The 57,671-nt window shown below is 40.6% G+C and carries 56 protein-coding genes and 1 tRNA gene (1 of these 57 running past the window's edge); 25 read left to right on the top strand and 32 right to left on the bottom strand.

Annotation, left to right across the window (positions count from 1 at the left end; translation table 11 throughout):
* On the bottom strand, positions 1-59 hold the beginning of the coding sequence (gene rplD, locus B9G53_RS07945; RefSeq protein ID WP_094530953.1) for a 50S ribosomal protein L4. It extends 613 nt beyond the left edge of the window; only the first 59 of its 672 coding nucleotides appear in the window; it begins with the start codon at positions 57-59; its stop codon lies beyond the left edge, outside the window.
* A 66-nt stretch (positions 60-125) separates the two neighbouring features.
* On the bottom strand, positions 126-767 hold the full coding sequence (gene rplC, locus B9G53_RS07940; RefSeq protein ID WP_094530950.1) for a 50S ribosomal protein L3: 642 nt from the start codon (positions 765-767) through the stop codon (positions 126-128).
* A gap of 723 nt (positions 768-1,490) precedes the next feature.
* Between rplC and B9G53_RS07935 the strand changes: the two genes are divergently transcribed.
* Positions 1,491-4,274: a response regulator gene (locus B9G53_RS07935; RefSeq protein ID WP_094530948.1), complete on the top strand. Its 2,784-nt coding sequence runs from the start codon at positions 1,491-1,493 to the stop codon at positions 4,272-4,274.
* 306 nt (positions 4,275-4,580) lie between these two features.
* On the opposite strand, the gene B9G53_RS07930 is transcribed toward B9G53_RS07935, so the two are convergent.
* The 4 genes from B9G53_RS07930 to B9G53_RS07915 all read right to left on the bottom strand — a co-directional run bounded on the left by B9G53_RS07930 (position 4,581) and on the right by B9G53_RS07915 (position 7,995).
* On the bottom strand, positions 4,581-5,660 hold the full coding sequence (locus B9G53_RS07930; protein WP_176453143.1) for an acyltransferase: 1,080 nt from the start codon (positions 5,658-5,660) through the stop codon (positions 4,581-4,583).
* Between the two features lie 148 nt (positions 5,661-5,808).
* The gene (locus B9G53_RS07925; protein ID WP_176453142.1) at positions 5,809-6,180 is read right to left on the bottom strand and encodes a DUF309 domain-containing protein; all 372 of its coding nucleotides are present in this window, start codon (positions 6,178-6,180) and stop codon (positions 5,809-5,811) included.
* Positions 6,181-6,287: 107 nt separating this feature from the next.
* Positions 6,288-6,941, bottom strand: a complete 654-nt coding sequence (locus tag B9G53_RS07920; RefSeq protein ID WP_094530945.1) for a hypothetical protein — start codon at positions 6,939-6,941, stop codon at positions 6,288-6,290.
* Positions 6,942-7,314: 373 nt separating this feature from the next.
* A complete protein-coding gene (locus tag B9G53_RS07915; protein WP_094530942.1) occupies positions 7,315-7,995 on the bottom strand; it encodes a glutathione S-transferase family protein in 681 nt (226 codons plus the stop codon).
* Between the two features lie 283 nt (positions 7,996-8,278).
* Here B9G53_RS07915 and B9G53_RS07910 point away from each other — a divergent pair, with 283 nt between their 5' ends.
* From B9G53_RS07910 to B9G53_RS07900, 3 genes are all read left to right on the top strand, one after another.
* Positions 8,279-9,046: a hypothetical protein gene (locus B9G53_RS07910; RefSeq protein WP_094530940.1), complete on the top strand. Its 768-nt coding sequence runs from the start codon at positions 8,279-8,281 to the stop codon at positions 9,044-9,046.
* A 210-nt stretch (positions 9,047-9,256) separates the two neighbouring features.
* On the top strand, positions 9,257-10,342 hold the full coding sequence (locus B9G53_RS07905; protein ID WP_094530938.1) for an extracellular solute-binding protein: 1,086 nt from the start codon (positions 9,257-9,259) through the stop codon (positions 10,340-10,342).
* A gap of 273 nt (positions 10,343-10,615) precedes the next feature.
* The gene (locus B9G53_RS07900) at positions 10,616-11,467 is read left to right on the top strand and encodes a DUF928 domain-containing protein (protein WP_094530936.1); all 852 of its coding nucleotides are present in this window, start codon (positions 10,616-10,618) and stop codon (positions 11,465-11,467) included.
* 37 nt (positions 11,468-11,504) lie between these two features.
* On the opposite strand, the gene B9G53_RS07895 is transcribed toward B9G53_RS07900, so the two are convergent.
* The 3 genes from B9G53_RS07895 to pgl all read right to left on the bottom strand — a co-directional run bounded on the left by B9G53_RS07895 (position 11,505) and on the right by pgl (position 13,799).
* Positions 11,505-12,551: a late competence development ComFB family protein gene (locus tag B9G53_RS07895; protein ID WP_094530934.1), complete on the bottom strand. Its 1,047-nt coding sequence runs from the start codon at positions 12,549-12,551 to the stop codon at positions 11,505-11,507.
* Positions 12,552-12,766: 215 nt separating this feature from the next.
* Positions 12,767-13,021 (bottom strand): DUF3493 domain-containing protein, encoded by a 255-nt coding sequence (locus B9G53_RS07890; RefSeq protein WP_094530932.1) that lies wholly within the window; start codon positions 13,019-13,021, stop codon positions 12,767-12,769.
* A gap of 67 nt (positions 13,022-13,088) precedes the next feature.
* The gene (gene pgl, locus B9G53_RS07885; RefSeq protein WP_094530929.1) at positions 13,089-13,799 is read right to left on the bottom strand and encodes a 6-phosphogluconolactonase; all 711 of its coding nucleotides are present in this window, start codon (positions 13,797-13,799) and stop codon (positions 13,089-13,091) included.
* Between the two features lie 216 nt (positions 13,800-14,015).
* Here pgl and B9G53_RS07880 point away from each other — a divergent pair, with 216 nt between their 5' ends.
* Positions 14,016-14,225 carry a hypothetical protein gene (locus B9G53_RS07880; protein WP_094530927.1) on the top strand — a complete coding sequence of 70 codons (210 nt, stop codon included), beginning with the start codon at positions 14,016-14,018 and terminating at the stop codon, positions 14,223-14,225.
* A gap of 309 nt (positions 14,226-14,534) precedes the next feature.
* Positions 14,535-15,935 carry an asparagine--tRNA ligase gene (gene asnS / locus B9G53_RS07875; protein WP_094530925.1) on the top strand — a complete coding sequence of 467 codons (1,401 nt, stop codon included), beginning with the start codon at positions 14,535-14,537 and terminating at the stop codon, positions 15,933-15,935.
* Between the two features lie 26 nt (positions 15,936-15,961).
* Here the strand turns inward: asnS and guaD are convergent, their stop codons facing one another.
* Both guaD and B9G53_RS07860 read right to left on the bottom strand, forming a co-directional pair.
* A complete protein-coding gene (guaD, locus tag B9G53_RS07870; RefSeq protein ID WP_094530923.1) occupies positions 15,962-17,293 on the bottom strand; it encodes a guanine deaminase in 1,332 nt (443 codons plus the stop codon).
* A 253-nt stretch (positions 17,294-17,546) separates the two neighbouring features.
* On the bottom strand, positions 17,547-18,176 hold the full coding sequence (locus B9G53_RS07860) for a ribonuclease H-like domain-containing protein (protein WP_094530919.1): 630 nt from the start codon (positions 18,174-18,176) through the stop codon (positions 17,547-17,549).
* Positions 18,177-19,199: 1,023 nt separating this feature from the next.
* Here B9G53_RS07860 and B9G53_RS07855 point away from each other — a divergent pair.
* A complete protein-coding gene (locus B9G53_RS07855) occupies positions 19,200-20,585 on the top strand; it encodes a hypothetical protein (RefSeq protein ID WP_094530917.1) in 1,386 nt (461 codons plus the stop codon).
* A 27-nt stretch (positions 20,586-20,612) separates the two neighbouring features.
* Here the strand turns inward: B9G53_RS07855 and B9G53_RS07850 are convergent, their stop codons facing one another.
* From B9G53_RS07850 to B9G53_RS07825, 6 genes are all read right to left on the bottom strand, one after another.
* The gene (locus B9G53_RS07850; RefSeq protein WP_094530915.1) at positions 20,613-21,656 is read right to left on the bottom strand and encodes a YheT family hydrolase; all 1,044 of its coding nucleotides are present in this window, start codon (positions 21,654-21,656) and stop codon (positions 20,613-20,615) included.
* A gap of 97 nt (positions 21,657-21,753) precedes the next feature.
* Positions 21,754-21,840: transfer RNA gene (locus tag B9G53_RS07845), tRNA-Ser, on the bottom strand.
* Between the two features lie 181 nt (positions 21,841-22,021).
* On the bottom strand, positions 22,022-22,978 hold the full coding sequence (locus B9G53_RS07840) for a GDP-L-fucose synthase (protein ID WP_094530913.1): 957 nt from the start codon (positions 22,976-22,978) through the stop codon (positions 22,022-22,024).
* A 59-nt stretch (positions 22,979-23,037) separates the two neighbouring features.
* The gene (gene gmd / locus B9G53_RS07835) at positions 23,038-24,108 is read right to left on the bottom strand and encodes a GDP-mannose 4,6-dehydratase (protein WP_094530911.1); all 1,071 of its coding nucleotides are present in this window, start codon (positions 24,106-24,108) and stop codon (positions 23,038-23,040) included.
* An 82-nt stretch (positions 24,109-24,190) separates the two neighbouring features.
* On the bottom strand, positions 24,191-25,912 hold the full coding sequence (locus B9G53_RS07830) for an EAL domain-containing protein (RefSeq protein WP_094530909.1): 1,722 nt from the start codon (positions 25,910-25,912) through the stop codon (positions 24,191-24,193).
* Positions 25,913-25,920: 8 nt separating this feature from the next.
* The gene (locus B9G53_RS07825) at positions 25,921-28,749 is read right to left on the bottom strand and encodes a PAS domain S-box protein (RefSeq protein ID WP_094530907.1); all 2,829 of its coding nucleotides are present in this window, start codon (positions 28,747-28,749) and stop codon (positions 25,921-25,923) included.
* Between the two features lie 197 nt (positions 28,750-28,946).
* On the opposite strand from B9G53_RS07825, the gene B9G53_RS07820 reads away from it, so the two are divergent.
* On the top strand, positions 28,947-29,141 hold the full coding sequence (locus tag B9G53_RS07820; protein ID WP_094530905.1) for a heavy-metal-associated domain-containing protein: 195 nt from the start codon (positions 28,947-28,949) through the stop codon (positions 29,139-29,141).
* A gap of 33 nt (positions 29,142-29,174) precedes the next feature.
* Here B9G53_RS07820 and moaC read toward each other — a convergent pair whose 3' ends face one another.
* A complete protein-coding gene (gene moaC, locus B9G53_RS07815; protein WP_094530903.1) occupies positions 29,175-29,687 on the bottom strand; it encodes a cyclic pyranopterin monophosphate synthase MoaC in 513 nt (170 codons plus the stop codon).
* 324 nt (positions 29,688-30,011) lie between these two features.
* Here moaC and tsaE point away from each other — a divergent pair, with 324 nt between their 5' ends.
* Entirely contained in the window at positions 30,012-30,563 is a 552-nt protein-coding gene (tsaE, locus tag B9G53_RS07810) for a tRNA (adenosine(37)-N6)-threonylcarbamoyltransferase complex ATPase subunit type 1 TsaE (RefSeq protein WP_094530901.1), read from the top strand.
* Between the two features lie 31 nt (positions 30,564-30,594).
* On the opposite strand, the gene tatA is transcribed toward tsaE, so the two are convergent.
* Positions 30,595-30,774 carry a twin-arginine translocase TatA/TatE family subunit gene (gene tatA / locus B9G53_RS07805; RefSeq protein ID WP_094530899.1) on the bottom strand — a complete coding sequence of 60 codons (180 nt, stop codon included), beginning with the start codon at positions 30,772-30,774 and terminating at the stop codon, positions 30,595-30,597.
* A 78-nt stretch (positions 30,775-30,852) separates the two neighbouring features.
* On the opposite strand from tatA, the gene B9G53_RS07800 reads away from it, so the two are divergent.
* The 7 genes from B9G53_RS07800 to B9G53_RS27270 all read left to right on the top strand — a co-directional run bounded on the left by B9G53_RS07800 (position 30,853) and on the right by B9G53_RS27270 (position 36,866).
* Positions 30,853-31,377: a hypothetical protein gene (locus B9G53_RS07800; protein WP_094530897.1), complete on the top strand. Its 525-nt coding sequence runs from the start codon at positions 30,853-30,855 to the stop codon at positions 31,375-31,377.
* Positions 31,378-31,524: 147 nt separating this feature from the next.
* Entirely contained in the window at positions 31,525-32,016 is a 492-nt protein-coding gene (locus tag B9G53_RS07795; RefSeq protein WP_094530895.1) for a TerB family tellurite resistance protein, read from the top strand.
* A 323-nt stretch (positions 32,017-32,339) separates the two neighbouring features.
* On the top strand, positions 32,340-33,032 hold the full coding sequence (locus B9G53_RS07790; protein ID WP_094530893.1) for a Crp/Fnr family transcriptional regulator: 693 nt from the start codon (positions 32,340-32,342) through the stop codon (positions 33,030-33,032).
* 75 nt (positions 33,033-33,107) lie between these two features.
* Positions 33,108-34,502, top strand: coding sequence for a UDP-N-acetylmuramate--L-alanine ligase (gene murC, locus B9G53_RS07785; RefSeq protein ID WP_094530891.1), 1,395 nt, complete (start codon positions 33,108-33,110; stop codon positions 34,500-34,502).
* A gap of 16 nt (positions 34,503-34,518) precedes the next feature.
* Positions 34,519-35,415, top strand: a complete 897-nt coding sequence (murB, locus tag B9G53_RS07780) for a UDP-N-acetylmuramate dehydrogenase (protein WP_094530889.1) — start codon at positions 34,519-34,521, stop codon at positions 35,413-35,415.
* 158 nt (positions 35,416-35,573) lie between these two features.
* Complete coding sequence (psbA, locus tag B9G53_RS07775; RefSeq protein ID WP_094530887.1) at positions 35,574-36,656, top strand: photosystem II q(b) protein; 1,083 nt, start codon at positions 35,574-35,576, stop codon at positions 36,654-36,656.
* 63 nt (positions 36,657-36,719) lie between these two features.
* Positions 36,720-36,866 carry a hypothetical protein gene (locus tag B9G53_RS27270; RefSeq protein ID WP_176453141.1) on the top strand — a complete coding sequence of 49 codons (147 nt, stop codon included), beginning with the start codon at positions 36,720-36,722 and terminating at the stop codon, positions 36,864-36,866.
* Here B9G53_RS27270 and B9G53_RS07770 read toward each other — a convergent pair.
* From B9G53_RS07770 to B9G53_RS07750, 5 genes are all read right to left on the bottom strand, one after another.
* Positions 36,858-37,238 carry a DUF6516 family protein gene (locus tag B9G53_RS07770; protein WP_094530885.1) on the bottom strand — a complete coding sequence of 127 codons (381 nt, stop codon included), beginning with the start codon at positions 37,236-37,238 and terminating at the stop codon, positions 36,858-36,860. The two genes, B9G53_RS27270 and B9G53_RS07770, sit on opposite strands and share 9 nt — an antisense overlap.
* Positions 37,213-37,527, bottom strand: coding sequence for a hypothetical protein (locus B9G53_RS07765; RefSeq protein ID WP_094530883.1), 315 nt, complete (start codon positions 37,525-37,527; stop codon positions 37,213-37,215). The genes B9G53_RS07770 and B9G53_RS07765 overlap by 26 nt, the downstream gene beginning before the upstream one ends.
* 28 nt (positions 37,528-37,555) lie before the next feature.
* On the bottom strand, positions 37,556-38,980 hold the full coding sequence (locus B9G53_RS07760; protein WP_094530881.1) for a hypothetical protein: 1,425 nt from the start codon (positions 38,978-38,980) through the stop codon (positions 37,556-37,558).
* Positions 38,977-40,422 (bottom strand): SMEK domain-containing protein, encoded by a 1,446-nt coding sequence (locus B9G53_RS07755; protein WP_141211735.1) that lies wholly within the window; start codon positions 40,420-40,422, stop codon positions 38,977-38,979. Before B9G53_RS07755 ends, B9G53_RS07760 begins: the two co-directional genes overlap by 4 nt.
* Before the next feature lie 120 nt (positions 40,423-40,542).
* Positions 40,543-40,872: a helix-turn-helix domain-containing protein gene (locus B9G53_RS07750; protein ID WP_094530877.1), complete on the bottom strand. Its 330-nt coding sequence runs from the start codon at positions 40,870-40,872 to the stop codon at positions 40,543-40,545.
* 99 nt (positions 40,873-40,971) lie between these two features.
* Here B9G53_RS07750 and B9G53_RS07745 point away from each other — a divergent pair, with 99 nt between their 5' ends.
* From B9G53_RS07745 to glmU, 5 genes are all read left to right on the top strand, one after another.
* Positions 40,972-41,223, top strand: coding sequence for a type II toxin-antitoxin system Phd/YefM family antitoxin (locus B9G53_RS07745; RefSeq protein WP_094530875.1), 252 nt, complete (start codon positions 40,972-40,974; stop codon positions 41,221-41,223).
* On the top strand, positions 41,213-41,638 hold the full coding sequence (locus tag B9G53_RS07740; RefSeq protein ID WP_094530873.1) for a putative toxin-antitoxin system toxin component, PIN family: 426 nt from the start codon (positions 41,213-41,215) through the stop codon (positions 41,636-41,638). The genes B9G53_RS07745 and B9G53_RS07740 overlap by 11 nt, the downstream gene beginning before the upstream one ends.
* A 185-nt stretch (positions 41,639-41,823) precedes the next feature.
* Positions 41,824-43,212, top strand: coding sequence for an aspartate ammonia-lyase (locus tag B9G53_RS07735; protein WP_094530871.1), 1,389 nt, complete (start codon positions 41,824-41,826; stop codon positions 43,210-43,212).
* Positions 43,213-43,245: 33 nt separating this feature from the next.
* The gene (locus tag B9G53_RS07730) at positions 43,246-43,623 is read left to right on the top strand and encodes an MAPEG family protein (RefSeq protein WP_094530869.1); all 378 of its coding nucleotides are present in this window, start codon (positions 43,246-43,248) and stop codon (positions 43,621-43,623) included.
* Positions 43,624-43,639: 16 nt separating this feature from the next.
* Entirely contained in the window at positions 43,640-45,004 is a 1,365-nt protein-coding gene (glmU, locus tag B9G53_RS07725; protein WP_094530867.1) for a bifunctional UDP-N-acetylglucosamine diphosphorylase/glucosamine-1-phosphate N-acetyltransferase GlmU, read from the top strand.
* A gap of 45 nt (positions 45,005-45,049) precedes the next feature.
* On the opposite strand, the gene B9G53_RS07720 is transcribed toward glmU, so the two are convergent.
* The 7 genes from B9G53_RS07720 to B9G53_RS07690 form a co-directional block, all read right to left on the bottom strand.
* The gene (locus B9G53_RS07720) at positions 45,050-46,027 is read right to left on the bottom strand and encodes a sensor domain-containing diguanylate cyclase (protein WP_094530865.1); all 978 of its coding nucleotides are present in this window, start codon (positions 46,025-46,027) and stop codon (positions 45,050-45,052) included.
* Positions 46,028-46,466: 439 nt separating this feature from the next.
* Positions 46,467-47,858, bottom strand: coding sequence for a DUF2330 domain-containing protein (locus B9G53_RS07715; protein ID WP_094530863.1), 1,392 nt, complete (start codon positions 47,856-47,858; stop codon positions 46,467-46,469).
* Between the two features lie 278 nt (positions 47,859-48,136).
* Positions 48,137-49,021: an RnfABCDGE type electron transport complex subunit D gene (locus tag B9G53_RS07710; RefSeq protein ID WP_176453145.1), complete on the bottom strand. Its 885-nt coding sequence runs from the start codon at positions 49,019-49,021 to the stop codon at positions 48,137-48,139.
* Positions 49,022-49,213: 192 nt separating this feature from the next.
* Positions 49,214-50,236 (bottom strand): SPFH domain-containing protein, encoded by a 1,023-nt coding sequence (locus tag B9G53_RS07705; RefSeq protein ID WP_094530859.1) that lies wholly within the window; start codon positions 50,234-50,236, stop codon positions 49,214-49,216.
* 87 nt (positions 50,237-50,323) lie between these two features.
* Entirely contained in the window at positions 50,324-50,548 is a 225-nt protein-coding gene (locus B9G53_RS07700; protein ID WP_094530857.1) for a ferredoxin-thioredoxin reductase variable chain, read from the bottom strand.
* 217 nt (positions 50,549-50,765) lie between these two features.
* On the bottom strand, positions 50,766-51,200 hold the full coding sequence (rsfS, locus tag B9G53_RS07695) for a ribosome silencing factor (protein ID WP_094530855.1): 435 nt from the start codon (positions 51,198-51,200) through the stop codon (positions 50,766-50,768).
* 240 nt (positions 51,201-51,440) lie between these two features.
* Positions 51,441-52,031 (bottom strand): GNAT family N-acetyltransferase, encoded by a 591-nt coding sequence (locus B9G53_RS07690; RefSeq protein WP_141211734.1) that lies wholly within the window; start codon positions 52,029-52,031, stop codon positions 51,441-51,443.
* Between the two features lie 132 nt (positions 52,032-52,163).
* Here B9G53_RS07690 and rsmA point away from each other — a divergent pair, with 132 nt between their 5' ends.
* Positions 52,164-52,991, top strand: coding sequence for a 16S rRNA (adenine(1518)-N(6)/adenine(1519)-N(6))-dimethyltransferase RsmA (gene rsmA / locus B9G53_RS07685; RefSeq protein WP_094530851.1), 828 nt, complete (start codon positions 52,164-52,166; stop codon positions 52,989-52,991).
* A 15-nt stretch (positions 52,992-53,006) separates the two neighbouring features.
* On the opposite strand, the gene B9G53_RS07680 is transcribed toward rsmA, so the two are convergent.
* Complete coding sequence (locus tag B9G53_RS07680) at positions 53,007-53,861, bottom strand: Rpn family recombination-promoting nuclease/putative transposase (RefSeq protein WP_094530849.1); 855 nt, start codon at positions 53,859-53,861, stop codon at positions 53,007-53,009.
* Positions 53,862-54,109: 248 nt separating this feature from the next.
* Between B9G53_RS07680 and B9G53_RS07675 the strand changes: the two genes are divergently transcribed.
* The 3 genes from B9G53_RS07675 to B9G53_RS07665 all read left to right on the top strand — a co-directional run.
* Positions 54,110-55,903: a DUF1565 domain-containing protein gene (locus B9G53_RS07675; protein WP_094530847.1), complete on the top strand. Its 1,794-nt coding sequence runs from the start codon at positions 54,110-54,112 to the stop codon at positions 55,901-55,903.
* Between the two features lie 65 nt (positions 55,904-55,968).
* Entirely contained in the window at positions 55,969-56,736 is a 768-nt protein-coding gene (locus B9G53_RS07670; RefSeq protein WP_094530845.1) for an amino acid ABC transporter ATP-binding protein, read from the top strand.
* A gap of 92 nt (positions 56,737-56,828) precedes the next feature.
* Positions 56,829-57,671 (top strand): adenylate/guanylate cyclase domain-containing protein (locus tag B9G53_RS07665; RefSeq protein WP_141211733.1); only part of this gene is annotated, 843 nt, incomplete at its 3' end.

Below are 57,671 nucleotides of genomic sequence, written 5' to 3'. Positions count from 1 at the left end.
CGCAGTTCTAGGCTTACTTCACCAACCTCATTCCCTGTCCAATCTATTACTGTAGGCATAACTTATATTCTCTCGATCTCACGAACAAACTACTTAGTCCCTATTTCGCGCCTTTACTTGCGCCTTTATTTAGCCTTGCCGATAATTACGGTAGGAATGACGTTAAGCAATGCGCCGGGCTTACCAGGGACTGCTCCTTTAATTAGCAACACATTGTTCGCTGCATCGACTTTGACTATAGTTAGCTTCTTCACGGTGATTTGCTTACCGCCAAGACGACCAGCCATCCGCTTACCAGGATAAACACGACCTGGGGTAGTACCTGCTCCAGTCGAACCAGGTTGTCTGTGGTTCTTAGAACCGTGAGCCATCGGACCGCGACCAAAGTTGTGGCGCTTTTGATAACCAGCGAAACCTTTACCAATGCTAGTTCCAATCACATCAACGATGTCGCCATCCTTGAACTGACTTACGTCTAGAGTCTGACCAATTGTGAAATCACTAACGTTATCGAGACGATATTCACGGAGGTGCTTTACAGGCTCAGCGCCAGACACTTTCAAATGTCCTAGCTCTGGTTTGCTGAGGAGCTTTTCACGAGTCTTACCGTAACCAATTTGAATAGCTTTATAGCCTTCTTTGGTTTCAGTCTTAACTTGTGTAATTGTACAGGGACCAGCAAGAACAACTGTTACAGGAACAGCGTTGCCATCCGAATCGAATACTTGGGTCATGCCAAGTTTTGTGCCGAGAATTCCGACAGTCATTAAAATTTAGCTCCGCTTGCTTGACGTTCAAATTTTCGCGCAGACGTAGGTCTGTCGATTTTTGACAGGCTCAAAAGAGATCGGTTTCGATCTTAGTAAGAAGTATGAGTTTTGAAGGCTGTTTAATGGACTTCGAGACGACTTACAGAAGATGTCTAGCCTAACTACTAGACGTGAGAAACACAATCTCTTGGGTTGGTTGCTATAGGTTAAAGACTTTTAAGTTTCTTTAGATCGCTATACCAATGCATGACTCAGACTTAAGAAAGCAAGCTCTTGACTTATTTCTCTCAGTTTCTGTTTTTAGTCACGATTAGCAATCATAACTCTATGTGAGATATTTTGTCTATGATTTTTAGAAAAAAATTAAAAAACTAGCAAAATCACTGTCCCGATTTAAAATTCACTACTAAAAATTACTAATAGACTTGCCAATAGGTTACAGAAGGTATATTTCAGTAGCGATACACAAGGTATATTAATTAGGAGTATATGCAAGTATAGTTTTTTTCAAATGAGTGAGTACTCATTTGAAACCAAAAAATAATTTCAGTAAGAGTTTTCATTTTGCCGTAGGCAAAATGAAAACCGCCATATATTTGATATTTGTTGTCTGGACTGTGTAAGACATTTTTGAGGGGGGAGTTAAAAGCATTTGCTCAAAACACCAAAATATTTTTGAATTTTATTCATGTGAAGCAAGTTAAGCGGCGAGAGTGGAGAATGAAAACAGCCCAATCGATATTTTCTGAGGCTTCTAATATTTCTGAATTGATGGCATACAAGGATTGCGATCGCGAGCAAATTCATCTGTTAGGACATATTCAGCCCCACGGCATTCTGATTGGTATCAATGAGTCAGAATTGAAAATTGTACAGATTAGTGAAAACACAACCCAGTTTTTCAACTTGTCCGCCAGTACATTTATCGATCAGCCTTTAAGCATCCTATTTCCACAGAATCAGATTGATATTTTAGTATCCGCTTTTTCCCATGGATCTTTAGAAGCATTTAATCCGATTAAGCTGACCGTTCAAATCAAACGCAAGAAGTATCTGTTTCAAGGTGTGATGCATCGTTCCGATGGATTGCTTATTCTAGAATTAGAACCCTTACCCAAAGATGGGAATTCTCGTCTGAGCTTTTACTATTTGGCAAAATCTGCGGCTGTAAATGTGAGGAAAGCTCAAGATTTTGAGGAAATGATCGATTTATTGGTTAATGAGGTTCGGGAAATCACTGAATATGATCGTGTAGTTATCTATAAATTTGATACAAACAATAGCGGGGCTGTGATTGCTGAAGCCAAGGCTGAGAAACAAGAATCTTTGCTGGGACTACATTATCCTGCTTCTGATATTTCTGAAATTGCCCGTAAGCTTTACTGTAAGAATTGGCTACGTATAATTGTAGATTTAAACTATCAACCTGTTCCGATCATTCCACCCAAAAATCCGCTCACCCAAGAAACCCTCGATCTCAGCTTGAGTACGTTGAGAAGTGTCTCTAAATTTCATGTGGAATATTTGCAAAGAATGGGGGTTTCTGCTTCTCTCGGCATCTCGTTAATTAATGCAGGGAAGCTATGGGGGATGATTGTCTGCCATCATTACAAGCCTAAATATATTGACTATGAGACCAGAAAAGCCTGTGAGTTTCTCGGTCAGATCATGTCTGTGGAGATCGTCAATAAGCATGAACAAGACCTCAAAAAAGCGCAGGAAAAAATTAAGGCGGTACAATCCAAACTAAAGCAAAATATCTTTAATAAGTATCAATCAATCAATCAATCATTTACCCCAGATACAAACGATTTACTAGATTTAGTTAATGCCCAAGGCGCAGTTATCTGCTTAGACAATCGCCTTTCTGAGATTGGCGAATGCCCTCCTCAAAAAATTATTAGCGAATTAATTTCATGGCTAGAGCATAAATCACAAGATATTTTTCATACTAGTTGTTTAAGTCAGTTATACCCTGAAGCCATCAAGATTAAAGATCAAGCTAGCGGGTTACTTGCCATTTCCATTGTGCTTAATCATACTTCCTATCACATCATTTGGTTCCGATCTGAAGTTATTCAAACTGTAAATTGGGCGGGTGATCCAAACAAATTGGGGAATCTTGATGATGTTCTTGATCCATCACCACAGCGATCTTTTGAGCTATGGAAAGAAACGGTGAAAGCGAAGTCTTTACCTTGGGACGAAGTAGAAATCGAAGCTGCCTTGGAACTGAGAAGTACGCTCATGCTCGCAGCCTTAGAGTTTTCACAACAATCACTAAAACTAGAAGCTGAACGCGCCCATGTGGCAAGTCAGGCTAAAAGTAATTTCTTAGCGAGGATGAGTCACGAATTGCGGACTCCTCTCAATGCAATTTTGGGATGCACTCAATTAATGCATCATGAGAATTCTTTAACTCAGACTCTTGGGGAATACGTTAGCATCATTAGTCATAGTAGTGAACATCTATTGAACTTAATTGATGATGTTTTAGAGATGTCAAAGATTGAAGCAGGAAAAATTGTACTTGAGGAAACCAAGTTTGATTTTTATCTATTTCTAAATAATCTGCAAGAAATGTTGCAAATTAAGGCTAAGGACAAAAAATTACAGCTAATCTTTGCCATACATCCTAATTGTCCTCAGTACATTAAGGCTGACGAAAGAAAAATTCGCCAAATTTTATTAAATCTGCTGGGAAATGCGATCAAGTTTACGAGTAAGGGGTATGTACTCCTTCGTGTTTCCCCGTTAGATATAGAAGAAGTATCTTCAAAAGTTGTTATACATTTTGAAGTAGAAGATTCTGGACTAGGGATTGCACCAGAAGAAATCGACAAGCTATTTGAAGCTTTTGTCCAGACTGCTTCGGGTCGAGCAACACAGACTGGAACTGGATTGGGGTTAGTAATCAGTCAACAATTTGCTCATTTTATGGGTAGTCAAATTACCGTAAATAGCATGTTGAATAAGGGTACAATTTTTCAGTTTGATATTGCAGTTGAACAATTTTCTAGTGAAGACATTGAAATAAATCAGCAAATAGATTTGGAGCAACCTGCCGTAGTAATTACAGAAGAGGAGAGTACACAAGCATCTTCCACTTCTTTGCGAATTCTATTGGTTGAAGATAACACCTTTAATCAAATGATTGCTTTGAGACTATTGGCAAAACTTGGTTATCAAGCAGATTGTGCCATAAATGGATTAGAGGTTTTAAAAGCACTAGAACTCAAATCCTACGATCTAATTTTTATGGATTTACAGATGCCAGAGATGGATGGTTTGGAAGCAACTCGCCGAATCCGTTTAATTGAGAAAGATGCATTGCCAACCAATAAGATAAAAATCGTAGCAATGACTGCGAATGCAATGGCAGAAGATCGTGAGAACTGTATTCTGGTTGGGATGGATGATTTTATTAGTAAGCCTGTACGAATCGATGATCTGGCTACTGTATTAAAAAAATTTCAAAGATATAGTAATGCAAATTCTGCTTAGGACGTAAAACCCAAAAGAGAATGGTGGCACAAAGTGCCACCATTCTCTTTTGGGTTTTGATTCATCTTAACTAAACAGTTCTTTACTTCAGATCTTTGCTTTGTAACCCACATTCCGCTCTTATTTTACTGAAAAAAATATTTAGAAAGCAAATCCTTATACAGCAAGTATTTTGGGCTTTAATCCCAAAAGAATCACTATTTTAACAATTTAAATAATGATTCACTAATAGGAATTACTATCATTAATTTCTCAGGAAATCGCTGAAACCCTCATTGTCTCGTTGTAAATATTTTTAGGCTTCCATTACGAGCGGAATGTGGGTTGTAAAGTTTGCCATAGAGTTATGCCAGCCAACCAAGATAAGCTTGCTGCCAATGGAATAAATAGAATCCCTCCAACGATTTCTAGAGGGGCGATCGCCCGCAGCACCCACACATGGACTAGATAAGTAGTAAAACTTGCCTGAGAGAATGTTTTAATCTGGGGTTGAATGGCTTGCCGAAACTCAGAAGTGGGAGGTAGTTCAAAGTTCTGACTCTCACTTTTGGGGTTTGAATTTTTCCAAGAAATTGACCATAGCAAGAAGGAGAAAGTCAAGAAAAGTACAGTTGGACGGGTATAGTGACCGACTGCTTCCGCCGAGTTTTTGAGTATTGCTGTCCAATAGAATTCGCTTAATTCAATAGTTGCAGCGATCGCAAATAAATATCCCCATGAAGGCGATCTCCAATTTGTGACAAATAGATTCGTCCAACCATGATCTTTAGCTAACCAAATGCCTATTTGAAAGTAGGATAGCCAATAGATGACATGATCGCCATTGGGAAGAAAATTTGTCATATTTGGTAGCCATCCAAAAATTGCCGATCCCCATCGCAAGCTAAATAGAGCAAAAGTAATGAGAAGTAATACAATTAGTCTTCGCAGAGAAAAGTTAAGGCGGCGTAGTAATGGATAAACTATGTAGCATTGGAAGATAATTCCGAGAAAATAAAGGTGGTAGTCTCCCATGCCCGTAGAGAGTGCCTGCCAGATTTGTTGTCCCCGCTCTAGCCAATCTGCTGCCAGAAACTGCGATCGCCCAACGACATTGAGTAAAGTAAATAGCAAATAGGGGGGAACGATTCGCCATAGGCGGCGTTGGACAAATATTTTTAAATCAAAAGTGCGCTTCTCTTCTGATTTAGCGAGGGCAAAACCTGACAAAATCACAAATAACGGTACTGTAAAGCGCCCGACTTGGTTAATGATTGTATCAATAAAGATTTCAGGACTGATGGTAGACGTATCATTTACACCAAACCACCAGTGATGAGAAGCATGAATGCCGATCACAATAGTGGTGGCGATCGCTCTTAGCAGATCAGAGAGTTCCCAAGTCATGAATAAACCTAGATGATAGAAGCCCCGCGAAGCAATGCTCCTATCATTTAACATGATTAGGGATGCGTAGTAAAATCAAGAACCAAATTTTTGTGAAGCGGCTTAGCCGCTTCACAAAAATTTGGTTCTTGATTAAATCTCAGGATTCTTAGAGCATATAGATCTTAGGGATTTTTAAATCGCCATTCTCAAGATTTTTCAAAAGATTTACCATACCGTCTTTTCCACTCAGTTGCACGGTTCGCAAGATGAGTAAGCTATCTTCTAGTAAAGTTTCCACATCAATGGATTGATAATCAGGAAGATAGGCTGGTAAACGACTTGTCCCTTCACCTAAGAGAATTGCCGCACCATGCCAATTTTGATTTTTGAGGTGATATAGTCCAACCGCAATTTGCAAAATACCTTGATAAAAAGCCCGATCGCTCTGCCAAGCATCATTCCAAATCGCCTCTAAAGTGTCATGACAAGCATAATAATCACCACTATTAAACTGAGCGATCGCTTCTTCAAAGGTCATATTCTCAATGCTTTTGATGTTATGTCTATAATCTAAAACCCAAGCGATAGTTAAGCCGCAACTATCACCTAAAGTGTAAAAGGGGCGCGAAGCGCCCCTTTTACACTTTAGGTGATGTGATCCAAACAATGATTAGGCAAAAATGCAGTCCAACCATTGTCCAATTTGACGCGACAGCTAACGCTAATCACTTGCTCAACGACACCTTTATGATTGGCATACTGTTGACGGTTCGCATTCACAACCACGCGATCGCCTACTTTAAAATTTTTACTTAGAGATTTATGATCTGCACCTTGTTTTTTATCAGTGATATTAGGAATCGCCGCTTTTTTGAGAGTTGGGGCAGAATGAAAGGTCAAGGAAGCAGCTTGCTGTCCATTTACTTGATAGTTATAGCCACGACCTTGGATAAGCTGCAAGCTACCAATCTGAACATTCGATAGATACTGCACAAAGCGATCAACAGATATTTCCATTGCTTCGGCAAGGTCTTCAAACATAACAGGATAACTCCAATAGTTTTCACCCACTTGTAGGTCAGCTAGCTCTTTCCATGCGTCAAATAGTTTTTGTCCAAACTGTGATTCTAGAGCATCGGCGCGATCATTTGACTTAGTAACAGAACTTGTGGTGCTGCTAGATGTCAGAGTTTCAAGTGTTTTGAGCAAGCGTTCAGCAACGCGATCGCTGGCTTCAGTTCTTGCTCGAAGATATTCGAGAACCTGCTCAAACAAAGATTCACTAACATTGACCGTCATAAAACTACCCGCACTAATCGCCTTTAATAACCTATCTGAAAACTGCTTGTTGAAACTCTGAAGTGTCAGAAAAATTTAGCTTTTAGACTTTTATACATATCCTCTAAATTAACATCAATACGCTAACACCGAAAAAGTTTAAAAGTAAAATCAAACAGATCAAGTCATAACTCGCCACATAAAAACTAGGTTTTAGGGATTCAAGGTTAACGGTGCGCTAAATAAGTAGATGAGCATAATTAATTACAAACCCAAACCCATAAAGTTTTGCCCTTGCGGGGCAAAACTTTATGGGTTTGGGTAATTTATTTTGTACAAATACTTAACAAACTTAATTCTGCTTGATTCTGTTATTACTCCCTCCTTGATGTGATCAATCAAGTCCAGCTTGCCAATTTTTGGGTAAGGGTTCATTACAAAACTGATGAATTTCGGTAATGCGCTCAAATAGCCAAGGATAATTTTGCCGATAAGTAGGAAGTAAACCTAATGGGGACAACAAAGCTGCCGCAGTCAGATCGGCAACACTAAAGCGATCGCCCACCAGATAGCCATCTTGCCAAAATTCACTGAGCATCGCGATCGCCTCGTCAATTTTCTGAGCAGCAATCTTTGCTGAATCAGCATTAATCCCATACTGCGATCGGACAATTGCAATCACAGTTTGACTCATCCAAGAAGGATCAATCTGTTTTCCCTCATTAGCTCGAAACTGATAGTACACAAACCGCGCCGCCGTACCAATAAATTCATCAAAATAATCTTCCAATCGTAAGGCTTCCTTTTGTTGCCAAGTATCTTCTAAATACAGTGGTGGGTTCGGTTGATAGTCTTCCAGAAACCGAATAATTTCGGTGGAGTCAGCGACTACAGCGGGACAGTTTTTTTGCTGCGGCAATAGCACAGGCACAGTATGTGAACCTGAAAGCGGCTTAACCCGTAAAATATGCAAAGCGGGAGTGAGATTTTCAACTTGATAAGGAATTTGCTTATAGCCAAGAGCCAGCCTAGCTTTACGGCAATAGTGCGAAGTACTGAATTGTAATAAAAGCATGGCTTTAAAGCTTTAAAATTGGCAAACTAAACAAATTGGGCGGCTATAGCAAAGCAAGTTTTGCTTAGGACAAAATCCCAGAAGATGAGTGGCGGCGCGAAGCGCCGCCACTCATCTTCTGGGATTTTGGTTTGTACTAGCTAACTCTCGCTTTGAACTAAAATCCAAAACAGAGTTGGCAAGCTAAGCTCGCCAACTCTATTTTGGATTTTAGTTCAAAAAAGTAGCAAATCATATGGTATAGTCTCGACTAAATTTTTACGGTCTAATGGTGCTGTCGCCTATGCAAGCCAATCCAGTCTTTAAACCTACAACTTCTCACTCTGGTTATCAGACCTCTCAATCTGGTTATCAAGCCTCAGTACCTGTGACTGTGTATCGAGAACTGGCTGCAGAGTTGCAATCTACTCAAGCAAAACTATCATTTTTTCAGTTACAAAATGAGCAGCTAACTAAGCAAAATCAAATGCTCTTGCAAGAGTTTGAAGCGATCGCCCAATCCACAGATCGAGTTCAAGCAATTCTCACCCAGTCTAATTTACCTGAGTCCAAGCTATCCGATGTTTTAGCAGGTATCCGTGCTTCTTCACAAATTAATCCTGCACCATCAAGAAGTAATCCTCAACCTCAAGGTCGTCCTCCCGCAGCTAAGCCTCGTCCTGCTGAAAAGCCCGCTCAGGTTAGTCCTCGTAAAGTTGCTGTGCAGCAGACAACCAACGCTATCCAAGAAGCAATTTCTAGGGCAAGACAACTTGCCACTGAGCCAGTACAACCTATTGATAGCGATTCAATGGCTAGTGAAGCTCTATATTACGATAGTTCTTTTGCCGCCTTTGAAGCTCCTGCTCCCACCCCGACCCCAAAAACAAAAGTATTACCTAAGTTAGAAATTCGTGAAGAAATATCTTCTCGACCTCTTCGCACCGAGTCGATGGAAGAGACAAATGAGTCTACTGGCTTAAGTGGTTGGGTCTTAACTGCAACAATTGTAGCGATCGTGCTTACTTCTTTTGGTGCTGGTTATTTGCTGATGCGCCCATTTGTAAAATAAATCCCCCAAATTAAAAACAGCGAAAAGCGCCGTTTTTAATTTCTTGTAAAAGCGGCGCAAAGCGCCGCTTTTATTTTTTATACCAATTCAAAAAAGTGTGAAGACACTTTTTTGAATTGAAAACCAAACCCAGCAAGGGTTTTAAAGACACAAAATGGCATAGCCATTTTGTGTCTTGGTATTAATGGGCTATAGGTATAAAATTAAGTCATGGATAGACGTAAGTTTTTAGTTTTAAGTGGGGCGGCGATCGCCGCGCTTGGGGGATGTCAAGTATCAAATCCTTTTGATCAGCGCGATCGCTTAAGGATTATGGGTTTACTAGGAGCCATACCCAGTAAAGTTATTAATCAATTTGAGTCAGCTTCCAAAACCAAGATTGAATTTAAAGCCGAAAATGCACCCTCAAAGCTTTGGCAAGAACTACAAAACTATCCCAATATTGCTAAAGAGAAAGCACCGCATCTTGTCAGTATTGGTGATAGTTGGCTAGATCAAGCGATCGCTAAATCTTTAATCCAACCCATCACTCCAGATTTACTAGCGAAAATTCCCAAATGGCAAAAACTGTCTCCCCTTTGGCAGCAAAGCGTTACACGCAATAATCAAGTGTGGGGAATTCCCTATCGCTGGGGAGCAACAGCGATCGCTTACCGTAGCGACAAACTGAAATTTAATATTACTCAATGGTCTGACCTATGGCGACCAGAATTAAAACTAAAGCTATCCTTACCAGACGACGCGCGAGAAGTAATTGGTTTAGTTTTAAAAAAGATGGGGCAATCTTATCAACTAGAAAACTTAGTTGAACGTCAAGATATTTTCGCCACACTGACGCAAGAACTAAAAAGCCTTAACTCACAAGTTTTAACCTACTCTTCTGATAATTACTTGCAGTCTCTACTAGCAGACGATACATTCGCAGCAGTAGGGTGGACAAGTGATATGCACAAAGCCCAAAAGCAAAACCCCAACCTCAAAGTGGTGATTCCCCAAAATGGCACAGCACTCTGGAGCGATCTTTGGGTAATACCTAAAGGAGAATTAGCGATCGCGGCTACCGAATGGATGAATTTTTGCCTAACGCCTGAGATTGCTGCTCAAATTACATCTCTGACTGAGGCAGTTAGCGCATCCAGTGAGTTAGATCAAGTTCCCGCTAGTGTCAAAGCTGATCCAATCAAGTTTTTCTCACAGGATATCCTCACCAAAAGTGAGTTAATCGCACCTTTGTCTCCATCAACGCTTACACAATACAAAGATCTTTGGACTAAGCTGCGATCGGGAACTATATAAACACTTATAGCAATGCTTGAGTAATCAAAACCCAAAAGAGCAATGGCGGCGCGAAGCGCCGCCATTGCTCTTTTGGGTTGCTACTATATCTAAGTGATTTGGCGTAATTAAGAAACAAATTTAAAACCTGTATAGCTCACTTATCAAGCTGTACAAGTTTTTGAGATTTATATTTAATTATGACTACTTATTTAGGCAAAAGTTTTAAATTGGTATAATTTGCCAATAGTAGTTAGTAAATAATGAATATTTACTATTAGGGAATAAGTAAAGATGAAACTTTACATTTGGCGATCGCTATTCCAATACCCTAAATTAGTGTTTGTGACAATATTCCTTGGCGCAATTAGTTGGTGTGGGCAAGTCGCAGGGCAATCAAAAAGCAATAGTTCCTACGGTTTAGGAGTAGTCCGAAATCAATCTCATATTGGACAGGTCAGATGTGCAGATTTAGCTAATCTTGTTTCTATCGATCTGCTTGCTCCAGACGACGGAGCAAGAACACTTTCAGAGCATCCAACTTTTTATTGGTATATCGAGCATAAGTCACTAGCACCTAAAAATTCCACAGCAGTAAGTTATAGCAATAATTTTTATGTGGATTTTTTCGTGAGGGATGGGTTTGCTCGTAATGCAAAATCAATTTTTCGTTCTCGGTCAGAATTAACTCCTCAAGTCAAGTCTGGGCTATATCGATTTGAGCTGCCAGCCAACGCTCCTTCTCTTGAAGTAAATAAAACCTATAGTTGGCATATTCGTTATATGCAACCTAGCAGTCAAGACAATAGCGACGTTACTAATCAAATTGACATTAGAGCAATTATCAAGCGAGAAAGTAATCCTTCAGTAATCGAGAAAGTTAAAGCTGCTTCTACGCATTTAGAGAAGGCGAGAATCTTTGCCGAAAATCTTTATTGGTATGATGCTCTTGATGCGTATACCACATGGATTGATGCAAATCCTAATGATAGAGAAGCTTTACATGAGCGGCTAGCAATGTTAGATCAAATAATCGAAAGTTATCCTAAGAAGAAATGTATTGGTAAATATAACGTAAACAATGCAAGCTTAATTAACTCTAAGCAGTCAATCCCACAAATCATGAAATATAGCCCATCAAGATAAGTGTAGCGATGCCCCGCATTCCGCGCAGGGCATTACTCTATGTAGCGTATGGATAGTTGTAATCACTGCGTTTACGCCATTCCATTTCATTGTTCACAACTTTATGTAGACATTCTTCAACGATAAATGGAGCATTGCGCCAATTAATATCATCACGTTGCAAGATCCAACTCACTTGCTCCAGTGATTCTTCCAGTTCCGCCTCAAAACGTGCCAAAGGTAGAGGGATTTTTTCTAAATTTGGAGACTCTACACAAACAGCGATCGCTTCTTTGAGAACCGCCACAACTTCTTTTCCATATACTTCTCGCGCCCTCAGTCTCAATGATTTATAGCCTTTCTCTGAGGTTGCATACATTGGAGGTAATCGATTTAATACATAGGCAGTTGCCTCGCCTAGATCGACTGTTTCGGCGATCGCAGGATGTAATTTCTGAATTTGGTGATAGGCAAGCGACAATACTAATTTTTCTAGTACATTGCTAAATTGATAATTGACATCCACCATATAGGTTTGAAAATCTTTAGCCTTCTGCTCATCCCGACTAGGATTGATTGATGTTTGAACCTGTCTGCCTTTCCAAGAAATTTCAGGTGGCTTACGTCCAAAAGCAGTTTCATCTCGACCTGCAATTGCCTCGCGTTTACCTGTGACTATATAAGTATTGCTCACGGCACTTTTGAGCTTGACTGTAATCAAGGCATTCTCTAGAGCGGTAGGAATATCTTTCCAAGAGGCATTTTCTGCGCCTAAGATTTGTTGGAGGGCTGCCAGCGATCGCGCATGACTAGCTACCTCCTGTGATGGTAGAGGTCTTACGTCTCTTAGTGCGTCAGGTTTCACACTTACGAGCGCCCGACGTACTGCCGATTCAATTTGCGATCGCATTTCGGTGGCAGCCTTTTTGCGCTGCCTCAGCCATCCTACTTTCGATGTGGCATACATCGGTGGCAGGCGATTGAGCGCATAGGCTGCGACTTCGCTTAAATTAATCTGATCGCGTCGATATTGCGGTAAGTGAGAGATTTGTAAATCAATTTCTGCAATTACCAGTTCCTCTATTGCATTTTTGCAACTTTGCATATCAAGCCGTCCCAAACCTAATATGAAATTGAAGTGTTTCTAAGGTTAAAAAATATTCAGTTTAGACTAATTGCAAATTTTTTGGGAATTGCAAAGAAATCAAAATTAAAATTATTTAGACATTATAGCAATTGACATAATACTTACAAAAAAGTTCAAGTTCATAAATTTATATCTTTAACCCCAAGAAATTAGTGGCGCTTCGAGCCGCACCACTAATTCTTATTTTTTTTGCTGCGATCAATACGATATAGCCAGAGCATTAAAGCTAATACTCCAATTTGTAAAGCTAAGTTTCCTAAATTGGCTTCTAAATCTCCATTTCCAGCAATTAATCTCGCGAAAAAGATGACCGCACCAATAAATCCCGATCCTGCAAAGGCTATATAAATAAATATGCGGAGTCCGCGATAGGGGGATTTGGCTTCACGTCTTAGGCGATCGTACTGTTCAGAATTTAGTTTAGACACGTTTTTTATTGAGCAAAAATATCTTAACAATCAAATAATTGATGGTGGCGCTTTGCGCCACCATCAATTATTTGGTTTTCATGGCTGTGCGATCGCATAGCCAAATAGTATTACCAGTAATCAATCGTGATGGATATTGATTAACATCCCCTTGAGGTGCTAACACCGCAGTTAAAGATTTTGCCTTAGCAGCACCTTCGATCATGAAAATAATCTCTTTCGCCTGATTAATTAAAGGAACAGTCATGGTGATCCGAGGTTGTCCATCTTTTTCGCCCACTGTTATAAGGCGATCGCCAACTTTGAGAGCCTTAGTGTGCGGAAATAGCGAGGCTGTATGTCCGTCGTCCCCCATACCCAGCAAAATCAGATCGAATTGAGGGAATTCTCCTCCACTGACACCAAAAAATTCTTGAATATGCTGCTCATATTGGGCGGCAGCGATCGCGGGATCAGCAGCATCAGTAGGGACTGCATGAATATTTGACTCAGGAATAGCTACATGATTCAGCCATGCTTGGCGAGTCATCCCTTCATTACTTTGTGGATCGCTGACAGGTACATAGCGCTCATCTCCCCAAAAAACATGAACCTTTGACCAGTCCCATTCTTTATTTGCTAAGAGTTCATACAGAACACGAGGTGTACTACCACCTGCAGCAACAATGGTAAAACGTTCCCCTTTAGAGAGTGCTTCATCGTAGGCAAGCTGACACAATAACAATGCTCTTGAGGCAATTTCAGCGCGATCGTTCCAAATTTCTACTTGTCTAGCCATAAAAAATACCTCTGTAGCGAAGAAATGGTGGGAATGGAGTAAATGATGCGTTTTGTATATTTTTTGATAAATATTGATCAATATTCATCAATATTTATCAATCAATCTTAAGAGAGGTGTCTTTTATTTCATTTTGTGTGATTTTTGACAGTACTAACGAGTAAATGTATTAACCTATAAAATGTTAGAACAATATTAAGGTTAAGGTAAATAGTCATGACACCTGCTATCATACGCCTCTTCTGGGACTCAGTTAGCCAAGCACAGCCAAATCTACTCTTAAATCTTGATGATGATGGACTGATGAGCTGGTTAGTTGAACAAGTCCAACAACGTTCTTCGCTTGACTCTCATCAACAAAATGATCTCAGCGACTACATCAGCAATCGCCTACCCTTAATTCGAGAAATGGCATATCAGAACTAGTTCGCTAGAAGATGAGGCATTGGATTTTTTTTAATTCTAAGATTTTTTAAGATATTAATTTTATTTTCATTCTGATTTTATTTTGAGTTCGGTTTAAGCCCATTCATTTTTCAAGTACTAAATTTTGATTATGAAAAGAGGCTAACTACATATATTTATATATTTAGGGGATTTTTCTAAAGGGGAACATCTCAGATTTCTGACAGTACCATCCGCCAAAATGTTAGGATACTTGCCTGAGCTATGCGATCGCTGATTTCATTGCTCTACAAACTACTCACAGTTATTTCTAGCAATTATTTCTAGCGTATGTTATTTGCAAGAATCATCGATTTATTACGTAGCGGTCTAACTAGTCAGTCCTATATCGTACGTGGTTGGGTGCGGACAAAGCGTGAAGGTAAGGAAATTACTTTCTTAGAACTAAATGATGGTTCATCACTACAGGGATTACAAATAGTTTTACCGCAGACGATAGATGACTATGAAACGCTAATTAAGCAAATAACTACAGGCACATCGATTGAGGTGTCTGGCACTTTAGTTGAGTCCATGGGCAAAGGACAAAGGGTAGAAATGCAAGCTACAGCGATCGCGGTTTTTGGCACTGCTGATCCTGAAACCTATCCTTTGCAAAAAAAACGTCACTCGATCGAATTTCTTCGGACGATCGCGCATTTGCGTCCCCGTACAAATATGTTTGGGGCCGTATTTCGCGTGAGAAATGCTTGTGCCTTTGCAATTCACAAATTTTTTCAAGAACGGGGGTTTTTATGGGTACATACACCAATTGTCACTGCTAGCGATTGTGAAGGTGCGGGTGAAATGTTTGGTGTCACCACCTTTGACTTAAATAAAGTAGCAGCGGCGGGTAAGCCCGTTGATTTCACTCAAGACTTTTTTGGGAAGCCAGCTTTTTTAACGGTCAGTGGTCAACTAGAAGCCGAAATCATGGCAACCGCCTTTTCTAATGTCTATACTTTTGGCCCCACTTTCCGCGCCGAGAACTCGAATACTTCGCGCCACCTTGCCGAGTTTTGGATGATTGAACCAGAAGTTGCCTTTTGTGATCTCGAAGGTGATGCGGATCTAGCCGAAGATTTTCTTAAATATATTTTCAATTATGTTTTGGAAACTTGTCCAGAAGATATGGAGTTTTTCCAAGAACGAGTAAATGCTCAAGTAATGACCAATGCCCGCAAGATCATTGATGAAAAATTTGAGCGAATTACCTATACAGAAGCGATCGCCATTCTCGAAAAGAGCAGTAAAACCTTTGAATTTCCAGTGTCGTGGGGATTAGATCTGCAATCGGAGCATGAGCGATTTTTAGCAGAAGAACATTTCCAAAAGCCCGTGATCGTGATGGATTATCCACTGGGAATTAAAGCATTTTACATGCGAGTGAATGAAGATACTGCAAGCGATCGCCAAACAGTACGCGCAATGGATATTCTCGCTCCGGGAGTTGGAGAAATTATCGGCGGTTCGCAACGTGAAGAACGCCTTGATGTATTAGAAACCAGAATTCGCAGTGTTGGTCTAAATCCTGAAGATTATTGGTGGTATCTCGATCTGCGTCGTTATGGCACTGTGCCTCATGCTGGTTTTGGGCTAGGTTTTGAACGTCTAGTGCAGTTCATCACAGGCATGGGAAATATTCGCGATGTAATTCCTTTTCCTCGATTTCCTCAAAGTGCAGAGTTTTAGGCAGCATAAAGGGCTCGTTGCGCCTTTTATGCTGCGTGAGCTAATTCGCCCATGATGTAAGTCGCCGCGATCGCCCGATCATCACCCATAATGATCGTCGCAAATAGTTGATCGGAGATCTCGGCAAGTGTGGTTGCGATCGCTTCTGAAGATTGATTTCTTAACGCCATAATTGGTGTTGAGCGCAGATTTAGCACCACAAAATCAGCTTCCTTCCCAATTTCAAAATTACCTAATTTATCCTCAAGACATAACGCTCTTGCCCCCCCCAAAGTCGCCAGAAATAATGCTTGAAATGCTGACAACTTTTGCGATCGCAACTGGGCAACTTGATAGGCAGCACTAGCAGTTTTCAAAATCGAAAAACTGGTTCCTGCACCCACATCGGTTCCTAATCCGACTTTCACAGGAGTTTCTAAAGATTTAGCTTTTTCTAATTTGAATAGTCCGCTTCCCAAAAACAGATTGGAAGTTGGACAAAAGGCGATCGCCGATTTTGCTTCTGATAATCTCGCAAATTCGCGATCAGTAAGTTGGACTCCGTGAGCAAATACTGATCTTTCAGTCACTAAACCTGCACGATCATAGACATCCAAATAACCATCGCTTTCAGGAAATTCAGCAACAACCGCTTCCACTTCTTTCACATTCTCTGAAAGATGCGTATGTAGATAAACATCAGGAAATTCCTGCAAAAGTTTACCGATATTAGTTAATTGTTCTGGTGTCGATGTCAGTGCAAATCTCGGCGTAACTGCATAAAGTAAGCGATCGCACTTGTGCCATTTCTCAATTAGCTGCTTAGTTTCTAGATAGGAAGATAAGGCTGTATCTCTTAAAAATTCTGGAGCATTACGATCCATCATTACCTTGCCAGCAATCATCCGCAAATTACGACGCTGCGCTTCTTCAAAAAAAGCATCCGTCGATTGTGGAAATACTGCGGTAAATACCAAGGCAGTTGTAGTTCCATTTCTCAATAACTCATTGAGAAAGATAGAGGCAATCTCCAAGGCATAATTGCGATCAGCAAACTTCCGTTCTGTGGGGAATGTATAGGTACTTAGCCATTCTAATAACTGCTCTCCATAGGAAGCAATCATCTCCGTCTGCGGAAAATGAATATGCGTATCGATGAATCCTGAGACAATTAGGCGATCGCGATACTCTGTGATCGGAAGATCTGCATATTTCGTTTGCAGATCTTGGTAATTACCAAGATCTTTGACTTTGCCATTTTCAACTATCAGCAAACCATCGGGAAAGTAGCGTATACAATCAGCTTCTGGGGCATAAAATGGATCGGCGATTGCATCTAGAAAACTGGCTCGAAATCCTTTGATAGTTTGATGTTGCATAGTTTAGAAAATAGGGATCAATCACTTTGATCGATCAAAAATGCTTAGTTTAATAATGTTCGTTTAGTGAAACTATTTTTCGCATTTTTTGATCTTGACTGTAGTCGCAAAAAGTACAATAAATCTACAGAAGATAGACATTGCCATAGCAACCCAAGAGATGAGTGGCGGCGCTTCGCGCCGCCACTCATCTCTTGGGTTTTGATTTGTTCTAGTTATCTCTTGCGTTGCTATATAAGTCAGCGATATTGCATTAATGAGCAAAAACATCCGCATATCCTAGTAAATCTAAGTAAACGAGGGTAGGAATATGGGCAAAGCAAGCTTTCGCTAAATCATAGCGATTTTCCCGAATCAGCATATCAATCAGTTTACGATAAACAGATAATAAATATCGAACGTCATTAGCTGCATACTGTAGTTGGGCTTCTGACAGAACTTGGACATTTCCCCAGTCTGATGATTGCGAAGTTTTATCTAGTTCAATTTTTTCAAGTTCGCGTACCAATTCCTTTAAACCATGCTTATCGGTATATGTTCTAGCCAGTTTGCTAGCAATTTTAGTGCAGAAAATTGGATGCGTGGCAATGCCGAGATGTGCTTCCAGCATCGCTACATCAAACCTCGCAAAATGGAAAACTTTATTAACTTCAGGGGCTTCAAACAAATACTTTAGGTTGGGCGCATCTTTAATACCCTGAGCCATTCTGACTAAACTTACAGTCTCATCATCATTGCAAATTTGGATTAAGCATAGGCGATCGCGTCGAGGAATCAATCCCATCGCTTCAGTATCAATGGCGATCGCCTCGCAGCCAAGATATTCTTGAAGAGTTTCAAAATCAATATCGTTATCAAAAATTTTAAAAGCTGGCATCTTAATTTGTCGGTTAGATTTTTCGGAGAGTGCTAGGGGTTATACAGCTTTTATACAACCTATTTGTCAAACTTGGCAAAATTTGACAAAAGCTCAGAAAATATGGCGGCTTTGCTCTGCTTAAGCTCTTTTGCGCTTTCTGTTCTGTACCAGTCCTAGGCAATGGTTCCGCTATTTGGTTAAACCTCTTGTCAAGCAATGGTTTTAGCCGTTGTCAAGTTCAAACCGCCGAAATCTAGATAACAAGAGGGTTTTGGAGTTTCTCCCCATAGTAATGAGTTGTAAGAGTTGGAGGTTTGTGAGAGTGCGCCCCAAAAGAGCGCACTCTCACAAACTATTTAGGATTGCTATATATTTACAATTAAATTTTACAAATAAACTAACGCATACTTCTAAAAATAAGCTTTTAGTACCATGACTCTACTTTATACAAATTATATAATGTGTAAATAGAAGTCTTAAATTATTTGTAGATTTTTTGGCTTGTGGAAAATTAGTCCGAAGGGTTGATCTTACACAAACCATTTAGGATTGCTGCAAGAGTAAATTTACTTTAGGCAAAAAAGACCCTAGTTTTACCTAATCGGATTATTTGGCTAAAACCATTATTGAGCAGAGTCTGTCATAAGCAAAATCATAGAAATAGTGATTTTAGATTTATGAGTGTCTTTCTCATTACAAGTTTAGAATTCACAATGAAAATTACTGCATACTTGCACAGCAATTTTACTATATTAAATTAAACAAAAGAAACAAATCTAAATCATCCTAAACCCTAAATTTTCTAATAACTAGATTAAATGGCAAATTGTTAGAAATCTATTCCGAAACAATAAGTTATTTGAAGGAGTCAGATTTAGAGAAATTTTTTGTTGATGAGTATAATGTATGGCAATCCTAAATAGTTAGGGGGAAAGCTTGACCGAATGATAAGCTCTTCCCCTAACTTGTCAAACCACAAAAGATTCAGAATTGGTATAGTCAAATCTGAAGTTCAATTTTTTTGCTGTTGTTCAAGAACATATTGATATGGCACAGTTTTATAATCAAAATCAATTTAATCGATTCTCTGAGCCAGTGACTGATATAACTGCGGGTAGCATAGAGAAAGCTCAGCAACATATTTATAACTTCTTTTTAGGAATTATTAAACATTATGATGCTGAAATAATTTTAAATCAATTTGAAAAATTATTTATCAGATATGAAGAAATTGATAATGTTAATGCTTACTATGCTTTAGGTGAAATTATATTTCACAATAAAGAGAAAGAATTTAAGTATGCTCTTTTACGCTGTTGCTATATTCTCAATAACAACTGGGCGATCAATGGGAATATTAATGCTTGTCAAAAGTTAGTTGATCTTTTTTTGTCAGATTCTATTGGCGTTCCCACAAGAATTCACAAACTAAAAAAATTAAGATATTGGCTACAAAAATTTGTTCAATCTGAAGAATATAACACTCTGCGATCGCTCTCAGGAAGAGCTGGTGTACATAAGAGCTACCATAACTGGAGTGAGCGTTTTTCCTCCTATCTACTTATCTCAGAGTATGCAGATCCAAGAAAGCCCTTAGAACAACGTCAATATGCAGCAAATTTATCTCGCAAGATCAAGAAACAATTTAAGTTTGATCTTGCCATGTATACGGCGCGTATTGACTCAAGATTAGGCGCAAATCCTCAACGTCCAAATCCAACCAATTTAGGTGATGGTGTACTACTTTTAATTAAAAGAGTATTGAATAAACAGGGTAATGCAAACTATAGACAAGCTGCTAAAAACTTTTACGAACAAATTCAGAACATAACTTTCTTAGAATTCAAAGTTAGACTACTGGATTATCTAGGTATATCACAGGATGATTTAGAGGTTTCTGAGGTATTACGTTTGACAGTTGTGGAGAAATTGAAACACTTTCAAGAACATCGCAATGAAGAAATAATGCCTATTAGTTTATTGTACGCAACTTGCAATCGAGTTTTGCAATATTTACTGTTAAATGAACGCCGCAAGCCCTCTGAATTTTTACAGTTATCACTAGAATATGATAACTTTCTGAACCCGATAATTTTATTGCTAAAGATTGTCCTAATTCTGCCGCATATTCGCTTTTATCTGGAAAGTTATATTGCTGAATTACTCAAGTTTTATAGCGTGTATGATGAAACAGAATGTCGGGCTTTCATTAATTTTCTTGATGTTTTGAATGTTACACTTGCCATTTTTGATGAGGATACAGACTATAGCTTAATTAAAATGAATAGTGGTGAAAATGATTTAGTTGATATAAATCTAGACAACTATCGTGTATTTTCACAATTAAAGAAGTTTGTAGATTTAGATCAGAAATCAGTTGAGCAGTTTGAGCAGCTTGAGCAAGAAGACACGACTAAAACTCTAGAGTTTTAGTATGCGTGGCAATGCATGGTCATATTTTTATGCTTGAGATTCTATCCATTCAAAAATACGATTCCATGCCCACCAGCGATCTCGATCGCCATATTTGTGCTGGCAATTTTTGCTACTAACATAACCGACATGACCACCGTGTTCTGTAACTATGAGTTTAATCGCAGGATTATCTTCAGCGATTTTTTCTAAGTCTGGAATGATTGATGGATCAAACATTGGGTCATCGGCAGCATAAAGAATAAAGGTTGGCTTTTGCAAATGCGGCATGAAATATAACGGACAACTTGCATCGTAATATTCCTCTACCGAGTCAAAGCCTAATTTGGTGATCGTCAATTCGTTATCAAATCCCCAAATGCTGTTTGCTCTCTCCACCGCATCACGATCAATTGATTCAGGATGCATTTTTGCCATGCCGCGTCCTAGTTTTTTTAATTCACGAGCGATCGCCTTTTCGAGAAATCTGCCCAGTTCATCTTTGACCAAATAAGTAAGCGATCGATTGGAGTCAACACTAGGACAAATTACGGCTCCACCTGCGATATCGGCGGATGTAATTTCTAAATCACTCCCCCAACTAGCGATCGTCTCTCCAGCCTTGATCCCCCACAAAGCTAACTGACCTCCGAGGGAATATCCCGTTAGCCAAAAGGGAGCAGGACACCCTAATTGTTTAGCTGTATTGGCGATCCGAATAAAATCTTCACCTTCATACAGTCCGTCTGAGGTCAACGCTGGTGAAAGCTCTGCTGTTTTGCCATGCGCTCGCCAATCAAATAAAACCACAGCATATCCTTTAGCGATCGCCTTACGCCCTAAAATTTTGAGAAACCATTGATTATCCAAATCCCCAGTGATGCCATAGGTTCCAACAATAGTTCCTTTGGCATTTTGTGGAATTGCATATTTACCAAAGATCGGCACACCATTTGCACCTGTAAAAATATGCTCTTGGTAAGTAGGCTCTGGTTCAACTGTAAAGTTTTCCCATTTTCGACTCACCCGCAAAGCCGTATAAAGGGTCATTAGTAGCCCATTCGTGAGATGCCAAGGTGGTATGTAAATCATATAGAAATATTGAATCCTTAGCTGTGTTTCTTTCGGCTTTACTATATCAAAACAAAATAGAGCTAGTGCGAAGCACTAGCTCTATTTTTGTTTTATACGGAGAGAGAGGGATTCGAACCCTCGTTAAAGTTACCCCTAAACAGCATTTCCAGTGCTGCGCCTTCAACCACTCGGCCATCTCTCCTCGCTTAACTCACCAAAGGCTATCGCAAATTTTTTTGCGAAGTCATTTGTTTCGTCGTGCGGATTCTAATCATACCAAAGCTTGGTACATATGCAAGACTTGAAAGTACGAAAAATCAAATTTTTTTGTTTCTATTAAAAACAAAAAAAAAGAAGAGCGACGCTCTTCTTTTTTTGTTTTTTTAGACGGCATGTTGACGATACCAAGCGATCGTCTGATTTAAACCTTCACGAAAACCTACCTGTGCGGTGAAACCAAAAGCTTGCTTAGCCCTTTCCACATCAAGGCAACGGCGAGGTTGTCCATTGGGTTTGTCGGTTTCCCAGAAAATTTCGCCATCGTATCCCATTAATTCACAAATCAAATGGATCAAGTTCTTGATCGAAATCTCCGAGCCAGTACCAATATTTACAGGCTCTGACTCGTTATAAGCCGCCGATGCCATAACGATTCCTCTGGCGGCATCTTCAGAATAGACAAATTCTCTGGTAGGTGTGCCATCACCCCATACCGAAATTTGGCGATCGCCTTTTTGTTGAGCCTCATAAACCTTACGAATTAACGCAGGAATTACATGGGAGCTAAGCGGATCAAAGTTATCTTCTGGCCCATAGAGATTAACTGGTAGTAGGTAAATACCATTAAATCCATACTGTTGACGATAGGACTGTAACTGCACTAGCAAAGCTTTTTTTGCGACACCATAGGGAGCATTGGTGACTTCAGGATAGCCATTCCAAAGATCTTCTTCTTTAAATGGTACGGGTGTAAAGTTGGGATAGGCGCAAATTGTACCAACACAGACAAATTTTTGGACATTAGCTTGATAAGCGGCATGGATTAACTGCACACCCATCATCAGGTTGTCATAAAAAAGTTCGGCAGGTTTTTCACGGTTGAGTCCAATGCCGCCGACATGAGCCGCAAGGTGAATAATTAGGTCTTGATCTTGAACAACTTTTTCACAGACGGCAAGCGATCGCAAATCATCATCTTTTGATCTGGGTACAGTAATCAAATCTTGGCTAGCCCCTGCGGCGATCAGTTGGGCAATCACCTGCTTTCCTAAAAATCCAGCACCGCCAGTTACCAGAATCTTTTGATCTTTGAATTGTAGTTTTGATTGATTGTCTATCATAAAAATTTCTTCAGTAAAGTACGAGTAGATTAAAAGCCCTGCACAGCAGGGCTTTTAATCTACCAAGTCGAGGCTTGTCCAATATTTCTCAATGTGGCAATATCCTCAGAATGCGTGCCTTTAGGATTTGGCAAGCCCAAAGCTTCTAAATCTGCATCTACCATTAGCTCAACTAAAGCTTTGAAGGTAACTTTAGGCTCCCAGCCTAGCTTTTGTTTTGCCTTAGTCGAGTCACCTAATAACAAATCCACTTCAGCAGGACGGAAATAGCGGGGATCAATCTCTACATAGTCTTCCCACTTGAGATTGACGTAGGCAAAAGCCTCTTCTAAAAACTCGCGTACTGAATGAGTTTCCCCAGTGGAGATCACATAGTCATCGGGCTTTTCTTGCTGCAACATGAGCCACATCGCCTCTACATAGTCTTTGGCATAGCCCCAATCCCTTTTAGAATCCAGATTACCTAAGTACAGTTTTTTCTGCTGATTAGCAACAATACGAGCGATCGCCCTTGTGATCTTTCGGGTGACAAAGGTTTCGCCGCGACGAGGCGACTCATGATTAAACAAAATGCCATTACAAGCAAATAGGCCATAGGATTCGCGGTAATTAATCGTTTGCCAATGAGCATAGACCTTGGCACAGGCATAGGGGCTACGTGGGTAGAATGGAGTGTCTTCATTTTGAGGTACAGCTTGCACCAAGCCATACATCTCCGATGATCCTGCCTGATAAAATCGGATTTCGCGAGTGTTGCGCTGTTGATAATCTCGCAATGCTTCTAGTAAACGTAAGGTTCCCATACCCACGGCATCAACTGTATATTCAGGTGAGTCAAAGCTAACGCGCACATGGGACTGAGCGCCGAGATTAAATACTTCATGAGGTCGAACCGCTTCTAAAATCCGACCCAAAGTTGTACCGTCAGTCAAATCGCCATAGTGAAGGAATAACTTGGTTGCTGGTAGATGCGGATCTTGATACATATGATCGAGGCGATCAGTATTAATCGTCGAAGATCGACGAATGATGCCGTGGACTTCATATCCTTTAGCTAGCAGAAGTTCCGATAAATAAGATCCATCTTGACCAGTAATACCTGTAATTAAGGCGCGTTTAGATTTACTCATGACTTGTGGGTTAATAAGGACTTCAGTAAAAGTTTATAGCATTAATAAATCAACAAAAAATGAGGGAGTACAGAGTTTTCTTTCATAAACATTTACCATCAATTAACATTTTCTCAAACTCAGGTGCCGGTAATGGGGGACTAAAGAAATAACCTTGTACCTGATCGCAACTATTCTCTTTTAAAAACTGAATCTGCTCGGCAGTTTCAACACCTTCGGCGATAACTTGCAATGACAAACTATGAGCAAGATCGATGATGGCTAGGGAAATCGTTGCATCATGACGATCTGTGGTGATGTCTTGGATAAAACAGCGATCAATCTTTAGGGTATTTACTGGAAAGTGCTTAAGGTAGCTTAAGGAAGAATAGCCTGTACCAAAATCGTCGATCGCTACTTTTACGCCGATCGCCTGTAACTGAGAAAGCACCTGAATTGTGAACTCAGCATTTTGCATGATGATACTTTCAGTCAGCTCAAGTTCTAAGTGTTCTGGGTCAATCCCAGTTTCTTGTAAAACCTTACTGATCAGTTCAATGAGATTATTATCTGGTCGAAAATGTTGACCAGATAGATTAACTGCCACAAATCCATAATCTATGCCAGCCTTGTGCCACGATCGCATTTGTTCACAAACTGAATAGAGAATTACCTCGCTCAAACGGAGAATTAGTCCCGTTTGTTCAGCAACAGGGATAAATTTGCTGGGCATAATAATGCCTAAATCTGGATGTTGCCATCGGGCTAACGCTTCCGCACCAACAATCTTTCCTGACTTAAGATCCACGAGAGGTTGATAAAAAACCCGCAGTTCATTGCGATCAATGGCGCGATGGAGACTGTTGGCTAACGCCATATATTCTGAAGATTGCACATTCAGGTCTGAACTGTAGAGCTTATAAGTATTCCTGCCATGGTTTTTGGCGTAATACATTGCTAATTCGGCATTTTTGATTAATCCTTCAGCCTCTTGATGATCTTCAGGAAAAATGGTGATGCCAATACTACTGGTAATAAAAACCTCATGCCCATACAAATTATAAGGACGACTTAATAGATCTAATATTTTCTGGGTTTCCAGTTTAATACTGACTGGATCTTTGACATCAGAGATGATCAGCGCAAATTCATCACCTTGTATCCTTGCCACCATATCGCAGGGGGCTGCATAGCGTCTTAGTCGTTCGGCGATCGCTTTAAATAATTGATCGCCAATATCATTGCCAAGCGTGTTGTTAATGATATTAAAGTTGTCCATATCTAGAAACAGTAAAGCTAGAGACTTGTTATTAATCTTGGCGTGTAATACTGCTTGACTTAATGACTCGTGAAAGAGAATGCGATTTGGTAGTTGGGTCAAACCATCATGGTGAGACAAATATTCAAATCTTTCTCCCACGGCTTTGATTTCATCATAGTAATGATCTTTAACAGAGTTGTACTTTTGTAACCGTGAAGCGATCGCCCCTAATAATTCTGCTGATGTAAAGGGCTTAGTGAGATAGTCATCTGCACCTAGTTGCATGGCTTGACGCATGTCCGCTTTTTCCGTCATTGCGGTTAGAAATATAAACGGAATCATTGATGTTTTTGGCTCTTGTCGCAGCGCAACTAGGGTTCCATAGCCATCTAGTTCTGGCATCGCAATGTCACAGATAATCAAATTCGGTAAATAGGTTTTGGCGATTTGGACACCAACAACTCCATTCTCTGCACCCAGTACATCAAAACCTTCGTAGGAGAGAGTCTCCATGATCTCTTCGCGTAAGGCTTCTACATCTTCGATGACTAGAATTGTGGTCATAATTGCATCTATTCCTTTAGGTAAGGCAGTTTTACCTTTACAGTTGTTCCCTTGTTTTCAACACTATTAAGTTGAATTGTGCCACCAAGGATGTCTACTGAATTCTTGATAATTGCCATACCCAATCCAGTCCCTATGATCATACCAACATTGTGGGCGCGATAAAAATGGTCAAAGATCTTTTCTTGATCAATTAGAGGAATACCAATCCCCTGATCTTGAAACTCTAATAAAAGTTTGGGTACATGATCACTAGTTAATGAAATTGTAAAAGTGACTTCGCTAGCATTAGGTGAATACTTAATTGCATTTGACAATAAATTAGAAATAATTTGCCTAAAGAATTTAGTATCAATTGTTACTTTTGCAGGAGCATTTGTATTTTTAAAAATAACTTGATGTTTGCCGTTTCCTAGTAACTTAGTTTGTTCAATAATCTCGAGACAGAAATCTTCAAGATTGATCTCTTCTAACTGCAACTCAAATCTTCCTGATTCAGTTTTGCCGATGATTAATACCTCTTCTAAAAGGTTAGTCATACCTTTTACTTCCCGTTGAATTTTATCAATTCTCTCTAGTTTTTTCTCGTCTGACATCTTATGCCCATAGTTTCGCAGTAAATCGCTTGCTGTCTGGATTGTAGCGAGTGGTGTCCGAAATTCATGGGAGGCTCTGGAAATAAATTGAGATTTGAGTTCATTTAGCTCTTTCTCCTTGAGCAAAGCTCTTTCTATTTGGCTGAGACTTTGTTCGAGTTGTTGGGTGCGATCGGCAACTTGTCGTTCTAGATTTTTATTGAGATCTTGAACTCTGTCAAATAATTTTACCTGTTGAATTGCGATCGCTACATGATTAGCCAACTGCCTTAGCAAATCAATTTCAAACTCTTCCCACTGACGCGGAGCAAAACATTGATGAGCGATTAATAATCCCCATAATGTATCACCAAAAGCAATAGAGACTACAATATTAGCTTTTACTTGAAAGCATTGCAAAAGATCTTTATGGCAAGGGCTTAAATCTGCAAGATCAACATCATTTATACTTGAGATTGATCGATTTTGATATTTCTGTATATTCTCTTGATTAAAGCAGGCATCATTAATTGTTTTTCCAAGAATGGATAATGCTGGATCATTAATTGCTTCCACAACAAATGCACCACTCCAATCTTCTTGAAATTGGTAAATAACCACACGATCAATGCGTAACAATTCTTGGGCTTCTTTAACAGTAATGGCAAGAATTTGATCGAGATTTAATTCGCATTGAATTTTAAGTAAAATTGCATTCAATAAGCGTTCTCTTTCACCTTGATAACGTAGTTGAGTCTCGACTTTTTTGCGCTCGGTAATGTCGTAATAACTACTCAAATACATCCGTTTGCCTTTGTAGGCCATTAACCTCGTAGAAACTAAGACATCTTTAAAGGTGCCATCACGATGACAAATGCGCGTTTCGACGGTCATCGCTTGACCAGTTTCCTGTAAATGCTGCAATCGTTGCAAAGCTTTGTCATGTTCAGCGCGATCAGGATATAGAAAAGTTGTAAAATCATGGCTGGCATTTGCCTCCGCAAAAGTATACCCTGTAAGATTTTCCATACCAGCATTGAAAATCGCAAAATAGCCTGAATCATCACTAAAGGTAATGCCTTCTTTGATTGATGTCAGTACAGTCCTCAGCCGCTCTTCACTTTCGAGTAATCTTTGAGTTGATTTAACTTGATCGGTAATGTCAGTTTGAATGCCAATGTAGTTAGTGAGATCACCATGATCGTTAAATACTGGCGCAATGTACAAATCATTCCAAAATGGCGTGCCATCTTTACGATAGTTAAGCAGAACCGCATGACATTCTCGCTTTTCCTGAATTGCTTTATGTAAATCTAGAAGCCCAATCTGATTGCGATCGCCTCCTTGCAAAAAACGGCAATCACGCCCTAGCACCTCTGCTGCACTGTAACCTGTAATCCTCTCAAAGCTAGGATTTACATAAATCATCGGATTATTGGGCTGAGTCGCATCGGTAATGACGATTCCGTTAGAGCTTGCAGCGATCGCTCGTTCACGTAATTGTAGCGATTTTTCCACCCGCTTCCGTTCTGAGATATCTCGCAATGAGGCAACTACATAAACTCTACGATCTTCATCCATGGCTTCAGACACACGCATTTCTGCCGAGGTGGTACTACCTCGGTTGAGAATATCGATATCAGTGCTTTCTCCTGCTACTACAGGTAGTCCAAAAGTCTCACCAATAATATCGTCAGATTTACAACCAAATAGATTCTCCGCTGATTGGTTGACGTAGCGGACAATGCCTTCATGATCAACTACCACAAAGGCATCGGAGACTTCACTCACCAAATGACTGAATTTTTTTTGATTAAACTCTTTAACTTGCGATTTGGTTAATTCTAGGGTTGTAATGTCTTGGCAAGTACCAACAATCTGTTTTGAATGATCATTACTATCAAGCTTGAGGGATAGCGAAATCGATAACAGTCGATTTGTCACCAAATCAAGTTGTGTTGTAAATACAGCAACTTGCTGTGTTTGCAAGCATTGACTAACATGCTCATTTAATAACTGGGCAAATTCTAATGGTAAACATTCTTTTGGCTGTAAGCCAAGTATGTCAACGGTTTGATCGATACTACGTTCTCCGAAAATGAGATGGACAAAGGTAAGATTGGCACTCACAAATCGCAATGTAAATGCTGGATGATCTTGATCTTTTACATCTGACACTTGCAAGTTTGGCTCATTTGCCACGTCTGACTCAATGGTCAAAACAAAGATACCGCATTGAACATAATCTAGGATATTTTGCATAGTCGCCAAAGCCTCTACCAAATACCAAGGGTTCTGCGATTTAATAAGGAAATAGTTTTCCGTGGGAGGCAAAGCCGCGCTACGGAAAAACGGCTCTTTATTTTACTTCGATACCCTAACCTAAAACATAGAAACTATGCTTCAGGCTTCATGGCTCAACTATAATTTCGATCGCTATACCTTTACATTAATTGTTTATGAATTTAACGCTCTCTGTTCCTTCCATCGGTTGTTCTAGTTGTATTGAAACTATTACCAAAGCAATCCAAGCTGTTGACGCATCGGCAATAGTTACAGGTGACTCTACAACTAAGTCTTTAGATGTCGAAAGTCAATTAACTGAAGTCAAAATTCGCGAACTAATTGCTATCGCAGGTCATAAAGTAGCTTAAAAGTAGAAGCCGTAAGAATCACGGCTTCTACTTTTAAAGATCGCAATATTCGCCTTTGGGGGCATTAAAATCCCCAGACTTACCCCCACTCTTATGTATCAACCTTGTATTGGAGATGATCATCGTCTTTTCGAGCGACTTAGCCATATCGTAAAGGGTTAAAGCCGCGATCGTGGCAGCAGTCATCGCTTCCATTTCTACCCCAGTTTCCGCCTTAGTTTTGACCTCAGCCTCAATTTGATAACCAGGGATATTTTCATCTAGCATAATTCTGACATCGACACTAGTTAGATTCACAGGATGACACATGGGGATCAAACTAGACGTTTGTTTCGCAGCCATAATTCCTGCTAGTTTTGCTGTGCCTAACACATCTCCCTTTTTTACATTCCCTGCTTGGATCGCGTCCAATGTTGTTGTTTTCATAGATATCTCGCAAACAGCGATCGCCCGTCTTACCGTTTGCGGTTTATGAGTCACATCCACCATCTGAGCATTACCACTTTGATCAAGATGAGCGAGTGACTGAAGAATATCCGTATCCATAAAAACTTTGCCGAAATTAGCTCAATAATATAAAAAATAAAACAAGGCTGCGAAGAATTTAACCATGGCTAGTCATTGTTGATGGCTGCGCTGTAAACAAGGAACCGATTTTTGATGGCGCGGCGAAGCCGCGCCATCAAAAATCTTGTTCTTTATTAAATTGCACAACCCTAACCACTTAGCGATGCTAAATCCTTCGCCTATAATGTTTTGCGAATGCACGTGTACTCAATCGCAAAACAAAAAACAACTACAGTAAGGGTTTGTGTTTTCATTGAGCCGTTGGCAAAATGAAAACCTATAGTACAAAAGTTTACCCGAATTATGACTGAGACTGTAAAGATTGAGCTTTATGCCAATAATCTTGATGAAACTCAAGCGATCGCCACCAAACTAGCTCAACTTGTTACCGCAGGGACAATTATTCTGCTCGAAGGCAATCTCGGCAGTGGCAAAACCACTTTTATGCAAGCCTTTGGTCGCGCACTTGGGATTAGCACCACGATCACTAGTCCAACATTTACCCTAATTGATGAATATACCGAAGGTCGCCTGCCACTTTATCACATTGATCTTTATCGACTAGAGCCATCCCAAGTTCCCAACCTACATTTAGCAGAATATTGGCGCGGCGAAGATTTTCCCCTTGGTGTCGTAGCGATCGAATGGGCTAGTAAACTACTTACCATTCCGCCAAAGCATCTCAAGATTAATCTCTCAATACCAGGGCGATCGCCTGAGCAACAATCCCCCAATCTTGAGGCATCTCCAGACGAAGACGAAGAATTCCTGAAGACTTTACCCGAAGGACGTTTAATTCAACTCATCGCTCAAGGTTCATCCTATGTTGAAATGCTGAACAAGGGGGAATTTTAATAATTTTCAGCGCCATAGGCGCTGAAAATTATTAGCTTTTATCTTGAGAGCCTGACTCATCAGTAGTTTCCCCATTACCCTTTACTTCATCTTGAAATCCACGCAAAGCCTGTCCCACACTGCGACCAATTTCAGGGATGCGCTTTGCCCCAAAGATTGCCACACCCACAAGCGAAATCACAATTACCTCTGGCCAGCCAATTCCAAACATTTCTCTTAGATCTCCTCAAATGCATCTGCTATGCTTTTATTCTCTACGCAAATGTCAAATTAAACGCACCTAAAAATAATGGAATCAACCATTACTTGGACACTTGGAAGCACTGAACCAGATGCTGAAGCCAATCTTGCCCGCATTGCCCAATGGTGGACATCTCTTGCAGGTCAAGAAATTATTTGGCAACAACGCCCCTTGACTGAAAATAGCGATCGCAATGCGATCGACTGGAACAAACAAGCTCTCGACGAAACCTTTGCAATTCAAACACCAAGCCTTCGAGGCATTACCCTCTATTGGTATAAACCCAATAGCCCAGACGAACGTAATATCTCCGTCGGCTATCTTCAACTCAATCTATTTACTCAACAGCTAGACATCCTGCCATCTTCAGGTCGTAGCTACCAACTCCGCATCACCCTCCCTAAAATCGTCTACCAAAAAATTCAAGTCAATGATCCGCAGTTTGGTAGCATCATTCAACCTAATGGTGATGCAGTATTACTATTTCGTGACGAAAAACAACGCTTAGAAATTCAAGTGGATTTAAGCGCCGTAAATGTCGATTTACTTAAACAAAAGCTAATCAATCCATAAATAGAGTTGACGGCGCAAAGCACCGTCAACTCTATTTACAAAAATATGGCGAATGCTATAAACATTAATAAAGTAAGACATATTTTTATGGAATCTAGCCTATGATTTGTGCATATTTGGCAAACAAACTTGGCTAAGGGTAAATCTATGACACCTCAAGAACTCCCACCTCCGATTAGTCCTCGTCAGATGGATATGCTTCGGGCTGTAGCAGCAATGGCTTGGGCTGATGGCAAGCTGGAGCCTGATGAAATTCGGCTGATGCTTGATGAATTTGCAATGTTATTTGCCAAAAACGAAACAGAACGTAATGCGCTGAAAACTCGTCTCAAAGATTATTTAGGACAAAATATTCCTCTAGAAGAAGTTGTACCCAACATCAAAAGTGTTGAAGATCGAAAAATGACCCTCAGGCTTGGCTACCAAGTAATCCAAGCTAGTCGGCGCAATCCTGATGAACCCATGATCAACCTTGACGAGGCAGCAGCTTATCAAAGACTAGTTAGGATACTAGATCTCCCTCCCGAAGTTGTTGCCGACATTGAAGCATCGATCGCCCCTACCGAAGAAACTCATCCCAACGGACTTATTAAATCTCTTGCCTCAAGGTTACACAAACTACTTGGGAACGCAAATTAATAAATTAATCTAGTTAAATAAAGCACCGCACCTATTTGGATAAATGCTGCCCTAATCTACATAGCCTTGCACTGCTGATACAAGAAACCAAATATTTGTTAAAAGGTTTTTCTTAAAGGTTCTGCGATTTAATGGCTCGGCTTTGCCTAGCCATTAAATCGGTTCTTTTATTTTGTGGGTTACTTAATCGTAAATTGCTTTAGATTTGGGTTCTCAATTAACTACAATAACTAAGTCATTGTGCTGATTGGTAATACCTATGGCCACAAACTCGGATAGAGTTATTACTTACAGAAAAATTTTAAGAGCTACGAGCAGCCACTATGCGGGATGGAACTGATCTTCAGCAAAAAATTATGTCCGCCCCATTCTTTGTGGGGCTACCTGATGAAGCCGTTATTAGGGCAACAGCCCACATGGTCACACGTAGCCATCCAGCCGATCAAGTAATTTTGCTGGAAAATGACTGGGGCAACTCAGTTTATTTCATCTTGGAAGGCTGGGCAAAAATCCGCACCTATAATCTCGATGGCAAAGAAATCACCCTGAATATTTTGGGTTTTGGCGAAATGTTCGGCGAAATGGCTCCCCTTGATCAAGTACCGCGATCAACCGATGTAATTACGCTCACGCCCACAACCATTGGCAGCCTCCCAGCTTCAGATTTTGTACATCTGATTGAAACAGAGCCAACCGCAGGCATACATCTAGCAAGGCTTATGGCAAAGCGCTTGCGCCAAGTTAATCGACGGTTACGCTTGCGGGAAGCTGATAGCACTTCTCGCGTTGCCGATGTTCTTCTCTTTCTGGCTGAAGGACAAGGGACAAAAGTCAGTGGTGGTTTAGAAATCCCCAATTTACCTCACCGTGAACTTAGTAGTCTCAGTGGTTTAGCTAGAGAGACAGTAACTCGTGTACTGGGTAAACTAGAGCGCAAAAATTTGATTCAGCGTATCCCTGAGCGTGATGTGTTGTGCATCCTCAACCCTGAAGGGTTAGAATCCCTGATGGTTTAAATCACAATGTGACGCGAATCAGCACCTTTTGATCTGTTATTATTAGGCTCGTTATTTGGTAGGTAAGAAGTATAAATGCTGAATCCAGTTGATTTCAGCGGTAGACCTTTTCATTTTGTGGGTATTGGCGGGATCGGTATGTCGGCGATCGCCTATATCTTAGCGAAGCAAGGATTTACGGTATCTGGCTCAGATCTTAGTAGCAATCGCATCACTCAAAAGCTACAGGATCTTGGTGTAAAAATTTTTCAAGGGCATCATGCAGATAATATTGATCTAGCAAATGCTCCTCAAATTGTCTGTTCGACTGCGATCAACCAACAAAATCCCGAATTTCAAGTTGCGCTAGCGAACGGATTGCCAATTTTGCATCGTTCTGATTTATTAGCTGCCTTGATCGAACAATTTCAAGCGATTTCGGTTGCAGGTACGCATGGCAAAACGACGACCAGTAGCTTAGTGGGATTTTTACTGCTCAAAGCAGGACTTGACCCTAGTATTATCATCGGTGGCGAAGTCGCTGCTTGGCAAGGCAATGCCCGTCTAGGCAATGGCAAATATCTAGTTGCTGAGGCTGATGAATCCGATGGAACCTTGGTTAAATTTTTGTCTCACATTGGCATTATCACCAATATTGAGCTAGATCATCCTGACCACTACCACAGCCTTGAACAAGTTGTTGAAATTTTTGAGACTTTTGCGAAACGTTGTGAAGTAGTAGTTGGATGTATTGATTGCCCAACAGTTAAAGAGTATATTCATTCAGATATTACTTATAGTCTGAGCGATCCGACAGCAGACTATACCGTGTCGGAAGTGAATTACACCCCATCGGATACGCAAGCGTTAGTGATTGAACGCGGCAAAACTTTGGGGCGAATTTCAGTAGGACTCCTTGGTAAGCATAATCTCAGTAATGTTCTCGCTGCGATCGCTGTGGCGCGTTATGTGGGCGTTGAATGGCAGGCGATCGCTGATGCTTTACCTGATTTTGTCGGTGCTAGTCGCCGCTTTGAGATTAAAGGTGTGCATAACGGGATTACTTTTGTCGATGACTATGCCCATCACCCTAGCGAGATTATTGCCACGCTTGCCTCAGCCAGACAACAAAATACTACTAGTCGGGTAGTTGCTATCTTTCAGCCCCATCGCTATAGCCGCACCCACCGATTTTTATCAGAGTTTAGCCATTCCTTTACCGATGCTGACATGGTGATTGTTACCGATATCTATGCCGCCAGTGAACCCTACGATGGCAAGATTACAGGAGAACAAGTTGCTGAAGCGATCGCCTCCGTGCGAGATCAAGTGCATTATTTGCCAACCCTCAAAGATGTCCAAGCATTTTTAGTCAAAAAACTGCAATCTGGAGATCTCGCCGTATTTCTTGGCGCTGGTAATCTCAATCAGGCAATCGCGCCAACAATGAAAGAAATAGAGGAATCGCTTTGCGAGCCCTCTATTAATTAGTTTTACTCCCAAGCCGATGTCACTCGATCTCCAAACCCAAATTCCAATTCGCTCGAACGTAGCTCTAGCAGGGCTAACTTCGATGCGAGTTGGTGGTGCGGCTGAGTACTTTATTTCGCCTCGCACATCTACAGAACTAGCCGATAGTCTGATATGGGCTAGCGATCTCCATTTACCGATCACGATTATTGGTGCAGGGAGCAATCTCTTAATTAGCGATCAAGGTTTAGCGGGTTTAGTGATCTGCACCCGACATCTACGTGGGATTGAGTTTGACGAGCAATCTGGACAAGTTACGGCTGCCTCAGGCGAACCTGTGGCACGTTTAGCCATGCAAGCGGCTAGTCATGGTTGGTCGGGGTTTGAGTGGGCAGTTGGCATCCCTGGGACGGTGGGTGGACTAGTAGTGATGAATGCAGGAGCGCAGGGTGGATGTGCAGCGGATTGTGTCGTGTCAGTGCAGACCGTCACTTTAGCTGGTGAACCTAAGCTAATTTATCCTCAGGATTTGGATTTCAGCTATCGTACCTCGGCTTTACAAGCATCATTACTATTAGTCACAGATGCAACTTTCAAATTTCAGACTGGTGGTGATCCAGAGGCGATCACGGCGGATACGGAGGCAAAGCTCAAAGTAAGACATACTACACAGCCCTATCACTTGCCAAACTGCGGCAGCGTTTTCCGCAATCCTTTACCCCAATTTGCGGCTCAACTCATTCAAGATGCTGGACTGAAAGGCTATCAAATTGGCAATGCTCAAGTCTCAGAATTACATGCCAACTTCATTGTTAATCTCGGTCATGCAAAAGCTAGTGATATTTTCAGTCTCATTAAACACATTCAAACTGTGATCAGCGATCGCTATGGTGTAGTACTGGAAACCGAAGTCAAAATGATCGGTCATTTCTAAATGTTGAGGGCTTGTTAGCGATCGCATTGAACTATAGATAGATTTAAGATTTAACTATTTACATTACTCAATACTTCAATGTAGTCTATATACATAAGCGCAAGCTTATATATAAATCTTCATAACTTATTCATTCCCTTAGGGTTTTATTTGCAATCATGACAACAGCAGTACAAAGACGCGAAAGCGCATCACTGTGGGATCAGTTTTGCAATTGGATCACCAGCACCGAAAACCGCCTATATGTAGGCTGGTTCGGCGTAATCATGATCCCTTGCTTGCTCTCCGCCACAATTTGCTTCATCATCGCCTTCATCGCCGCGCCTCCAGTCGATATCGACGGAATTCGTGAACCAGTAGCAGGTTCCTTGCTATTTGGAAACAACATGATTTCTGGCGCAGTCGTACCATCTTCAAACGCGATTGGCTTGCACTTTTACCCCATTTGGGAAGCAGATAGCCTCGACGAATGGCTATACAACGGTGGACCATACCAATTGGTAGTATTCCACTTCYTRCTCGGCATTTTCTGCTACATGGGACGTGAATGGGAACTTTCCTACCGTCTCGGTATGCGTCCTTGGATCGCMGTAGCATACTCWGCACCAGTAGCAGCAGCAACCGCAGTATTCTTGATCTACCCAATCGGACAAGGATCATTCTCTGACGGTATGCCTTTGGGTATCTCAGGTACTTTCAACTTCATGATCGTATTCCAAGCAGAACACAACATCTTGATGCACCCATTCCACATGTTGGGCGTAGCAGGTGTGTTCGGCGGTTCATTGTTCAGTGCAATGCACGGTTCACTCGTAACCTCCAGCTTGATTCGTGAAACAACCGAAAATGAAAGCCAAAACGCTGGTTATAAATTCGGACAAGAAGAAGAAACCTACAACATCGTTGCAGCCCACGGCTACTTCGGACGTTTGATTTTCCAATACGCATCCTTCAACAACAGCCGCAGCTTGCACTTCTTCTTGGCACTATGGCCAGTAGTTGGCATCTGGTTCACCGCATTGGGCGTAAGCACCATGGCGTTCAACTTGAATGGTTTCAACTTCAACCAATCGATTTCTGACAGCCAAGGACGAGTAGTACCTAGCTGGGCAGACGTAATCAACCGCGCTAACTTGGGTATGGAAGTAATGCACGAGCGCAACGCTCACAACTTCCCACTCGATTTGGCAGCAGTTGATGTAGCTCCTGTAGCAATGGCTGCTCCTGCTATCAACGGTTAATCGACTAACCTAGTCATCTCGAAATAAAAAAGCCTCTCCGCAAGGAGGGGCTTTTTTATTGTTGTGAAATCTCTATATTTACTAGCGCGATCGCACTTTACGAGGTCAAGGATGTATCGCGGATCTTCTGATCAGGCTTTTGGATTATTGGTATTACCGCTATCTTTTTCGTGGATGATGCGATCGCCTTCTATAAGGGATTTAATTTAAATAATTGGTAATAATTTCTAGGATCACTTGTTCAATATCTGGAATTTCGGAGGGAATGATTTTATCTTTGATATGTTTATGATCTGTATAGTCTAGTTTTGGCTTATGATTTGCATTGTCATAACGAAATATCAAGTTGTTATCAGGGTCTTGGTAATGGAACGAATATGAAAGTTTTTCAATGGATTCTTGTAAGTCAACATATTCTCTAAAAAATAGATATGAGCCTTGCAAAAATTCTAGACTTCCTTGAATAAATCCAACATAATCGGATCTAGGATCAACAGAAAAGGTAAAGGATCGAATCCATCCATCATTCACATATTTTTGAATGGTGGCGATGATATTAGCTTGATAGTTGTTGAGTAACATATTCGATCGCCTGTAACTTTTGCAGAGAATTAGTTAGTCTCTTCTTGATTTTGATTTCACCTGCCCAACTCACATATTCTTCATCGCCGCCTTTGAGGTCTTCAGCAGTCCAATCGCTGAGAAAAAGGTCGGATGAGATTTGATATTTAGTTTCAAATTCTTGCAAAAATTTATTAGTTTTATCTAGCGATCGCTGTAAGTTTTTGATTTCTGCATCAATTGCGGCTCTGATTAAATTTTGGACGATTTCGAGATCAGGTGCATCGGATTTAATTTCTAGTTGCAACATAATGGTTTACCTCAAAAACAAATTATCTCTACATATAAAAGCTATAACGAATTTGCGGTTGTTCATGTTCTCCTAAATACTTCATTATTTCACCTACTTTTCTTGCACATTGAATAGTGATTGGGTACTTTCCATCAAACTGAGTGTTGTTCCAACTCATTTTTGTGAGTCCCAAAATTTCTTGGCAGATAATACTAGGTGATTCGTCTGATTCAATTATCCTTATTTCTAAAGGCTGAGGAATATAAGCTCCTGGATAGGTTCTATAGTATTTTACAGAACCTCTTGTATATAGAAGATGTGTATTCTGCTCTAGTTCAATATGCGTACCTCTATATGGTGGATAAATTCCATGTCGAAACAATCTAATATCTGTTTGAAGAATGGTTACAAAATCGACTGTGTTCACCATAGACTCTGACACAGCCTGACGAAAACCTTTCATTTCATCTTCAGAGTAGTTTGAAGATTTATGAATTACTAACCGCCCTGGAGAATTATTCATAGCGATTCTATACTCATACAAGGCGGACTTTAATAGATCATAAGCTTGTATATCTGTTAGGTGAGGTTGTCGATCATCTTTATTTAAGTCAACAGGAGTACCTCGCAGTATAACTCCGTTACCAAGTTCGTCAAAAATTTGAGCTAAGCTTGTATGTAGTATTTTTTTATCCCTACTTTTGTAGAAACTTACCCCAACAAAACAAATAGATGGCTTATTAACATTAGTAATTAGTTTCCAACAGACTGTTTGGTTAGCTTTGTAATAGAGTGCAGTACAAAAGTTCCATGCTTTAGTAGCATCATCTTGTTGACCTTTTGCTTGTGCATCTAAAGAAGATTCTTTAATAAGCTGTAATGGTTTTCCTAGATGCATTGTCTTAGCTTTCAAGGCTCTTCTAAAATTAGTTTCTATATTGTCAGTAGATTTCCTTTCTCTATCTGAATCTTCAATTGGTTCTGAATCTTCCATAGCAATCTTGTCATACAATTTTGTTGGAATGATACATATAATGACATCAACTGTTCTATTTTGAGATAAAAATTTAACTAGTTGGTAGTAAAGCTCGACAGATGCATTAACCCTATCGTTCCAGTTTGGTATCTCAACAATTTTCTTGATTTCAGATGAGTTAATACTTTTAGTGATTTCTTCCTCAAATACAAATCTTGATTTATAGCCTGAGTCTTGATTAAAACCACAAAAATCAGTGTACAAATTGGGCTGTCTATTATTAGGTTTAGCTGGTATATAATCAGAGCATTTCTCTATCCATGCTGCAAGTTTACCTAAATTGTCACTAGTCCCAATTGAACCAATAAAGATGCGATCTCTCCTTGCAATCATTTTTGTATCATAAACATTGAAATTGCTAATTCCATATCTTGGGCATATATGATGTCCAGTGGCAAATTCAAGTTTTGGTTCTTCGATTAAATGTAATTTCATGATTTGAACAGTGGTAGGTCAATATCTTCAGAATCTTCTTCTGAATCTTTTGGAGGGTTCCATTCTTGATCGTCTAATATTAATGTAGAGTTGAAATTTTCAATATTTCCAAAAGATAAAAATGGATATGTACGCCTAGAAATTTGAAGGGGTTCATTGTTAGACAAAAAGTAAGCGATAAAACGAAAATGATTAAAGACCTGACTGTTGTTTTCTTTCTTTTTCAGCCAATCAACTTTTTCTTCGCTATAGAAAGATTTCTTGTAACCATCATAGCTAAAAAACCATTCTGGCTTGACAAGGATATACCAGTTATCCCCAAATTTCTTATACTGAGCTTTAAATGCTAAATGCCTACAGTAAAAGGTCTCATGAGGTTTATCTTTTTTTACGATTCTTGTGTAAACTTCTCGACTACTTACCCGTTCACCTTTCCAACTTTCTTTACGCTCGGACTCTCCATCAATATCACAGAATATAAATAATTTCTCTTCATGTTGCCATTTCACTTTTCGCTGAAATAGCTTTTGCTGTAAACATTTTCTTAAAAGAGATTTAAAAACTTTTTCATTATCTGAGCTTTTGTCACAAAAACTTTTAGCGTCAATCTCAATGATTGTCTCTTTATCAACAATTTTTGAAAGAGCAAGATCTGAATTCCTTAGATCGTGAAATGTAATAAGCCTATTTTCAAAATATTCCCAATCAACACCAAACCTAATCCCCAAACTAGCAAGTGCATCTTGGACAGGTTCACGCTTAGAAAATTTTTTGGTTCTTGAAGGTTGATTCAAATTACTTCTTATAGCTTTTAATTTAGTGCTTAGACTAGCTATATATAGAGTTTTTGGAAAAGATATCTTGATGAGATTAAGATGTAAGCGTTCATTCTGATCTTCTTTCGCTTCATGATATAGGAATGATTTACCCTCCCCAAAGTTATCTTCAAGAATCTTTCTTATTTTGTCTGCTTTACCAACTGGAAAACTAGCAACTATTTTTAGTATGTCAGAATAGTCTTGAATATCATTTTTTACATCAAACTCAAATTTGCCTTGACATATATCTTTTAAAGATTTACTTGTATAGGATTTTTGTTTTTCAGAAATTATATAGATAATTAATTTGTCATACTTGTTATATAATTTATGCTCTACAAACTTTTGCAACGTATTTTTTACTTTGTCTATATCAGATGTTGAGGTAATTTGAAAACATACTCTTTCTGCTTCATCACCTAGATCTATTGCTGGATAATTATCTTCGTCTAGATTCAAGTTTTTGAGTGCTTTATAACCATAAACTTCTTTGAATAGTCTAACCAATACATTTTCTGATAGTCTGTTAATATCCGTTTTTCCCATAGCTGTCTCACCTTTAACTTGCGTTACAAAGATTGACATCAGATAGCTGATTCTAGATTGAATTTCCTGTAAGTTCATCTTTACTTACTTGTTTTATATTTAGAAACTTATCTAAAATTATAATGCAATTCTTCATTGTTATAGCATAACGCTTTAAAAGTAGACGCAGTAAAACAATCGCCATATCAGGCGATTGTTTTACCTACTTACAACCTGAGTACGAGCCTGAGAACGAGATTTAGGCTTATCTTTCACAACAATCTCTACATCTCGACCTAGAGAATTTAAAAATCTAAATAACCTCACAGTCGAGAAGCCTGATAACTTGCCATTGATCAAAGCCGACATCTTAGGCTGATCGATTCCCAATAGTTTAGCCGCTTCAACTTGAGTTATTTCTAACTTAGTAATGATACTGCTGATTTTATAAGCAAGTTCTGCTTTAACCAGCAACTCATCAGAATTCTCTAATTCCAAATCAGCAAACACATTGCCACTACTTCTTTGCACCTTAATCTCTTCAGTCATACAGATCTAGTTAAACGATCGCCTGATAAGCGCGATCGCTATCATGCTTACGGACAAATTGTCTATTTTGTCTATAATATAAGAAAAAGAGCTAAATCTATGCAAATTGTTTCAGCAACCGAAGCCAAACAATCTTTTGGTGCAATCATCGACAAAGCCCAGCGTGAACCTGTGATGATCCGCAAACAGAATCGTGATGTCGCTGTGATTATGTCCATTGAAGACTATCAACGCATTACTCGTATTAATATTCAAGAATTTCAACAATTCAGAGCTAGTATTGCAAAAAAAGCACAAAAACGTGGCTTAACGGAAGAAAAGTTGAATGAACTGTTGAGTGATGACGAATAGTTCTATACGCTTAGTTCTTGATACAAATGTGTTAGTTAGCGCTATTTTATCCCCAGCGTCTATGTCAGCCAAAATTCTAAATTGGGGAGAAGACAATGGCGTTATTTTGTACTCTACTGCTACGCTCACCGAAGTTTTATCTGTTTTAGGACGCTCAAAATTTTCTAAATATATTGATCATGACGATATTGATGGATTATCTATCCGCATCAAAACTGTATGGTTGTTTGACGAGATTTTAAATCAAGTTCAATTATGTCGAGATCCGAAAGATGATAAATTTATCGACTTAGCGCTAAATGGTGAGGCTTCTCATCTGATTACTGGAGACAGTGACTTACTTGTATTGAACCCAATTCAAAATACTTCAGTCATCAATCCACGTACTTTTTGGGGTGAGATCATAAAACTTTGAATTATGAAGCTCTTAAACGATCGCCTAATAAGCGCGATCGCTAATCTATAACATTACTTTCAAATTGATATGTTCTAGAGCGATCGCCATTCTTTAGGGCAAATAAATGAATTTAATCTCGACTTGCCAAGTTAACATTAAGCTATAACGCATACCTAAAAAAACAGCCGATTAACAAGATTCCTATGACTAGAACCGAACGCGACTCCATGGGGGAAATGTCCCTGCCCGATGATGTTTACTATGGTATCCAAACTGTAAGGGCGATCGATAACTTTAAAATTAGTGGACTTAAGCCCCTACCCACCTTTGTGGATGCTTGTTTGCTGATCAAAAAAGCTACAGCATTAGTTAATGCCGAACTCGGTTGTATTCCTGTCGGGATGGGCATGGCGATCGCGGCGGCGACAGATGAAATATTAGATGGACAGTTGCGGGATCAGTTTGTTGTTGATGTTTATCAAGCGGGTGCTGGTACATCGCATCATATGAACATCAATGAAGTATTAGCCAATCGCGCCCTTGAGATTTTGGGTGACATTAAGGGGAATTACCAAAATGTAAACCCTAATGATCATGTGAATTATGGACAGTCTACTAATGATGTAATTCCTACAGCGATTCGGATTGGAGCATTATTAGCACTTGATCACGTCCTATTTCCTGCTTTAGCGAATCTCGGTGAACAGTTACGGATTAAGGCGATCGCCTTTGCAGGAATCGTCAAATCTGGACGTACCCATTTACAGGATGCTGTCCCCGTCAGACTTGGTGATGAATTTCAAGCCTATGCCCAAATTATTAGCGATCACATTAAACGCATTCACCTAGCAGCCAATGATTTAAAAACCTTGGGTTTAGGCGGGAGTGCGTCAGGTACGGGACTAAATACGCATCCGCAGTATTGCGATCGCGTTGCTGAAAAGCTGAGCGAGATTACAGGATTTGAACTGAAGCCCGCTAGTAACTTGATGGCCGCAATGCAGAGTATGGCTCCCTTTGTAAATGTGTCGGGGGCAATCCGCAACCTTGCCCAAGATACTTGCAAAATTGCGAATGACTTGCGCTTGATGGATTCAGGACCTAAAACAGGTTTGCGCGAAATCCAGTTACCACCAGTCCAACCAGGCTCGTCCATCATGCCAGGCAAGTATAATCCTGTGATTGCCGAAATGACAAATATGGTTTGCTATCAAGTCATTGGTTATGACACAGCGATCGCTTTTGCGGCGCAAGCAGGTCAATTGGAACTGAATGTGATGATGCCTTTGATTGCCTACGATTTGATTCAGAGTATTGAGATTTTGGGTCATGCGATCGATACCCTTGCAACAAAATGCATTAGAGGAATCGTGGCAGTTGAGGATCGCTGTGTAGCCTATGCCGAAGGTAGCCTTTCTCTGGTGACAGCCTTAAATACCCATATCGGTTATCTCAATGCTGCTGATGTCGCCAAGGAATCCCTAGCAACAGGTAAATCTCTACGCCAAGTGGTTTTGGATAAGGGATTGATGACCGAAGAAAAGCTAGCAGAAGTTCTCAATCTTGAGCAAATGAGTCGTCCTAATGGTTGATATAAGGTTCTTTTGAAACTTGAGGTATAGATAATGATTACTTCTGTTTATGCAGCATTGCTTTCATTATTGATTGTATGGCTATCCCTCAATGTAATTAAGATGCGTCAAGCAGGTCAGGTGATACTGGGTGATGGTGACAAGCCTGAGATGCAAGTTGCAATCCGCGCTCAAGGTAATGCTACAGAATATATTCCCATATCACTGATTTTGCTTTTGTTATTGGAATTAAGTAAGGGACATTGGAGCTTACTGCATATTGGTGGCATTGTATTGCTGACTGGTAGATTGATCCATGCACGCGGGCTATTGACAGGGAACATCCAGTTTAGGGTTCTGGGAATGCAGTTGACCCTTTTTAACATCATCTATTTGGCGATCGCTAATCTTGTTTATCAGTTTATAAAATAGAAAGGAGCAACAAAAAATGTTAGCAGTAGCAGTATTGGCGGCAGGTAAAGGAACGCGCATGAAGTCCGCGTTACCCAAAGTATTACAACCACTGGGAGGTAAATCATTAGTTGAGCGTGTTCTCAATGCTACAGACTCTCTCAAAGCCGATCGCCGTATTGCGATCATTGGTTATTGTAGCGATCAGGTTCGGGCTGCGCTCGCAGATTATCCGCAACTAGAATTTGCAGAACAAACGGAGCAGTTAGGAACAGGTCATGCGATTCAGCAATTATTGGAACCTTTAGCAGATTTTGCAGGTGAACTAGTTGTACTTACTGGTGACTCACCATTGATGCGAACAGAAACAATTCAAGCTTTAATTGATAGTCATCGTCAACATAAAGCTTCTGCAACTGTACTCACAGCAATTCTGCCAAATCCGACTGGCTATGGTCGTGTATTCTGCGATCGCGATATGAAGATCGAACGCATCATTGAGCATCGTGACTGTAATCCTGAACAGCTACTCAATCAGCGTGTTAGTACGGGTGTTTATTGTTTTGATTGGCAAGAATTAGCTCAGGCTCTACCGAAACTCACCACTAATAACGCTCAAAAGGAATATTATCTGACTGAGGTTTTTGATTATCTCAAATCGGTTTATGCCAGTGATTTAGAAGATCCTGATGAGAGTTTAGGCATTAACGATCGCATCCAGCTATCCCATGCCTATGATGTCTTGCAAAAAAGAGCGAGAGAAAAATGGATGCGTGCTGGTGTCACCATGCTTCTACCTGAAACAATTACCATTGATGATGAAGTGGAACTTGCACCAAATGTGATTATCGAGCCGCATTCTCATTTGCGCGGTAATACTAAAGTTGGTTCAGGTACGACGATTGGACCTTCGAGTATGTTGTCAAATAGCATTATTGGTGAGAACTGTACTGTGCAATTCTCGGTCATCGAAGATAGTCAAATCGCAGATAATTGTCGGATTGGGCCATTTGCGCGGATTCGAGGTGAGTCAATGGTGGGCGAGAAATGTCGGATTGGGAACTTTGTGGAACTGAAGAATGCCAAAGTAGGCGATCGCACCAATGCTGCTCATCTTAGCTATCTCGGCGATGCCACGCTCGGTAAACAAGTAAACATCGGCGCAGGTACGATTACGGCTAATTATGATGGCTTTAAAAAGCATCAGACTGTAATCGGCGATCGCAGTAAGACTGGTTCTAACTCGGTACTAGTTGCACCGATTCAAATTGGTGAGAATGTCAATATTGCCGCAGGTTCGACAATTGTGGAAAATGTAGAATCTAACGCTTTAGCGATCGCTAGAGCTAAACAGATTGTCAAGCCTGATTATTACGATCAAGAAGGTCGGAAAAAGAATTAAAAATATGAGGTGGTATTTTCCGCCACCTTATATTTTTGGGGCTTACTAAGCCAAACTTTCCTTTATCCGCTTCTCACGTTTTTGTTTGTACATTAGGCGATCGCCATCTGCTAAAAGATCATTTATTGATTGATGTCGGATAGCATCAAACTCAATTATCCCAACACTGTAAGCAATGTCGTAACCACGACAGGCTTGGTTGTTAAAGTCTGTTAGCACTTGGTCGAGACGCTGTAAAATTTGCTGTGTTTCTCTCCGATCAGCGTTTGACAATAAAGCTACAAATTCATCTCCACCTAGCCTCCCGATTACATCGGATGTTCGAAAGGCTTCTTTTAAGATTTTGCTAAAACTGATTAAAGCATAATCACCTTCAGCATGTCCGTAGCAATCATTAATCTCTTTAAATAAATCTAGATCAAAAAAGAAAAGAGAAGCTGGCTTATTCAGTCGTTTACATAGATTTAATGCATGGACTGCTAGAGCAATAAATCCACGCCGATTAGATATTTGGGTCAACTCATCGATTGTTGCTAGTTGTACTGAAGATAGTTCTTGTGCTGCCATTTGCCCAAGGTCGCGTAGTAGCTCTTTGTCTTCCTCACTGAGTATTCGAGGCTCTCGATCAATTAAACAGAGTGTACCGATTTTAATTCCTTGGGAGATTACTAGTGGAACTCCCGCATAAAAGCGAATTCTTGGTTCATCAGTAACCAGAGGGTTATCGTAAAACCTATCATCCAATGAGGCATCAGAGATCATAAAAATGTCGTCACCTAAGATCGCATGACCACAAAAGGATATATCGCGTGACATCTCTTTTACCTCTAAACCTTGAGAGGATTTAAACCATTGTCGATTTATATCGATAAAGCTGACTAATGCGATCGGCACTCTAAATAGTCGCCTTGCTATTCTAGTTAAACGATCAAAACGTTCCTCTGGTTCTGTATCGAGAATATCTAGCGATCGCAGGGTTGCCACACGATCATCTTCATTATCAGGGTAGTCTGGTGCTTTCATAGATATTTATTATTCAGCATAAGCATGCAAAATAATAGGTTTAAGAATGAATAGTTAAGCAATCAAGCATACTAAAAATCGTCGAGATAATTCGATATTCTTATGATTAAAAAAAGATGGAAGAAGAATTAGTTAAAGTGAAGTGAAGTTAAACCAAAACCCATAACATGAGAGGCGGCGCGAAGCGCCGCCTCTCATGTTATGGGTTTAAAACTAGTGGCGATTATAACTATACTCCCTTCCCAGTGAAGAATTAGACGTTGCGGCGCTTTGCGCCGCAACGTCTAATTCTTGGTTTTTGATGTCTATTTCTTTGGTGGGAAGGGAGTAAGTAGATGAGCATAATGAATGACAAATCCAAACCCGTAAAGTTGCACCCCGCAGGGGTGCAACTTTACGGGTTTGGATAATTTATTTTGCACAAGTACTTAGCTGGTGATTATTTCCAGATATTCTCCCAGAAGGGAGTTTCTACAGGATTAGGGAGACTAGAGATATTCATTTTGCGGCGAATATCGGCGATGTTCCAGCCTGTTAAACTTGCCAGAGTTTGTGCTTCCTTTTCAAAGCGAGGACGTAGCGATCGCTGATATTCTTTTCCTGCATCACAATTCATCTCACCTTTAAAGGCATGTCGCAAAACATAGCGTCCTTGGAACAATTCCTGATTCGAGGTTTCCTTAAACGTTAAGTCCTCAGGGAACTTGTCTCGGTTATAACGAATATGTAAGCGTGTGATAAAGACTCTACTATTGCTAGGAGGCATTGGTCTAGGCAAAATGCGCCGACTTGAAGGCTCGCTAGAATCGGGTGCACCAATCCAAAATACGCCTGCCTTGCGAAGTTCCTCTTGCGAGAGCGGTTCCGCAGAACAAGGATCACAGTTTGACATATCCCATGCATATTCTAAAAAGGCAACTTTACGACCTTCCTTGTTGTAGGAAGTCTTGAACATGGACTTATAGAAGTCACCAAATTCATTTTTCACATAAACTGGAATATCAGCATCCGAAGGAACTTTAATCGTGCGATAGTTAGCAACTTCCGCTTGTCCCTTAGGGGAAAGAATATAAACCAGCAAATCTTGATCGCCATTAGCATTGAGCATTCCTAGACGAATCGGTAACATGAACTTTGGCGATTCGTAAGCCATCATCAGAGGACGCAGTGATTGAGAACCTGTTTTACTTAGTTCCGCAATGTTGACCTTAGCCACAAAGAACTTCATGTTTTGGCGGATATAGGGCTGAAGTAATTCTTTAGCTCCTTGAGGGATTTTGTAATCATTGTCAATGAGCCAAGCTTCTAAACCATCGGATTCTTTGGCACTAAGAATGAGAATATCGTATTCTCCAACCGAAAACTTAGCCTCAATGGTAACTTGGTAATTGTCACGACGCGCCTTAGATTCTGTTACTGGAGCTGCACTTGCTCTGGTTATCCCCCCAAGATTAACCCGATCATAGGCCTCATATCTAGCACAGGGATCGGAGTCAAAGTATTCCACTAAGCGGGGGGCGCTAAAGGAATCAAGGCGATCGATGATCTTCTGCTCACCAATACGAACTTGCTTTTCTTTCAGCAATACTGGCACTGGTACAACTAGTGCGAAATCTTTCACATCACCTTGGTAGTCATTCGCCATCGTTAAAACGGTACGCTTGCCATCACGGGCAATCACCACCTGTGAAGCCTTGTTAAAGAGACTAGCATCGGCTTGGGATACATAGAAGCCACAGAAGGCAAAGACGGCAGGCGAATAGGCAAAGACAACTAAACAGGCAAGGGCGGTACTCACAAGTACACGCATCCATCTTAGAAATCGTTTCATAATTTAGTTTTGATAACTGAATAGATCGTTTTATTTTCTTGTCCCCTCTCCTACGAGCTACCGTGTACACAGAAGTCTCTCTATCTTCGTTTCGATTTATTTAAGCCCCCTAAATCCCCCAATTCTGGGGGACTTTAAAAGAATTTTATTTTCTTTTTCTCCCAGAATTGTGGGCTAGGGGGCAGCTAAGTGTTAACTTGAATAGGTTTTATGACTTGTGTGAATACCGTAGCTCCTACGGGAGAGACGTGAGGACTTTAGAAACTTCCGTAAATCAATTAATTAGGAAGCAAAGCACTGTGGCGTTTCGGTAGCCACTGAAATCTTGGAGCATTCCATAAGCGATCGCATAAAACTGTGAGCGGCGAAATCAGAAATAGCGCATAAAACATTGCGTCAGAGTTAAAGAAAACATTGCGTAAAATGAAAGCTAAAACTGCGATCGCCACAGCCCAGACTAATCGCGCCACTTTAGCATTCGGAATAGAACGCGGATCAGTAATCATAAATAATGCAAACAGCAACAAAGAGCCGCTAGTGAGGCGATGAGCTAAGACATCCCAAGTCCAACCCAGCCAAAGGTTTCGCAATCCTTCCAAAATTGCATAGGAGGCTAAGAACATAAAGCTCGTATCCCAACGTCCTACTTTTTTGAGAACGATGCCACCTAAACCGAGAAAGACTAGGGCGTATAAACTATCTTCGCCCCATTGTCCGTTAGAAACCCATGCGTGATTATTCCAAACAAAACTATCGAGCAACAAAACGACGACGATTCCGAAGTTAGCAGGATTGAACCAATGTTTGCCGTTGGTGCGGAAGATAAATTTGCTGGTGATCGCTAAAAATGAGGCACAGGCGATTGCCCCGTAACTATCAGAACGCAACAATAAACTTAAGCCCAATGCGGTAATTGTGGCGCTTTTAAGGGATAGCCAACGTTCATTTTTTTGTGGTGTTGCTGGAGGAAATATCGATATCATGCATATTTGCGTCAACCAACAAGTCACAAATGTTAGAGCGATCGCGATCGGTTTGAGTGACCAATCACGGGTACTAACACCTAACAATAAAAAAACTGATAGAAATAGAATCTGATAATCACGGGCATCTCGGAAAGGAGCAATGCCAAAACTGAACAATCTGGAAAGCGATCGCGGCATCGCCAAAGGTAACTTCAAGGACTGCATAGCTTTCTGATTAACCTAAAGTTTGGATCAGTATAACTGCCAAAATTTTAGGAATGTTGTCTGTTGCACTTTTTGTAACGATCACTCGCTTACAGCGCTTTGCGCTTTCTCAAAAAAACTGAAAAAAGCTTGCGAAGCAAGCTTTTTTCAGTTTTTTTGTAACACTTAATTAGTACTAGGATCACCCTTTTCACTATCTAGTGATGAGTTAAACGGCTTAAGTTCAGGCAAATTGCGTAATGTGGGTGAAATATTTGTACTTTCACCAAAAGGTTTCTTGGCAATCGCCTCCGTCATTTTTTCAGGGAGCTTGCGATCACTCATTGCCAATAATGATTGCAGTGCCGCAGGGATGGAATCGGGGTCCATAAACAAAACTTTGCTGCTGGGACTTTCGCCGATCGCCTGTCCCATTTCCAGATATTTTTGGGCTAACAAATACTGTACGGCTTCCTTGCCATTGGGATGCTTGGCGATCGCATTGGCAATCCGCTCAATCGACAGAGCCATCGCCTCAGTTTGTTCTAACTGTACTTGACGCTCTGATTCGGCTAATACACGATTAGAGCGAGCTTCAGCCTCAGCCTTGGTAATTTCTGAAGTCTTCACACCTTCAGATAGTGAAATCATCGCTTTTTTCTCGATTTCGGCGGCTTTTTGTTTTTCCATCGACTGAAGTACAGAAGTAGGAATTGTGATTTCTCCTAGTCTGACGCGCAAGACATTGATTCCCCAGTCTTGAGTATCACCAGAAATTCCCGTTAAAATTTCAGCATTAATCCGTTCTTGACCGCCGATGATGTAATCTAGTTCACAGCGTCCAATCTGAGTTTGGATTTGAGTTGAAAGAGAGATTTGTAAAGACTGATCGACATTCTCAATGTTATAACGAGCTTTTTGAAGATCGTTAATTTGCCAATACATTGTGCCGCTTACATTAACGCTCACATTATCAGAGGTCATACAAGGCTGAGGAGGAAGCTCTAATACCTGCTCACGAGAACTTTTGATTAAGGAGACACGATCTATAAACGGCAGAACAATGTTGATTCCTGGTTCCATTGTCTTTTGATACTTCCCAAACCTCTCAACCAGTGCGATCTGACCTTCTTCGATGATCCGAAAGGACCGATACATATAAGTACCACTCAAGAGCGCAAAGACAATGCTGAAAATTGTTGCTTCCATATATGTAAACCAATGGTAGCTATTTATTCAGATTTTAAGAATTTACAAAAGACTGGCTTAGCCAGTCTTTTGTAAATTCTTAAAATTTTAACTAACTGATTCTATTTCGTGATCGCCTAAATGAGTTACAAATTTAGGTGTAAATCTCACCTCATAGGGATAGTTAGGACTGATCGGGCGACCATTCCACTCCGTATGCACACGGACAATTTCGCCTTCCAGCCCTGAAATATCAAAGGATTTACCTTTGTGTTCAGGATGATGGAAAACACTTAAAGCTGTTTTGACACGAACGCGATCGCCAACCTTCATAAAATTCTAATATGTCCAAATGTAAACGAGATTTGTCAATTATCGCTTGTCTGACGTGTTAATTAACATCAAAAACAAAAAGTAGAGTGACGCTTTGCGTCACTCTACTTTTTGTTTTTTGATTTACGAAAGTGTGACAACACTTTTGTGAATCAAAAAACAAACCCAGTAAGGGTTTTCAAATTAAGAAATGGCGTAGCCATTTTTTAATTTGGTATTAAGCTGATTGTTCTAGTTCAGGCACTGGTAAAAATACTTCGAGCTTCGGTGCATGACCCCAAAATGCTTCTAGGTCATAATATTCACGCTCTTGAGCCATCATCGCATGGACGATCACATCGCCGTAATCTAGCAAAATCCATGTGCCATCTTGCTCGCCTGCGATATTTCTAGGCTTACGTCCAAATTTTTCCAAGATTGATTCTTCAGCCATACCTGCGATCGCCCGTACTTGTGCCTTAGAAAATCCCGATGCAATGACAAAATACTCCGCCAAACTCGACACTTCACCAATCGCTAGCAAAACGATATTTTCTCCCTTGCGATCGTCCGCAGCGACCGCTGCAGCTTGAGCCATTTGATAGCTTTGATCTTGCTCTCTCTCAGTGAGATTGAGATCTTTGGGGGTAGCGATATCGGTTGCGATGGTCATAGTTGGCAGATGTACTCCTGATAAATTATTTCAACACATCAATATTGTAACTTGATCTCCAAGTTAGGCATTAAGTTTGGCATTACCTAAACATGTGAAACCGCCATTCTCATTATCAAACCGATTTTAGTGTTTCTAGCGCCGAAGGCGCTGAAATCTCGAGATATTTTTGAAAGTGTTGCAAAGCAACACTTTCAAAAATATCTTGGAGTTAACTTGAGTGCAAAGCGTTGTAAATGTTTAGAATCTTTTGTGCAATAAAAATCTTCTTGGTCGTCCCATTAGCCAATAATTTACAGTACCTTCTTGGCTATGTAGTCGATAGCCAATGCGATCGTACAGACTACGCGCAGGCTGATTGTCCTCAAGTACATGCATATACAACCGCGAAAAGCCCCATTGTTTTACGGTTTGCTCTGCTGCTAGCAATAGTTGCTTGGCTACGCCACGCCGCCGCCATTGTGGATGTACTGCCAAGTTAAACACATAGGGATATTGCTGCATTTCACGACCTAACCAAAATTCTCGATAGTTTTTAACAGGTACGTAACGCATACAAATTTCTAAGGAGGCGATCGCCTGAAATTTATTAACTGGATGGGTAGCCACAAGACAAGCATAGCAAGGTGCTTTATCGCCAAAGCGACTACTGAGATCAAGCATGATGCCGTAGCGCAGAAGTGGATATACCAGATCCGTAAAGCAGCGCTGTAAAAAGTTAACTGGGTGATCGGTATTCCGATAAAAGCTCTCCGTCAAGATATCGGATACATGCCCAACATCTCTAGAGCTAGCGTGACGAATAGTAAACGAAGGAGATGAGCTTGGCACATTCAGCGCTAACGGCTTAGCGAAAATAATTTAACGATCTCAGTTATTATCACTAATAAATTACCCCAAATTTGTAAGGTTGCCCCCGAAAGGGGGCAACCTTACAAATTTGGATCTACTTGTGCGATCTCAATGACCAATTCCGACAAACCTATCTATGTCCCTAGCAAAACTATTCGCCCTCGTAAACAATTTGGACAACATTGGTTACGAAGTGATGACGTTCTCAATAAAATTTTGCGGGCGGGGCAACTGCAACCAAGCGATCGCATTTTAGAAATTGGTCCTGGCACTGGTAATCTCACTCGTTTACTGTTGCCTTTGGTTGAATCCTTGACTGCTGTGGAAATTGATTGGGATCTTTGCGAAAAGCTTCGCAAGACCATGACACAAAAGAATTTTCAATTGATCGAAGGGAGCATTCTCGATATTCCTCTTCCTGCTCATACCAACAAAGTAATTGCCAATATTCCTTACAACATTACAGGCGAAATTCTCAAAAAGCTATTGGGAACTCTCGCGGAACCAGTGCAGCAGTTTGATCAAATTGTTCTATTGGTTCAAAAAGAAATCGGCGATCGCTTAGCGGCAAAAGCGGGTCATAAAGCCTACAATGGTCTCAGCGTTAAGATTCAATATCTGGCAGAATGTCAGTTTATTTGCGATGTTCCTGCAACTGCTTTCTATCCACCTCCCAAGGTTAACTCGGCAGTTGTTCGCATCATTCCGCGTCCACCAGTTACTGCTGCGAGTGATCCTAAATTTTTAGAGCGTCTGCTCACACTTGGTTTTGCAACTAAACGCAAGATGCTGCGAAATAATTTAATTTCAGAAATAGATCGCGATCAATTAGTTCTCATTTTGGAATCAATGGGAATTAATGGACAGGTGAGAGCCGAGGATCTAGATGTTGCTCAGTGGGTTGCTTTGAGTGAGGAGGTACTCAAGTCGAAACTATAGCAATATCTTTAGAAGTTAAGATTTAGGCGATCGCTTAGTCTTTGATGACTTTGGCATTTGAGATTGTTTAGCGGAAAGCTTTTGTAATTTTTGGACTTGTTTGAGAGTCAGTCCTGTAAATTGGGCTACTAAATCTGTAGAGACGTTGGAACGCAACATGTTTAAAGCTATTTGACGAGTAGTTTCAGCCTTACCTTCAGCCTTACCTTCAGCCTTGCCTTCAGCCTTGCCCTTAGCCTCACCTTCTAGCAAGATATCCTGATAAATCACTGATTCTTTCATGATTTCACTCCTTAGTAGTCTTTGGATGATTTTTTTATCTAAGGCTATACCCGATATTATAGCGGTAGAAGCTGCCACGTTACTTTGTACTCGTTTATCGGCAATACTATCAATTTGTCTAGCCACGTCTCTTAGAGTCTCTTCAGGATTGCTTGTTTTAGTTAAGACAGCCAGAGGCAACAGCCCAAGATATTGCTGAAAGATATCAGTAGGTTGTTCCCAGAGACGAATGACATTAAATTCATGGTTTAGTTGCTGAGATTTGAAGCTGTTTTGGTAGACGAGTGGTGATTTTGTGGGCTTTAAATAGATGACAGTTTGATGAATTTCTTTGGTGGGATATTTACCATAAAGTCTCAACCAATAGTTCGCCATTCGATATGCCATTGTGTCATCGGTTTTGGTCTGAAATTCTAAATGGACAACTATTTCCGATGACTCTAGAAAGATGACCGAATCTGCGCGAATAGGCTCAGCAGATAGTTCCGATGGCTCAAGTTTTGTTAGGGGAATTGATTTCCCCAAGAGCCAACTGGCAAAGTCTTCGGGGAAGTTCTCGGCTAGGAACTTGCAGGTATTGTCATACATCGCGAAATTTTATCATTTCAAAGTCAGTTAATAGCAGATCATTTCTATTCAAAACCTAAATAAACAAAGGCGGCACGTTGCGCCGCCTTTGTTTATTTGGGTTTGTAAAACTTGCATTGCTATAAAAAATTTGCTGCATCAGGATTTTTTGCAAGTGGGGGAATTTTCGTGTATTTTGATTGGCACAAACACACAATTAATTGTGTGTTTATGTAAATTTTTGTCCGTTGGTTAAGAGGATTTCCTGTATGCGGTGCAAGCCTAGTTTCTTCAGCGCGATCGCCACAAGCATCACGGTTTTGGCGATCGCCCCACCGATGTTGGCGCGTCCAGTCCTCTTAACGACGCAAGCACAAACATGGAAAACTAGCCAATTACCGCAGACAGCCTCACTGATTTATGTTGCTCCGCGTGCTAATCCTAACGGTAATGGTTCACCCAATAATCCCTATCCATCGATCGCGGCGGCGCTTGCCACAAAACCTGTGGCGGGGACAGTGATTCAATTACAGGAAGGACTCTACAGTACCGATACAGGTGAGTCTTTTCCGATTAAACTTCCCGCAGGTGTGACATTACGCGGCGCACCGACAGTTAGGGGCTTGAATACGGTGATTCGCGGTGGTAGTAGATTTATTAGTACCAGCTTTGCTAGTCAAAATATTACGATACTTGCTGATAATGATGCGCGGATTGAAGGGGTTACCGTTACTAATCCCAACACTAGAGGTACTGCGGTGTGGGTTGAGTCAGGTAAGCGAGTGGCGATCGCCAATAATACTTTTATCAATAGCGATCGCGAAGGATTATTTTTGACGGGTACTGCTGATGCGATCGTCAGTGATAATGTCTTTAGAAGGAATGGTGCAAATGGACTTTCGGCAGTGGGCAGCAGTACAGGGGAAATTCGTAATAATACTTTTGAAAGTACAGGGTTTGGATTAGCGATCGGGCAGAACTCGCGAGTGAATGTCAGCAATAACAATATTCTTAATAATACTGATGGAATTATTATTTCTAATCTTTCGGCTCCGACTTTGCGAAATAATTTAATTTCTGATAATAAGCGTGATGGAATTGTCATCCTCAAAGATCGTAAAGGTTATCCCACTCCAGATTTGGGGACTTCCACAAATCTTGGCAAAAACATATTCCGTAACAATCTAGGTAAAGATATTAACAATAATTCTGGTGTTACCCAAGTTGCCGTTGGCAATCAACTTGACCCCAAAAAGATTGCAGGAAATATTGCCTTTGTCGGAGAATCTCCAACTGCCCCAGCACCGCAGATCCCCAGCACTCCATTACCTGCGGCTACAGCAACTTTGGCTCCTGCTCGGAATACCGCTAATCCCAGCAACATTGATACTGTTGAAATTACGCGACCCCAAACCAGTTTTATTCCCCCTGCTACGTCCCCAACGGCTCTAGCACCTTCTAATAGCAGCATCTTGATTGAGCCATTGCCAGATGTCCCCCAACCAGTTACACCCGCTAAGCCAAGCCCTTCTCTAATTTCTCCGACTACGGCTCCAGTAATTGCGTCTACACCAGTGACTCCATCCGCTAATCTCGCCCAAAGTCCTAACGAAGTTCTCATTGATCGTGATCCTATTCCTGTCGTCCCACCAAGGCAAGTTACCCCACCGCGATCAATATTTGTCCCCAGTAATCCACCACCTACCACAACTACTCCTCCACCCGCAACAACTACTCCTCCTCCAACAACTTCTATCCCACCAACAGTTACACCGCCACCAGCACAGACAGCCCCAATCCCCTACAACCCTCAAATTGCGGCGCTAGTGCCTCCGCCAGCAAGGGATACGACCCCTTATTTAGTTGTGATTCCATCTTCAGATGCTGAAGCTCTCAATCGAGTTCGTAGTGTTGTCCCCAGTGGTAAAGTCATTCCTTCTCGATTTGGCAATATTATTTTGGTACAAGGCTATCCCGATCGCGATCGCGCTGAAGTTTTAAAAGTAATCATGCGATCGGCTATTGGGCTTGATGCTCGCGTAATACATCAAAATAGTTTATAGAGAACAAAATTTGCTCTGCAAATTCTGTTCTCATTCTTCATAATTAGCAAAACTACTCAATCATCATGCAAGAACAAATAGCCTCAAATCCATCTATGACTGAGCCGATGATTGTTGCCCAAGACGTGCATAAGTGGTATGGCAGCTTTCATGTGCTTAAAGGTGTCAGCTTGACCGTAAACCGTGGTGAAGTAGTGGTAATTATGGGACCATCTGGTTCAGGGAAATCGACTTTTGCTAGAACTTTCAATGCTTTAGAGGAATATCAACAGGGCAAAATTGTCATTGATGGGTTTGAGTTGTCACCAGAGAATCATCGAAATATTGATGCAATCCGTCGCGAAGTGGGTATGGTATTTCAGCAATTCAATCTTTTCCCTCATCTCACGGTTTTCCAAAATATTACTCTTGCACCTTCATGGGTTCGCAAATGGTCAAAGGCTAAGGCTTCAGAAGTTGCGACACAGTTATTAGAACGTGTAGGTATTTCTCAACAGGCGCATAAGTATCCATTACAGCTATCTGGTGGTCAGCAACAGCGGGTAGCGATCGCTAGAGCTTTAGCGATGCAACCGAAAGTGATGCTCTTTGATGAACCGACTTCATCGCTTGATCCTGAGATGGTGCGTGAAGTGTTGGATGTAATGCGATCGCTTGCTGATTCAGGAATGACGATGGTGGTAGTGACGCATGAGGTCGGCTTTGCTCGTGAAGTCGCCGATCGCATTGTGTTTATGGATGGTGGCGTAATTGTTGAGGAGGCAGATCCTGAAGAGTTCTTCCAAAATCCTAAAGAAGAACGCACGAAGAAATTCTTGTCACAAATTTTGTAGAAAACTTGTTTATTAGGGTATTTTAAATTTGTCCTTACTTGCTAAGTGACATTCCATATTTATTCTTGTGACTAACACAAGATCAAAAAACTATGAACGATGCCCCATCATCACAGTTTAAAGGTCAGCAGACGTTAGCTGCGATCGCTTTTTCGGATGTCGTAGGGTTTAGCGCCCGCATGGGTAAAGATGAAGTGTATACCCTAGAATTAGTCGAGCGAGATTTTCGCAGCATGACTAACTGGTGTCAAAAGTTTGATGGCAAAGTACTAAAAACAACAGGGGATGGATTGTTGATGTACTTTACCAGCGCGGTACAAGCAGTCGCTTGTGCCTACGCTATCCAAAATGAGTTTGCAAATTTGGCACAATCCTTACCCTCAAATGATGTTTTAGTGCATCGCATAGGTATTCATTTAGGTGATGTCTTTTTTAATGCTGTAGATGTGATGGGCAATGGAGTAAATATTGCTGCTCGTTTACAGGCTCAAGCCGATGTAGGTGGAATTTGCATTTCGCAAACAGTTTATGATGTCGTCAAGAATCGCTTAGATCTAGAAGTTACTTATTTAGGCGAATTAAAACTCAAAAATATTCAAGAGGTGATCGCTGCCTATCAAATTTTACTTCCAGCAACAAAATTGAGAGAAGTTAAACCAGTTTCAGAGAGTGTCTCTGTTGATTCAAGCAAGATAACTGTAGCGAAGAAGCATACAAAGCAGGAGTATCGGTATCGACAGATTTTACTTAATAAAGTTAGAGTCTTCTGGATTGAAGGTATTCTGGAAACTTCGTTATATGGCAAAGCGCTCATCGAACTAGGATTGCAAACTCGTCTAGATGCTTTAGAACATCCTTGGCAGATAGATTGGGAAACTCCTGAAGATACTAGAAGACCTTTACCTATTGGTACAAAAGCGATTAATAGATCGGAA

Source organism: Pseudanabaena sp. SR411, assembly GCF_002251945.1.
Lineage (GTDB): Bacteria > Cyanobacteriota > Cyanobacteriia > Pseudanabaenales > Pseudanabaenaceae > Pseudanabaena.
The sequence above is the reverse complement of the archived record's forward strand: the minus strand, read 5'-3'. Positions and strand labels throughout refer to the sequence as shown.

What these genes read in the sequence shown, in the direction of transcription:
- rplC (WP_094530950.1), bottom strand. Translation starts at nt 767, where the DNA reads ATGACTGTCGGAATTCTCGGCACAAAACTTGGCATGACCCAAGTATTC.
- B9G53_RS07935 (WP_094530948.1), top strand. Translation starts at nt 1,491, where the DNA reads ATGAAAACAGCCCAATCGATATTTTCTGAGGCTTCTAATATTTCTGAA.
- B9G53_RS07930 (WP_176453143.1), bottom strand. Translation starts at nt 5,660, where the DNA reads ATGACTTGGGAACTCTCTGATCTGCTAAGAGCGATCGCCACCACTATT.
- B9G53_RS07925 (WP_176453142.1), bottom strand. Translation starts at nt 6,180, where the DNA reads ATGACCTTTGAAGAAGCGATCGCTCAGTTTAATAGTGGTGATTATTAT.
- B9G53_RS07920 (WP_094530945.1), bottom strand. Translation starts at nt 6,941, where the DNA reads ATGACGGTCAATGTTAGTGAATCTTTGTTTGAGCAGGTTCTCGAATAT.
- B9G53_RS07915 (WP_094530942.1), bottom strand. Translation starts at nt 7,995, where the DNA reads ATGCTTTTATTACAATTCAGTACTTCGCACTATTGCCGTAAAGCTAGG.
- B9G53_RS07910 (WP_094530940.1), top strand. Translation starts at nt 8,279, where the DNA reads ATGCAAGCCAATCCAGTCTTTAAACCTACAACTTCTCACTCTGGTTAT.
- B9G53_RS07905 (WP_094530938.1), top strand. Translation starts at nt 9,257, where the DNA reads ATGGATAGACGTAAGTTTTTAGTTTTAAGTGGGGCGGCGATCGCCGCG.
- B9G53_RS07900 (WP_094530936.1), top strand. Translation starts at nt 10,616, where the DNA reads ATGAAACTTTACATTTGGCGATCGCTATTCCAATACCCTAAATTAGTG.
- B9G53_RS07895 (WP_094530934.1), bottom strand. Translation starts at nt 12,551, where the DNA reads ATGCAAAGTTGCAAAAATGCAATAGAGGAACTGGTAATTGCAGAAATT.
- pgl (WP_094530929.1), bottom strand. Translation starts at nt 13,799, where the DNA reads ATGGCTAGACAAGTAGAAATTTGGAACGATCGCGCTGAAATTGCCTCA.
- B9G53_RS07880 (WP_094530927.1), top strand. Translation starts at nt 14,016, where the DNA reads ATGACACCTGCTATCATACGCCTCTTCTGGGACTCAGTTAGCCAAGCA.
- asnS (WP_094530925.1), top strand. Translation starts at nt 14,535, where the DNA reads ATGTTATTTGCAAGAATCATCGATTTATTACGTAGCGGTCTAACTAGT.
- guaD (WP_094530923.1), bottom strand. Translation starts at nt 17,293, where the DNA reads ATGCAACATCAAACTATCAAAGGATTTCGAGCCAGTTTTCTAGATGCA.
- B9G53_RS07855 (WP_094530917.1), top strand. Translation starts at nt 19,200, where the DNA reads ATGGCACAGTTTTATAATCAAAATCAATTTAATCGATTCTCTGAGCCA.
- B9G53_RS07850 (WP_094530915.1), bottom strand. Translation starts at nt 21,656, where the DNA reads ATGATTTACATACCACCTTGGCATCTCACGAATGGGCTACTAATGACC.
- B9G53_RS07840 (WP_094530913.1), bottom strand. Translation starts at nt 22,978, where the DNA reads ATGATAGACAATCAATCAAAACTACAATTCAAAGATCAAAAGATTCTG.
- gmd (WP_094530911.1), bottom strand. Translation starts at nt 24,108, where the DNA reads ATGAGTAAATCTAAACGCGCCTTAATTACAGGTATTACTGGTCAAGAT.
- B9G53_RS07830 (WP_094530909.1), bottom strand. Translation starts at nt 25,912, where the DNA reads ATGACCACAATTCTAGTCATCGAAGATGTAGAAGCCTTACGCGAAGAG.
- B9G53_RS07825 (WP_094530907.1), bottom strand. Translation starts at nt 28,749, where the DNA reads ATGCAAAATATCCTAGATTATGTTCAATGCGGTATCTTTGTTTTGACC.
- B9G53_RS07820 (WP_094530905.1), top strand. Translation starts at nt 28,947, where the DNA reads ATGAATTTAACGCTCTCTGTTCCTTCCATCGGTTGTTCTAGTTGTATT.
- moaC (WP_094530903.1), bottom strand. Translation starts at nt 29,687, where the DNA reads ATGGATACGGATATTCTTCAGTCACTCGCTCATCTTGATCAAAGTGGT.
- tsaE (WP_094530901.1), top strand. Translation starts at nt 30,012, where the DNA reads ATGACTGAGACTGTAAAGATTGAGCTTTATGCCAATAATCTTGATGAA.
- tatA (WP_094530899.1), bottom strand. Translation starts at nt 30,774, where the DNA reads ATGTTTGGAATTGGCTGGCCAGAGGTAATTGTGATTTCGCTTGTGGGT.
- B9G53_RS07800 (WP_094530897.1), top strand. Translation starts at nt 30,853, where the DNA reads ATGGAATCAACCATTACTTGGACACTTGGAAGCACTGAACCAGATGCT.
- B9G53_RS07795 (WP_094530895.1), top strand. Translation starts at nt 31,525, where the DNA reads ATGACACCTCAAGAACTCCCACCTCCGATTAGTCCTCGTCAGATGGAT.
- B9G53_RS07790 (WP_094530893.1), top strand. Translation starts at nt 32,340, where the DNA reads ATGCGGGATGGAACTGATCTTCAGCAAAAAATTATGTCCGCCCCATTC.
- murC (WP_094530891.1), top strand. Translation starts at nt 33,108, where the DNA reads ATGCTGAATCCAGTTGATTTCAGCGGTAGACCTTTTCATTTTGTGGGT.
- murB (WP_094530889.1), top strand. Translation starts at nt 34,519, where the DNA reads ATGTCACTCGATCTCCAAACCCAAATTCCAATTCGCTCGAACGTAGCT.
- B9G53_RS07770 (WP_094530885.1), bottom strand. Translation starts at nt 37,238, where the DNA reads ATGTTACTCAACAACTATCAAGCTAATATCATCGCCACCATTCAAAAA.
- B9G53_RS07765 (WP_094530883.1), bottom strand. Translation starts at nt 37,527, where the DNA reads ATGTTGCAACTAGAAATTAAATCCGATGCACCTGATCTCGAAATCGTC.
- B9G53_RS07760 (WP_094530881.1), bottom strand. Translation starts at nt 38,980, where the DNA reads ATGAAATTACATTTAATCGAAGAACCAAAACTTGAATTTGCCACTGGA.
- B9G53_RS07755 (WP_141211735.1), bottom strand. Translation starts at nt 40,422, where the DNA reads ATGAACTTACAGGAAATTCAATCTAGAATCAGCTATCTGATGTCAATC.
- B9G53_RS07750 (WP_094530877.1), bottom strand. Translation starts at nt 40,872, where the DNA reads ATGACTGAAGAGATTAAGGTGCAAAGAAGTAGTGGCAATGTGTTTGCT.
- B9G53_RS07745 (WP_094530875.1), top strand. Translation starts at nt 40,972, where the DNA reads ATGCAAATTGTTTCAGCAACCGAAGCCAAACAATCTTTTGGTGCAATC.
- B9G53_RS07740 (WP_094530873.1), top strand. Translation starts at nt 41,213, where the DNA reads ATGACGAATAGTTCTATACGCTTAGTTCTTGATACAAATGTGTTAGTT.
- B9G53_RS07735 (WP_094530871.1), top strand. Translation starts at nt 41,824, where the DNA reads ATGACTAGAACCGAACGCGACTCCATGGGGGAAATGTCCCTGCCCGAT.
- B9G53_RS07730 (WP_094530869.1), top strand. Translation starts at nt 43,246, where the DNA reads ATGATTACTTCTGTTTATGCAGCATTGCTTTCATTATTGATTGTATGG.
- glmU (WP_094530867.1), top strand. Translation starts at nt 43,640, where the DNA reads ATGTTAGCAGTAGCAGTATTGGCGGCAGGTAAAGGAACGCGCATGAAG.
- B9G53_RS07720 (WP_094530865.1), bottom strand. Translation starts at nt 46,027, where the DNA reads ATGAAAGCACCAGACTACCCTGATAATGAAGATGATCGTGTGGCAACC.
- B9G53_RS07715 (WP_094530863.1), bottom strand. Translation starts at nt 47,858, where the DNA reads ATGAAACGATTTCTAAGATGGATGCGTGTACTTGTGAGTACCGCCCTT.
- B9G53_RS07710 (WP_176453145.1), bottom strand. Translation starts at nt 49,021, where the DNA reads ATGCCGCGATCGCTTTCCAGATTGTTCAGTTTTGGCATTGCTCCTTTC.
- B9G53_RS07705 (WP_094530859.1), bottom strand. Translation starts at nt 50,236, where the DNA reads ATGGAAGCAACAATTTTCAGCATTGTCTTTGCGCTCTTGAGTGGTACT.
- B9G53_RS07700 (WP_094530857.1), bottom strand. Translation starts at nt 50,548, where the DNA reads ATGAAGGTTGGCGATCGCGTTCGTGTCAAAACAGCTTTAAGTGTTTTC.
- rsfS (WP_094530855.1), bottom strand. Translation starts at nt 51,200, where the DNA reads ATGACCATCGCAACCGATATCGCTACCCCCAAAGATCTCAATCTCACT.
- rsmA (WP_094530851.1), top strand. Translation starts at nt 52,164, where the DNA reads ATGACCAATTCCGACAAACCTATCTATGTCCCTAGCAAAACTATTCGC.
- B9G53_RS07680 (WP_094530849.1), bottom strand. Translation starts at nt 53,861, where the DNA reads ATGTATGACAATACCTGCAAGTTCCTAGCCGAGAACTTCCCCGAAGAC.
- B9G53_RS07675 (WP_094530847.1), top strand. Translation starts at nt 54,110, where the DNA reads ATGCGGTGCAAGCCTAGTTTCTTCAGCGCGATCGCCACAAGCATCACG.
- B9G53_RS07670 (WP_094530845.1), top strand. Translation starts at nt 55,969, where the DNA reads ATGCAAGAACAAATAGCCTCAAATCCATCTATGACTGAGCCGATGATT.